At 27.4% G+C, this 48,230-nt stretch carries 58 protein-coding genes and 2 pseudogenes; 27 read left to right on the forward strand and 33 right to left on the reverse strand.

Annotation, left to right across the window (positions count from 1 at the left end; translation table 11 throughout):
* Positions 1 to 73 precede the first annotated feature (73 nt).
* Entirely contained in the window at positions 74 to 568 is a 495-nt protein-coding gene (locus tag GBG18_RS08180; RefSeq protein ID WP_152190082.1) for a type II toxin-antitoxin system antitoxin SocA domain-containing protein, read from the forward strand.
* On the opposite strand, the gene GBG18_RS08185 is transcribed toward GBG18_RS08180, so the two are convergent.
* A complete protein-coding gene (locus tag GBG18_RS08185) occupies positions 569 to 1,507 on the reverse strand; it encodes a matrixin family metalloprotease (protein ID WP_152190084.1) in 939 nt (312 codons plus the stop codon).
* 75 nt (positions 1,508 to 1,582) lie between these two features.
* Between GBG18_RS08185 and GBG18_RS08190 the strand changes: the two genes are divergently transcribed.
* Positions 1,583 to 2,002 carry an FKBP-type peptidyl-prolyl cis-trans isomerase gene (locus GBG18_RS08190; protein ID WP_152190086.1) on the forward strand — a complete coding sequence of 140 codons (420 nt, stop codon included), beginning with the start codon at positions 1,583 to 1,585 and terminating at the stop codon, positions 2,000 to 2,002.
* Here GBG18_RS08190 and GBG18_RS08195 read toward each other — a convergent pair.
* Positions 1,991 to 2,215: pseudogene (locus GBG18_RS08195) on the reverse strand (thioredoxin family protein); the annotation flags it as partial. The gene GBG18_RS08190 and the pseudogene GBG18_RS08195 overlap by 12 nt on opposite strands.
* Positions 2,216 to 2,227: 12 nt before the next feature.
* A complete protein-coding gene (locus GBG18_RS15320; protein WP_193311100.1) occupies positions 2,228 to 2,368 on the reverse strand; it encodes a hypothetical protein in 141 nt (46 codons plus the stop codon).
* A 58-nt stretch (positions 2,369 to 2,426) separates the two neighbouring features.
* Here GBG18_RS15320 and GBG18_RS08200 point away from each other — a divergent pair, with 58 nt between their 5' ends.
* Genes GBG18_RS08200 through GBG18_RS08210 form a run of 3 tightly spaced genes read left to right on the forward strand, consistent with a single transcriptional unit; the run spans position 2,427 to position 4,408 of the window.
* Complete coding sequence (locus GBG18_RS08200; protein WP_152190090.1) at positions 2,427 to 3,236, forward strand: fumarylacetoacetate hydrolase family protein; 810 nt, start codon at positions 2,427 to 2,429, stop codon at positions 3,234 to 3,236.
* A 59-nt stretch (positions 3,237 to 3,295) separates the two neighbouring features.
* Positions 3,296 to 4,156: a prephenate dehydratase gene (locus GBG18_RS08205; protein WP_152190092.1), complete on the forward strand. Its 861-nt coding sequence runs from the start codon at positions 3,296 to 3,298 to the stop codon at positions 4,154 to 4,156.
* 18 nt (positions 4,157 to 4,174) lie between these two features.
* Positions 4,175 to 4,408: a transcriptional antiterminator Rof gene (locus tag GBG18_RS08210; protein ID WP_152190094.1), complete on the forward strand. Its 234-nt coding sequence runs from the start codon at positions 4,175 to 4,177 to the stop codon at positions 4,406 to 4,408.
* Between the two features lie 14 nt (positions 4,409 to 4,422).
* Here the strand turns inward: GBG18_RS08210 and GBG18_RS08215 are convergent, their stop codons facing one another.
* Both GBG18_RS08215 and GBG18_RS08225 read right to left on the reverse strand, forming a co-directional pair.
* The gene (locus tag GBG18_RS08215; RefSeq protein ID WP_226896417.1) at positions 4,423 to 5,148 is read right to left on the reverse strand and encodes an NYN domain-containing protein; all 726 of its coding nucleotides are present in this window, start codon (positions 5,146 to 5,148) and stop codon (positions 4,423 to 4,425) included.
* A 299-nt stretch (positions 5,149 to 5,447) separates the two neighbouring features.
* On the reverse strand, positions 5,448 to 5,834 hold the full coding sequence (locus GBG18_RS08225) for a CGNR zinc finger domain-containing protein (RefSeq protein ID WP_193311101.1): 387 nt from the start codon (positions 5,832 to 5,834) through the stop codon (positions 5,448 to 5,450).
* 340 nt (positions 5,835 to 6,174) lie between these two features.
* On the opposite strand from GBG18_RS08225, the gene GBG18_RS08230 reads away from it, so the two are divergent.
* A complete protein-coding gene (locus tag GBG18_RS08230) occupies positions 6,175 to 6,612 on the forward strand; it encodes a VOC family protein (RefSeq protein ID WP_152190097.1) in 438 nt (145 codons plus the stop codon).
* Positions 6,613 to 6,674: 62 nt separating this feature from the next.
* On the opposite strand, the gene GBG18_RS08235 is transcribed toward GBG18_RS08230, so the two are convergent.
* From GBG18_RS08235 to GBG18_RS08245, 3 genes are all read right to left on the reverse strand, one after another.
* Positions 6,675 to 6,986, reverse strand: coding sequence for an EthD family reductase (locus tag GBG18_RS08235; RefSeq protein WP_152190099.1), 312 nt, complete (start codon positions 6,984 to 6,986; stop codon positions 6,675 to 6,677).
* 140 nt (positions 6,987 to 7,126) lie between these two features.
* Positions 7,127 to 7,771, reverse strand: a complete 645-nt coding sequence (locus tag GBG18_RS08240; protein ID WP_152190101.1) for an adenylate kinase — start codon at positions 7,769 to 7,771, stop codon at positions 7,127 to 7,129.
* An 85-nt stretch (positions 7,772 to 7,856) separates the two neighbouring features.
* Positions 7,857 to 8,615: an alpha/beta fold hydrolase gene (locus GBG18_RS08245; protein WP_152190103.1), complete on the reverse strand. Its 759-nt coding sequence runs from the start codon at positions 8,613 to 8,615 to the stop codon at positions 7,857 to 7,859.
* A gap of 133 nt (positions 8,616 to 8,748) precedes the next feature.
* On the opposite strand from GBG18_RS08245, the gene GBG18_RS08250 reads away from it, so the two are divergent.
* Both GBG18_RS08250 and GBG18_RS08255 read left to right on the forward strand, forming a co-directional pair.
* Positions 8,749 to 9,003: a hypothetical protein gene (locus tag GBG18_RS08250; RefSeq protein WP_152190105.1), complete on the forward strand. Its 255-nt coding sequence runs from the start codon at positions 8,749 to 8,751 to the stop codon at positions 9,001 to 9,003.
* 27 nt (positions 9,004 to 9,030) lie between these two features.
* A complete protein-coding gene (locus GBG18_RS08255; RefSeq protein WP_152190107.1) occupies positions 9,031 to 9,357 on the forward strand; it encodes an MTH1187 family thiamine-binding protein in 327 nt (108 codons plus the stop codon).
* A 16-nt stretch (positions 9,358 to 9,373) separates the two neighbouring features.
* Here GBG18_RS08255 and GBG18_RS08260 read toward each other — a convergent pair whose 3' ends face one another.
* From GBG18_RS08260 to rpmJ, 9 genes are all read right to left on the reverse strand, one after another.
* The gene (locus GBG18_RS08260) at positions 9,374 to 9,727 is read right to left on the reverse strand and encodes a DCC1-like thiol-disulfide oxidoreductase family protein (RefSeq protein ID WP_152190109.1); all 354 of its coding nucleotides are present in this window, start codon (positions 9,725 to 9,727) and stop codon (positions 9,374 to 9,376) included.
* Positions 9,728 to 9,766: 39 nt separating this feature from the next.
* Positions 9,767 to 11,212, reverse strand: a complete 1,446-nt coding sequence (guaB, locus tag GBG18_RS08265; protein WP_152190111.1) for an IMP dehydrogenase — start codon at positions 11,210 to 11,212, stop codon at positions 9,767 to 9,769.
* 12 nt (positions 11,213 to 11,224) lie between these two features.
* Positions 11,225 to 12,586: an Asp-tRNA(Asn)/Glu-tRNA(Gln) amidotransferase subunit GatA gene (gene gatA / locus GBG18_RS08270; RefSeq protein WP_193311102.1), complete on the reverse strand. Its 1,362-nt coding sequence runs from the start codon at positions 12,584 to 12,586 to the stop codon at positions 11,225 to 11,227.
* A 198-nt stretch (positions 12,587 to 12,784) separates the two neighbouring features.
* Positions 12,785 to 13,135, reverse strand: coding sequence for a 50S ribosomal protein L17 (gene rplQ, locus GBG18_RS08275; protein ID WP_152190113.1), 351 nt, complete (start codon positions 13,133 to 13,135; stop codon positions 12,785 to 12,787).
* Between the two features lie 15 nt (positions 13,136 to 13,150).
* Positions 13,151 to 14,149, reverse strand: a complete 999-nt coding sequence (locus GBG18_RS08280; protein ID WP_152190115.1) for a DNA-directed RNA polymerase subunit alpha — start codon at positions 14,147 to 14,149, stop codon at positions 13,151 to 13,153.
* Between the two features lie 16 nt (positions 14,150 to 14,165).
* Positions 14,166 to 14,792 (reverse strand): 30S ribosomal protein S4, encoded by a 627-nt coding sequence (rpsD, locus tag GBG18_RS08285; protein WP_152190117.1) that lies wholly within the window; start codon positions 14,790 to 14,792, stop codon positions 14,166 to 14,168.
* A 10-nt stretch (positions 14,793 to 14,802) separates the two neighbouring features.
* A complete protein-coding gene (rpsK, locus tag GBG18_RS08290; RefSeq protein WP_152190119.1) occupies positions 14,803 to 15,195 on the reverse strand; it encodes a 30S ribosomal protein S11 in 393 nt (130 codons plus the stop codon).
* A gap of 9 nt (positions 15,196 to 15,204) precedes the next feature.
* Positions 15,205 to 15,573, reverse strand: a complete 369-nt coding sequence (gene rpsM / locus GBG18_RS08295; protein WP_152190121.1) for a 30S ribosomal protein S13 — start codon at positions 15,571 to 15,573, stop codon at positions 15,205 to 15,207.
* Between the two features lie 5 nt (positions 15,574 to 15,578).
* A complete protein-coding gene (rpmJ, locus tag GBG18_RS08300) occupies positions 15,579 to 15,692 on the reverse strand; it encodes a 50S ribosomal protein L36 (protein ID WP_072682678.1) in 114 nt (37 codons plus the stop codon).
* Positions 15,693 to 15,938: 246 nt separating this feature from the next.
* Between rpmJ and GBG18_RS08305 the strand changes: the two genes are divergently transcribed.
* Positions 15,939 to 16,295 (forward strand): HIT family protein, encoded by a 357-nt coding sequence (locus GBG18_RS08305; RefSeq protein ID WP_193311103.1) that lies wholly within the window; start codon positions 15,939 to 15,941, stop codon positions 16,293 to 16,295.
* Positions 16,296 to 16,310: 15 nt separating this feature from the next.
* On the opposite strand, the gene GBG18_RS08310 is transcribed toward GBG18_RS08305, so the two are convergent.
* The 3 genes from GBG18_RS08310 to GBG18_RS08320 form a co-directional block, all read right to left on the reverse strand.
* Positions 16,311 to 17,240 carry a DHHA1 domain-containing protein gene (locus tag GBG18_RS08310; protein WP_152190125.1) on the reverse strand — a complete coding sequence of 310 codons (930 nt, stop codon included), beginning with the start codon at positions 17,238 to 17,240 and terminating at the stop codon, positions 16,311 to 16,313.
* A gap of 122 nt (positions 17,241 to 17,362) precedes the next feature.
* Positions 17,363 to 18,430, reverse strand: a complete 1,068-nt coding sequence (gene leuB, locus GBG18_RS08315) for a 3-isopropylmalate dehydrogenase (RefSeq protein WP_152190127.1) — start codon at positions 18,428 to 18,430, stop codon at positions 17,363 to 17,365.
* Positions 18,430 to 18,933, reverse strand: coding sequence for a 3-isopropylmalate dehydratase small subunit (locus GBG18_RS08320; protein ID WP_152190129.1), 504 nt, complete (start codon positions 18,931 to 18,933; stop codon positions 18,430 to 18,432). Before GBG18_RS08320 ends, leuB begins: the two co-directional genes overlap by 1 nt.
* 173 nt (positions 18,934 to 19,106) lie before the next feature.
* Here GBG18_RS08320 and rpoD point away from each other — a divergent pair, with 173 nt between their 5' ends.
* Positions 19,107 to 20,954 carry an RNA polymerase sigma factor RpoD gene (rpoD, locus tag GBG18_RS08325; RefSeq protein ID WP_152190130.1) on the forward strand — a complete coding sequence of 616 codons (1,848 nt, stop codon included), beginning with the start codon at positions 19,107 to 19,109 and terminating at the stop codon, positions 20,952 to 20,954.
* A 3-nt stretch (positions 20,955 to 20,957) separates the two neighbouring features.
* Positions 20,958 to 21,638, forward strand: coding sequence for a hypothetical protein (locus GBG18_RS08330; protein WP_152190132.1), 681 nt, complete (start codon positions 20,958 to 20,960; stop codon positions 21,636 to 21,638).
* A gap of 19 nt (positions 21,639 to 21,657) precedes the next feature.
* Here the strand turns inward: GBG18_RS08330 and GBG18_RS08335 are convergent, their stop codons facing one another.
* The 4 genes from GBG18_RS08335 to hemL are packed head-to-tail and all read right to left on the reverse strand — an operon-like array spanning position 21,658 to position 24,133.
* Entirely contained in the window at positions 21,658 to 22,212 is a 555-nt protein-coding gene (locus GBG18_RS08335) for a hypothetical protein (RefSeq protein WP_152190134.1), read from the reverse strand.
* On the reverse strand, positions 22,196 to 22,516 hold the full coding sequence (locus GBG18_RS08340) for an AtpZ/AtpI family protein (protein WP_152190135.1): 321 nt from the start codon (positions 22,514 to 22,516) through the stop codon (positions 22,196 to 22,198). The genes GBG18_RS08335 and GBG18_RS08340 overlap by 17 nt, the downstream gene beginning before the upstream one ends.
* A gap of 11 nt (positions 22,517 to 22,527) precedes the next feature.
* Entirely contained in the window at positions 22,528 to 22,842 is a 315-nt protein-coding gene (ppnP, locus tag GBG18_RS08345) for a pyrimidine/purine nucleoside phosphorylase (protein ID WP_152190137.1), read from the reverse strand.
* 10 nt (positions 22,843 to 22,852) lie between these two features.
* On the reverse strand, positions 22,853 to 24,133 hold the full coding sequence (gene hemL / locus GBG18_RS08350) for a glutamate-1-semialdehyde 2,1-aminomutase (protein ID WP_152190139.1): 1,281 nt from the start codon (positions 24,131 to 24,133) through the stop codon (positions 22,853 to 22,855).
* 49 nt (positions 24,134 to 24,182) lie between these two features.
* On the opposite strand from hemL, the gene GBG18_RS08355 reads away from it, so the two are divergent.
* The 3 genes from GBG18_RS08355 to GBG18_RS08365 are packed head-to-tail and all read left to right on the forward strand — an operon-like array spanning position 24,183 to position 26,131.
* Complete coding sequence (locus GBG18_RS08355; RefSeq protein ID WP_152190140.1) at positions 24,183 to 24,947, forward strand: energy transducer TonB; 765 nt, start codon at positions 24,183 to 24,185, stop codon at positions 24,945 to 24,947.
* A gap of 17 nt (positions 24,948 to 24,964) precedes the next feature.
* Positions 24,965 to 25,684 carry a hypothetical protein gene (locus tag GBG18_RS08360; RefSeq protein WP_152190142.1) on the forward strand — a complete coding sequence of 240 codons (720 nt, stop codon included), beginning with the start codon at positions 24,965 to 24,967 and terminating at the stop codon, positions 25,682 to 25,684.
* A gap of 3 nt (positions 25,685 to 25,687) precedes the next feature.
* Positions 25,688 to 26,131 carry a hypothetical protein gene (locus GBG18_RS08365; protein WP_152190144.1) on the forward strand — a complete coding sequence of 148 codons (444 nt, stop codon included), beginning with the start codon at positions 25,688 to 25,690 and terminating at the stop codon, positions 26,129 to 26,131.
* A 29-nt stretch (positions 26,132 to 26,160) separates the two neighbouring features.
* Here GBG18_RS08365 and speB read toward each other — a convergent pair whose 3' ends face one another.
* Positions 26,161 to 27,012, reverse strand: coding sequence for an agmatinase (gene speB, locus GBG18_RS08370; protein ID WP_152190145.1), 852 nt, complete (start codon positions 27,010 to 27,012; stop codon positions 26,161 to 26,163).
* A gap of 2 nt (positions 27,013 to 27,014) precedes the next feature.
* Positions 27,015 to 28,121: an FtsW/RodA/SpoVE family cell cycle protein gene (locus tag GBG18_RS08375; RefSeq protein ID WP_152190147.1), complete on the reverse strand. Its 1,107-nt coding sequence runs from the start codon at positions 28,119 to 28,121 to the stop codon at positions 27,015 to 27,017.
* Between the two features lie 19 nt (positions 28,122 to 28,140).
* On the opposite strand from GBG18_RS08375, the gene GBG18_RS08380 reads away from it, so the two are divergent.
* The 10 genes from GBG18_RS08380 to GBG18_RS08425 all read left to right on the forward strand — a co-directional run bounded on the left by GBG18_RS08380 (position 28,141) and on the right by GBG18_RS08425 (position 37,500).
* A complete protein-coding gene (locus GBG18_RS08380; protein WP_152190149.1) occupies positions 28,141 to 29,127 on the forward strand; it encodes an RluA family pseudouridine synthase in 987 nt (328 codons plus the stop codon).
* Complete coding sequence (locus tag GBG18_RS08385; protein ID WP_226896416.1) at positions 29,075 to 30,358, forward strand: hypothetical protein; 1,284 nt, start codon at positions 29,075 to 29,077, stop codon at positions 30,356 to 30,358. Before GBG18_RS08380 ends, GBG18_RS08385 begins: the two co-directional genes overlap by 53 nt.
* Before the next feature lie 9 nt (positions 30,359 to 30,367).
* A complete protein-coding gene (trmB, locus tag GBG18_RS08390; protein WP_152190151.1) occupies positions 30,368 to 31,558 on the forward strand; it encodes a tRNA (guanosine(46)-N7)-methyltransferase TrmB in 1,191 nt (396 codons plus the stop codon).
* Positions 31,558 to 32,220: a cell division ATP-binding protein FtsE gene (locus GBG18_RS08395; protein WP_152190153.1), complete on the forward strand. Its 663-nt coding sequence runs from the start codon at positions 31,558 to 31,560 to the stop codon at positions 32,218 to 32,220. The genes trmB and GBG18_RS08395 overlap by 1 nt, the downstream gene beginning before the upstream one ends.
* Positions 32,207 to 33,025 (forward strand): cell division protein FtsX, encoded by an 819-nt coding sequence (locus tag GBG18_RS08400; protein ID WP_152190154.1) that lies wholly within the window; start codon positions 32,207 to 32,209, stop codon positions 33,023 to 33,025. Before GBG18_RS08395 ends, GBG18_RS08400 begins: the two co-directional genes overlap by 14 nt.
* Positions 33,015 to 34,343 carry a murein hydrolase activator EnvC family protein gene (locus GBG18_RS08405; protein ID WP_226896415.1) on the forward strand — a complete coding sequence of 443 codons (1,329 nt, stop codon included), beginning with the start codon at positions 33,015 to 33,017 and terminating at the stop codon, positions 34,341 to 34,343. Before GBG18_RS08400 ends, GBG18_RS08405 begins: the two co-directional genes overlap by 11 nt.
* On the forward strand, positions 34,343 to 35,080 hold the full coding sequence (locus tag GBG18_RS08410) for a hypothetical protein (protein WP_152190156.1): 738 nt from the start codon (positions 34,343 to 34,345) through the stop codon (positions 35,078 to 35,080). Before GBG18_RS08405 ends, GBG18_RS08410 begins: the two co-directional genes overlap by 1 nt.
* A complete protein-coding gene (locus GBG18_RS08415) occupies positions 35,077 to 35,523 on the forward strand; it encodes a YaiI/YqxD family protein (RefSeq protein WP_152190158.1) in 447 nt (148 codons plus the stop codon). The genes GBG18_RS08410 and GBG18_RS08415 overlap by 4 nt, the downstream gene beginning before the upstream one ends.
* Positions 35,524 to 35,656: 133 nt before the next feature.
* Entirely contained in the window at positions 35,657 to 36,430 is a 774-nt protein-coding gene (locus tag GBG18_RS08420) for a DUF234 domain-containing protein (protein ID WP_226896414.1), read from the forward strand.
* Positions 36,431 to 36,432: 2 nt separating this feature from the next.
* The gene (locus GBG18_RS08425; protein WP_152190161.1) at positions 36,433 to 37,500 is read left to right on the forward strand and encodes an FkbM family methyltransferase; all 1,068 of its coding nucleotides are present in this window, start codon (positions 36,433 to 36,435) and stop codon (positions 37,498 to 37,500) included.
* 34 nt (positions 37,501 to 37,534) lie between these two features.
* On the opposite strand, the gene GBG18_RS08430 is transcribed toward GBG18_RS08425, so the two are convergent.
* From GBG18_RS08430 to GBG18_RS08445, 4 genes are all read right to left on the reverse strand, one after another.
* Entirely contained in the window at positions 37,535 to 37,885 is a 351-nt protein-coding gene (locus tag GBG18_RS08430; protein ID WP_152190163.1) for a RidA family protein, read from the reverse strand.
* An 11-nt stretch (positions 37,886 to 37,896) separates the two neighbouring features.
* A complete protein-coding gene (locus GBG18_RS08435) occupies positions 37,897 to 39,729 on the reverse strand; it encodes an ABC-F family ATP-binding cassette domain-containing protein (RefSeq protein WP_152190164.1) in 1,833 nt (610 codons plus the stop codon).
* A gap of 55 nt (positions 39,730 to 39,784) precedes the next feature.
* Complete coding sequence (locus GBG18_RS08440) at positions 39,785 to 41,812, reverse strand: thioredoxin domain-containing protein (RefSeq protein WP_152190166.1); 2,028 nt, start codon at positions 41,810 to 41,812, stop codon at positions 39,785 to 39,787.
* Between the two features lie 62 nt (positions 41,813 to 41,874).
* Entirely contained in the window at positions 41,875 to 43,062 is a 1,188-nt protein-coding gene (locus GBG18_RS08445) for a tetrahydrodipicolinate N-succinyltransferase N-terminal domain-containing protein (protein ID WP_152190168.1), read from the reverse strand.
* A gap of 153 nt (positions 43,063 to 43,215) precedes the next feature.
* Between GBG18_RS08445 and GBG18_RS08450 the strand changes: the two genes are divergently transcribed.
* Positions 43,216 to 45,405: a PhoX family protein gene (locus GBG18_RS08450; RefSeq protein WP_226896413.1), complete on the forward strand. Its 2,190-nt coding sequence runs from the start codon at positions 43,216 to 43,218 to the stop codon at positions 45,403 to 45,405.
* A gap of 160 nt (positions 45,406 to 45,565) precedes the next feature.
* On the opposite strand, the gene GBG18_RS08455 is transcribed toward GBG18_RS08450, so the two are convergent.
* Complete coding sequence (locus GBG18_RS08455) at positions 45,566 to 45,895, reverse strand: type II toxin-antitoxin system RelE/ParE family toxin (protein ID WP_152190169.1); 330 nt, start codon at positions 45,893 to 45,895, stop codon at positions 45,566 to 45,568.
* 6 nt (positions 45,896 to 45,901) lie between these two features.
* Positions 45,902 to 46,174: a type II toxin-antitoxin system Phd/YefM family antitoxin gene (locus tag GBG18_RS08460; RefSeq protein ID WP_152190171.1), complete on the reverse strand. Its 273-nt coding sequence runs from the start codon at positions 46,172 to 46,174 to the stop codon at positions 45,902 to 45,904.
* Between the two features lie 232 nt (positions 46,175 to 46,406).
* Here GBG18_RS08460 and GBG18_RS08465 point away from each other — a divergent pair.
* Positions 46,407 to 46,562 (forward strand): annotated as a pseudogene (locus GBG18_RS08465) (type II toxin-antitoxin system YafQ family toxin); the annotation flags it as partial.
* 74 nt (positions 46,563 to 46,636) lie between these two features.
* A complete protein-coding gene (locus tag GBG18_RS08470; protein WP_152190173.1) occupies positions 46,637 to 46,954 on the forward strand; it encodes a hypothetical protein in 318 nt (105 codons plus the stop codon).
* Positions 46,955 to 47,016: 62 nt separating this feature from the next.
* On the opposite strand, the gene GBG18_RS08475 is transcribed toward GBG18_RS08470, so the two are convergent.
* Positions 47,017 to 48,186 carry a hypothetical protein gene (locus GBG18_RS08475; RefSeq protein WP_152190175.1) on the reverse strand — a complete coding sequence of 390 codons (1,170 nt, stop codon included), beginning with the start codon at positions 48,184 to 48,186 and terminating at the stop codon, positions 47,017 to 47,019.
* Between the last annotated feature and the right edge of the window lie 44 nt (positions 48,187 to 48,230).

Raw genomic sequence — 48,230 nt, forward strand, 5'->3', positions numbered from 1 at the left:
AACTTAAATGACAATAAAACAAATCTTTATACATTATATTATATACTTCGCTTACTAATTTAAAGGAATTTATTTGAACGTAGATATTACAAAAATAGCTAATGTGATTTTATACATGTTACATAAAAAAGTTGACCACCTAAATGATAAGAAAGTATCAATTATGCTTTTTCTAATGGAGTATAATCATCTTAAGTTTTGTGAGAAAAAGATATTTAATGAAGAGTATATTAAAAGCTCAAGAAACCCAGAACCAGTACTTTTAAGTGAACTTTTTGATGTGATTGCTAATAATGAAGATTTAGAAGAAGAGGATGAAAGACTTTATTTTATTCAAGAACTTTTAGATTATTTAGATATTGAAGTTATTGAAAGAAAAAAATTCGCTGAGTTAAAGTTTATTAAAATGGAAGAAGATTTTGATGAATCACTTTTTACAGAAGATGAAATGAAAACAATTCATAAAGTTGTAAGTGAGCATAAAAGTACAAGCCCTAGAAATATTGCAAATGCATGTTTTCAAATTGATGATTTAAGAAAAATACCAAATGGACAAGTTATTATTTAATTAAAAGTTTTTCTTAAAATTTAAAATATCACTTTGTGTTAAAGATAGTTGATTTATCTGATTTTTTTGTAATATCGGATTCATTAACGCATCTTTATCATCTATATGTGGGATTCCAACTAAATGCGCAATCTCATGTGCAATTATAGCTTTTAATTCGTTTCTACTCTCAAAACCATAGATTTCTATCTTATTCATTATATTTTTAACACTTTTTTCTTTTACTCTTTTTCCATCTTTATAAAAAATTTTTGAAGTAACTTCTTTTATACCAAATGCATTGCCTTTTACTTTTTTAAAACTTCTATTCATTCTTTCAACTTCATTATTTAATCTATTAAAGTCTCTAATTAAAGAATTTTGCAAATTTACTTTTTGGTTGTATAAATTTACTTTTGATTGTATTTTTCTTTGATTTCTTTTAAAAGTATTTGTATAGGATTTGACCTTTGTTTGTTGTTCTTTTATATAAGCTTTGATTTTTGTATACTCTTGTTTTGAGAAGTTTTTTTGTTTATTAACCTCTTTTACATAATCATTTAAAGTTTTAATTTTTTTATTTAATATAAGATGTTCTTCTTCTATAAACTCTTTTTGCTTATTAATATATTCTAATCTTTTAAGTAAAGAGTTTTGAATCTTTTCTATTTTTGCTTTTTTTAACTTTAGTCTTTGGATTTTTCTATCTATTCTTTTTTCAAGTTTAGAACTTGGAACATAAAGGATATCAATAACTTTTCCATCATTTGAATAATCAAAAATATTCATATTAAGCTGTGATTCAAAAGTATGTTCTATTTCATCTAAGATATTACGAACTTCTTGATAATTTATTTTATCTTTATAATAGTTATCTATTTTGCCAATTTTTATTTTTTCAAAAGAGGCATTACAAAAAGTTGATAAAAGTAGGATTGGTAATATTATTTTTGTAAACATACTTTATTCTAATAAAATATATATTTATCATAGCTTATTTAGATATAGTATTAAGCAAAAAATAGAAGGAACAATATGTCAATAAAAGAGAAGCAAAATATTACATTAAATTATGAATTAAAACTAAATGATGAAATAATTGATACAAACATGGATAAAGAGTCTATATCTTTTGTATATGGTTCAGGACAAATAATAAGTGGTTTAGAATTAGGAATAAAAGATATGAATGAAGGTGAAACTAAAATCATAAAAGTAAGTCCTAAAGACGCTTATGGAGAATATGATGAAAAACTCTCTGAAACTCTTGATATTTCTGAGTTTGAAGGAATTGATTTACAAATTGGAATGGTTTTAGAAGCTGAAAATGATAGAAAAGAACCTATTAGAGCAACTGTAACAGATGTAACAAAAGAACATGTTACAGTAGATTACAATCACCCATTAGCAGGTTGTGAATTAGAATTTAAAGTTATTATAAAATCAATTATCTAACAAGTAAGTTTTAACACTTTGCTTTATTAAAGCAGGTGTTTTAACACCAAGTTCTCTTTCTTGAATTTCATCATCTTTAAAATATATTAAAGTGGGAATTACCCTGACACTAAACTCTTTTGCTAAACTTTTTTGTTTATCGATATCAACTTTATAAATCACTACATCATCTTGCTTGTTTTTATTATAGATTGTTAAGCTTTCACCTAAAGCCTTACAAGCTCCTCAAGTTTGCGAATAAAAGTCTAAGATTACCTTTTTACCAATTGTTTTCTCTTCAAAATTTTCTTGAGTTAAATCTTCAAAGGCAAAAAGTATACTATTCAAAAAAAATAAAGAGACTAAAACTAGTAGTTTAATTTTCATATGAGTCCTTTTATATTATGATTAATAATTATAACAATTTTTCACTAAAGGATTAAATATGAAACCTTTACCTCTTTTTTTACTATTCTTTTTATCACTAAATTTTTTTGCAAAAGAAATACATATTGCTAGATTTGAGTATAAAAATGAAATATATTATGGTCAAATAAACAATGACTATATCCAAGCATTAGATTCAAATATCTATAAAAGTTTAAAACCAGTTGGCGAGAAAATCCCAATTAACAAAGTTAAGTTTTTACTACCTACTAAAGCTCAAAATGTATTTGCAGTTGGAATGAACTTTGCAAGTCATCTCTCATCTGCTTCAAATATGCCACCGCCTTTGTTTTTTAAATCACCCTCTTCTTTAATTTTAAGTGAAGAAACTATTGTCTTACCAAAAGATTCAACAAATGTACATTTTGAGGGAGAATTAGTTTTAGTAATTGGTAAAAAAGCAAAAAATGTTTCTATTAAAGATGCAAAAGATTATATTTTTGGTGTGACAGTTGGAAATGATTTAACTGAAAGAAATTGGCAAGGAAGTGATTTACAATGGATGAGAGCAAAAGCATCAGATGGCTTTGGACCAATTGGCTCAACAATAGCTCTTGGAGTTGATTATAATAATCTATTATTAACAACAAAACTCAATGGTAAGATTGTACAACAAGAAAATACAAAATATATGATTCATAAACCCTCAAAAGTTGTAAGTTATTTAAGTCAGTACTTTACACTAATGCCTGGAGATTTAATATATATGGGAACACCAGGAAGAACACAAAGTTTATCAAATAAAGATATAGTATCTGTAGAGATTGAGAAAGTTGGAAAAGTTACTAATAGAATATCTACAAAATAAGAACCTATTTTTAAGTATCATATAGTAAAATACACAAAATTTAAATAGGTATTAAAAATATGAATAAACAGACTATTGCATATCAAGGTGTAGGTGGGGCTTACTCTCATCTTTCTTGTAAAAATGTATTTCCACAAGCCCAAACAATCGCTTGTCAATCGTTTAAAGAAGCTATGTATTTAGTTGAAACTGGCGTTGCTAATTTTGCTATGATTCCAGTTGAAAACTCAACAGCAGGAAGAGTTGAAGAGATTTATAGATTAATTCCTAAAATGGAATTAACTATTATTGATGAGCATTTTGAACCTATTAAACACTGTTTACTAGGTCTTAAAGATTCAACTCTTAGAGATATAAAATATGTGTCATCTCATCCTCAAGCACTTGCTCAATGTCTTGGGAATATCACAAAAATGAATATACAAGCAATCGCAAAGTTTGATACAGCAGGTGCTGCACAAGAACTAACTCATATGAAAGATAAAGCACATGCAGCAATTGCTTCAAGTTTATCAGCAGAACTTTATAATTTAAATATTTTAGATGATAACTTTGGGGATCATCATGGAAATACTACAAGGTTCTTAATACTTGGTAAAAATAATGAAATACCTGAATATATTGAAAATGAAAAATATATTACATCTTTAGTTTTTGAAGTAAGAGATATTCCATCTGCTTTATATAAAGCATTAGGTGGTTTTGCTACAAATGGAGTAAATCTTATTAAACTTGAAAGTTACTCTATTCCAGGTACTATGAATGCTAGTCAATTTCATATAGATATTGATGGACATATAAGTGAAAAAAGAATGCAATTTGCAATTGAAGAGTTAAAGTTTTTTGCAAAAGATATGAAGCAATTAGGTATATATAAAAGAGATTCTTATAGAGATATAATGGAAACTTTTAAAAATTAAATATTAGGAAAGAAGTAAATGTACAATCCAATCTCATGTGAATTTTTTGATCAATTAAATGTTGCAATGCAAAGAAAAATCCCTTCAACTATTGTCTATTTAAAAGATGAAGAACAAAAAGAAACTTTAAAAGGAATTGTAAAAACTATGGAAGTAATAGATGGTATAGAGTTCATGGTTTTAGATTCCAATGTGAAAATAAGATTAGATACAGTTCTTACTTTCAATGGAAAAAGACATAAAGAAGAATAAAAGACTATTTAAAACTAGTCTCTTATTCTTATATAAATATGAACATTATCTGAATCATCATTAAATTTTCTTTCATCAATTAAAATATAGTTTAAATCTCTAATTAATTTTCCTAACTTATCATAACCATAATTTCTAGGGTCGAAAGAAGGATGCTTTTTATTTATATATGCTCCTAAATTTGAAAGTCTTGCCCATCCATCATCTTTAGATACTGCATTTATTGCTGAAATAATAATAGGCCTTAATTCAGTATTATTAGCCTCTTCAACTTCTACAGTATCAGTATCAGTATCTTTTTTCTCTCGTAAAATCTCGGTAAATACAAACTTATCACAAGCAGCGATAAAAGCTTCAGGAGTCTTTTTTTCACCAAAACCATATACTATCAAACCTGATTCACGAATTCTTGTAGCAAGTCTTGTAAAGTCACTATCAGAGGAAATTAGACAAAAGCCATCTAAAGAGTTTTCATGTAAAATATCCATTGCATCAATAATTAATGAAGCATCTGTTGCGTTTTTACCTTGTGTATAAGAGAATTGTTGAATAGGTTGAATAGCATGCGAATTTAAATGCTCTTTCCACTGCTTTAGATTTGGAGTTGTCCAATCACCATAAGCTCTTTTTATACTTGCAACTCCAAACTTTGCTACTTCTGCAAGTAGTTCTGCAACTACAGAAGCTTGAGCATTATCTGCATCAATTAGTACAGCTAGTTTCATTGTTTTATCTCGCATTATTATCCTTATATTCTATACATATTACGACATCTTATCTAGATAAATGTTAGTTTATACTTCAAATTTACCATTTAGGATGAAATTCAACTCTTGTACCATCATCAGTTGTATACTCTTCCAAAGAGTTTTCTTTTGCCTGAATTACAATATATATAATTGTCTCATCAGAAGAATTACGTATACCTCTTATACCTTCAGGCCCAACTATTATTACACTACCCTCTTTTATATCAATAACTTTTCCATCTACTTGAAAAAACCAAACCCTTTTAATATAATATATGTCTCTTCATTTTTTATTCCTTAACTTTTTTTCGTTTACTAAAGCTATTGACTTTTGACCTATTTCCACAAATATCCATACTACACCATCGTCTAGAGTGATTTTTCGAAGTATCTATAAAATATAAACTGCACTTATGATTATCACATTTTTTTAGATATTTAAACTTTTCTGAGCTCAAAAGTTTTATAAACTCAATTGCTAAGATCGATAATAATCTATTATGATTTGATGTATTACTAATATATTCTAATACATAAATATCATCTTTTATTAGTATTTGAGGGTGTACTGAACTTTTTAATAAAATATTATTACTAACTTTAATCAAATTATCTAAAGAAGAGTTATGCTCAAGATAGTTTTTAAAACTATCTCTTATTAATTTTCTATAATTCAATATCTCTTCAAAATACTTTTTCTTTTTATCAATACTTAATTCATCAAATTTCTTTACTAATCCTACTTTTAAAAACCACTCTTGGACATCAGAATAATTTATTAATAACTCAATAACTTCACTATGTGGAGTATATATAGTATTTATAAAATCTGTTATGTGATTAGAACCAATAAATAGAAAAGATTTTATGACTATTCCTTTTTATTTTTATAATAGCATGAAATAAATTAATATATAATTTTAACTAACCTTCTAAAATTACTTGACAGGTTAGTAAAAAAGTGATAAGATTTATATTAACTATCTAAACTTATTTAAATGGTTAACAAGGATATAAATGAAAATAGGACATATAGGAATTAATGTAAATAATATGGAGGAATCAAAAGAGTTTTATTTGAAACTTTTTGGATTTGACATTCTTTTTGAGGAGATATTAGAAGATAAAAAATACATTTTTTTAGGAAAAGATAAAGAAATCATCGTAACTTTATGGGAACAATCAGATAAAAAATTTTCAACTTCTACAGCAGGACTTCATCATTTAGCATTTATAGTAAATTGTGTAGATGAATTAAAAGCCTTTGAAAAAAAATTAGAAGAATATAAAATTACAAAAATTTATAATGGAATAGTAACACATTGTGAGGGCTCTTCCTCTGGTGGTGTATTTTTTCTAGATCCAAATGGTATAAGATTAGAAGTTTGCATTGCAGAAGGGATTAATGAAAAAAATCAAAGTAATCATAAACATTCATCTTGTGGATTTTTTTAAAGCTTGCTATTATAAAAAATTAAAGTGATTTTTAGAAGAATAGCAAGACTTTTATAAAGAGATTAAATTATAATTTCACTAATTTGAATTTGGGGCTGTGAATTTGTAAAGTTTGGAATATCTGAAAGTATTTCTTCTGCATGAACTGCAAAGATACTTTGAAAAGCCTCAATAGAATCAAATGTCATTTGAGTTATCACTACATATAAAGCAGGAGTTCCTGGTACACCACCAGCTAATCCAAAATCTACTTGTGCATTTTTTAATGCATCACCTAATAATTTTGAAACTAAAGGAACATGTTTATTACAGTAATATTCTTTATCAAATACTACATCTTCTGAGTTTGGATACATTACACTTACTTTAATCATTATATTTTCCTATTTTTGAATTTAAGCAATAAGTAACTTAAGTAAAAAGTTTATCATATGAATATAGCAAGAGTATATATTATTGAAGATTTTAGAAGTTGAAAAATAAAATCCAACTTCTAAGTTATATATATTTTAGATTATTTAGAAAGTGCAGTAAACATATCAGCAGTTACTTCTGATACATCCTTTGTTCCATCAAGTTCTACCATAACACCCATTTTTGTATAGAAATCAATAAGTGGTGCTGTTTGGTCATGATATGCACCTAATCTACTTTTAACAGTTTCAGCATTATCATCTTTTCTAATAATTAATTCTGATTCACAGTAATCACATATATCTTCTTTTTTTGATGGATTAAAATCTACATGGAAAGATGCTCCACAAGAAGAACAAACTCTTCTACCTGTAATTCTTCCAACAATTAATTCATCTGGAACATTTAAAGAAATTACTTTATCTAAAGAAATATTCATATTAGACATTAATTCACTTAATGCTTCAGCTTGACCTAGAGTTCTTGGGAAACCATCAAGAATAAAACCTTTTTTACAATCATCTTGGGCTAATCTATCTTTAATAATACCAATGATAGTTGAATCAGGAACTAGTTTTCCTGCATCCATAAAGTTCTTAGCTTCCATACCCATATCAGTTTTATCTGCAATTGCTGCTCTTAAAATATCACCTGTAGAGATTTGAGGGATATCATACTTTTCTATTAAAAATTTAGCTTGTGTACCTTTTCCTGCGCCAGGAGCTCCAAATACCATTAAATTCATGTTCAACTTCCTTGATTTTCTTTTACGTGATTGTATAAAAAAACTAGTTAATAGTACCTAAGAGATAAAAACTACATACTAAATTTTACTCTTTAGCAAACTCTTCTATTTTAGAGGCAAAATACACAGGACATTCTAACATTGGATAATGTCCTGCTTCTTGACATTCAATAATTTCTAAATCTTTATAATAAGGGAAGAATAGTTTTGTAACTGATTTTAATGCAAAAATAGGAAAATCATATTTCCCAACAATTATTTTAATAGGTATTTTTATATTTTCAACTTCTTGTGAAAAATCAGTTTCTAAATACATTTTCATATACCCAATTCGTGCATTAAGTATTGAGGATTCATATGCCATTTTAATTCTAGATTTAGCCCACGTTTTATTGTGTCTTTTACTTGCACTATAAACTATCTCTTCAATTTTATTTTTATTTTCTTTCATTTCATCTATAAGTTTATCTTTTGCAATTTGTGATAATTTTATTCCAGTAGGAGGGATTGGAGTAATAAGTATAAGTTTTGAAATTCTTGAATCAATAAGTGCAGTTTTTTGTGCAATAAGTGTTGACATTGAGTGTGCAATTAAAACAACATCTTCTAAATCTAGTTGTGTTATAAGATTTTTAATATCATTAGATGCTTCAACACAAGAATAAACACCTTCAATATCTTTTGATAATCCATAACCACGTAAATCTACAAATACAAAAGTAAAATCATCTGTATTTAAGTAAGGGAAAATAGGCTCATAATTTTTATAGTTTCCCATTAGTTCATGCAAAACTATTATATTTTTTTTACCCGTTCCAATTATTTTATGGCCTAACTTTATCATTACTATCCTATATATTTATTTGTTTAGCAAAAAGTTTAACATCTAAACTCTTATATATAAATTTAGAAATCGATATAAAAGATGCTTTAAAAATCTTTTAGATACACTTCTTTTAGACCTAATGGAGTAAGTAATGCAAAGAGATAAACAAATAGAACAAATATTTGATAGCATAAGAAAAGTAGCTTTTTATGTAGGACATGGAAAGTATAATGATTATATGACTACAGATGAAGTTTTTAAAATCAAAGCAACACTAGAAAAAATACTAGAAAGTGAAAAAGAGTATGAAGAAGCAAATACAGATAAAGAAAAAGAGCTTATTTATGAAAAAATAGCTGTATTTAAAACTTTTACTGTAAAAGATTTTATTAATTTTGACATATAATTTGATAAAAAAACAAAGGAGAAAACAATGTTATCAGTACTTTTAGAATTTGCAATGTTTCCTACATCAGATGATGGAAGAGAAGGTTCTTCTGTTTCAAAAGAAGTAAGTAAAGTAATCGATGCTATTGATAAAAGTGGAATACCATATCAATTAACAGCAATGGGAACCATTATAGAAGCAAGCAGTATGAAAGAAGCTTTAAGTATCGTAGAGTTAGCTTATGAGCAATTAGAAGATTGTGATAGAGTATATAGTTCACTAAAATTTGATATACGTAAAAACTGTGAAAATAGACTCAAAACAAAAGTTGAAAAAGTAGAAAAAACTTTAAATAGAAAAGTTAATAGTTAAAGATTTTATAAGCAAATCAAATATTATATTTCTTTCCCATAATAATAAGAATAAACTTTCTAATAGATTTAATAATAGGATAAATAATACTTCTAAAAAGATAATTATCAGGGAAATAAATTTTCTTCTTTACTAGATTATTTAAAAAAGAAATAGCATCAACACCTTGAAAAAGCTCATTATTTTCAACTCTTATAATAAATCCATTATTAATATCTAAGCCTTGTAATCTGAACTTTTCTAATTCAATGATACTTTGGCTATCCCTAACATTAATAAGTATTAATTTATGTTTTTCTTTTAGCTTAATATAGTTTGCATAAAATTTACAAAAAGGACACTCTTTATCATAAAATAGTTCTATTTTCATAAGTGAGATTAAAAAAAGAGGTTTTATAAACCTCTTTTTTTATACGTGGTAGTTTGGAGCTTCGTTTGTAATAGTTACATCATGAACATGAGACTCTTTAAGTCCCGCAGATGTAATTTCAACAAACTCAGCAGTTTCTTGGAATATAGTAATAGTTCCAGAACCTAGATATCCCATAGATGATCTTAATCCACCTGTCATTTGGTGAATAATATCAGCGATTGAACCTCTATATGCAACTCTACCTTCAATTCCTTCAGGTACTAGTTTATCAGCAGCTGTTCCTTCTTGGAAATATCTATCAGTACTTCCTTTAGTCATAGCTCCAATAGAACCCATTCCTCTATAAGTTTTGAATTTTCTTCCTTGGAATAAAATTAATTCACCAGGACTTTCATCAGTTCCAGCTAATGCAGAACCCATCATAACTGAAGATGCACCAACAGCTAATGCTTTTGCAACATCACCAGAGTATTTAATTCCACCATCAGCAATGATTGGAACTCCATATTTAGCACCTTCTTGTGCACATTCATCAATTGCAGAAATTTGTGGAACACCAACACCTGCAACAATTCTAGTAGTACAAATAGAACCAGGTCCAATTCCTACTTTAACAGCATCAGCACCAGCATCAATAAGAGCTTTAGTACCCTCAGAAGTTGCAACATTACCAGCAATAATTTCAACATCTAATTTAGATTTGATATCTTTAACTGAATCTAAAATACCTTTTGAATGTCCATGAGCAGAATCCATAACTAAAACATCAACACCAGCTTCAACTAAAGCTCTTGCTCTGTCTAATTGTCCAACACCAATAGCAGCACCAACAATTAATCTTCCGAATTGATCTTTAGATGCGTTTGGATATTCTCTTTTTTTATTAATATCTTTAATTGTAATAAGACCAATTAATTTATTTTTATCATCAACAATTGGTAATTTCTCAATTTTATTAGAATGCATAACATCAGCAGCTTCTTCTAAAGTTGTTCCCTCTTTAGCAGTAATAAGAGGCATCATTGTCATCTTAACACTTACTTTTTTAGAAAAATCTTTAGTAAATCTCATATCTCTATTTGTTACAATTCCTAATAAATTTTTATTATCATCAACAACAGGAACTCCTGAAATTTTGTATTCAGCCATAATATCTTCAGCATCTTGAAGTGTTTGATCCATTTTAATAGTAATTGGATCTATAATCATTCCGGATTCACTCTTTTTAACTTTTTTAACTTGAAGTGCTTGAGTTTCAATATCCATATTTTTATGAATAATTCCAATACCACCAAGTCTAGCCATTGCAATTGCAGCTTCATATTCTGTAACTGTATCCATTGCAGCTGAAACAAAAGGGATTTTTAATGTAATTTTTTTTGTTAATTTAGTTTCTAATGATACCTCTTTTGGTAAAATTTCTGACTTTGCTGGTACTAATAATACGTCTTCAAATGTTAATGCTCTTTTTCTAATTCTCATAATATCCCTTTCTTATTTTTTATAATTAATTGCTTTTTCTAGTGATAAAGCACCGTCAAACATAGTTTGTTCATCATAAGCTTTTGCGATGAATTGAAGACCAACTGGCATTCCATTTTCATCCTTATCAACTGGTAATGAAATTGCAGGTAATCCTGCTAAATTTACTGAAATTGTATATATATCACTTAAGTACATTTCTAATGATGTTTTAAAACTTCCAAATTCAGGTGCTGTTGTAGGAGCAACTGGAGAAAGAATTAAGTCTGCTTCATTAAATATAGCTTCATATTCATCTTTAATTAAGTGTCGAACCTTTTGTGCTTTTATATAGTATGCATCATAATATCCTGAACTTAATACAAAAGAACCTAACATAATTCTTTTTTGTACTTCATCTCCAAATCCTTGAGATTTAGTTTGAACATACATATCTTTTAAACCACTTTCACCTTTTCTATTTCCATATCTAACACCATCAAATCTTGAAAGATTTGCAGATGCTTCAGCAGTTGCTACGATATAGTAAGAAGAAAGAATCTTTCCTGTATCTAACATATTTTTATGAATAATTTTATGTCCTGCTTCTTCTAAAGCTTTTATAGATTTTGTGAATGCATTTTTAATAGCTGGACTAGCTTGATCAATAAAATTATCAATAACTGCAATAGTTAATTTTTTATTAGCATCTAGTTTTGGAGTAACTGCTTCATAATCAACATTTGCAGAAGTAGAATCTTTTTCGTCATGTCCTGAAATAATATCGTATAAAATTGCAGCATCTTCAACATTTTGAGTAATCGGTCCACATTGATCTAGTGAAGAAGAATATGCAGTAATTCCATATCTTGAAACTCTTCCATAAGTTGGTTTCATTCCAACAACACCACAGTAAGCAGCTGGTTGTCTAATACTTCCACCAGTATCAGTTCCTAAAGCAGCAATAGCAATACCACCAGCAACAGCAGCAGCAGAACCCCCAGAGCTTCCTCCTGGAACTTTATTATTATCTATTGGATTTAAAGTTTTTCCATAACAAGAAGATTCAGTTGAACTTCCCATTGCAAACTCGTCCATATTAGCTCGTCCAAATGGACTTAAACCTGCTTTTTCTAAATTATTGATTACAGTTGCATTGTATGGTGAAATATAACCTTTTAAAATATTACTAGAACAAGTAATTTCCCAATTTTTAACATTTATATTATCTTTTATAGCAATTGGAATTCCATGTCCTGTAGTAGAAATATCTGTTGAAGTTAGTTGTTCAACATACGCACCAGTTTTGTTTTCTTTAATTTTTGTAGTTAAATCATCTCTTAATTTTTTAATATCGTCACTAGCTAAAGTTAGTGCTTCTTTTAGAGTTATCAAACATGTCTCCTGTGAATTGTAATTATAGTATTACACCCGATTTTATCTAAAAAATGATTAAAATATGGTGAAGCAAATATTAATTAAAAAGGAAAAGGAAAATTTAAGTTTTGAGGAAATAATATTATTGAAGATATTTTTGTGTAAAAAAAAAGGTAGGAGAAAACTCCTACCTTTTTAATCAATAAAAACTAATAATTATACGAATGAAATGAATGCCATTTGAGTAGCATCACCTCTTCTAATTCTTGTTTTAATAATTGAAGTATATCCACCATTTCTGTCTTCATACTTTGGTGCAATTTCATTGATTAATTTTTTAGTAGCTTCTTTACTTTGTAAAGCAGCAAATACTTGTCTATGAGTATTTAAATCTGCATTTCTTGCAGTTGTTACTAATCTTTCAATGTATCTTCTTAATTCTTTTGCTTTTGGAACAGTTGTTTCAATCTTTTCTCTTTCGATAATAGCAATCGCCATGTTTTTTAACATTGCTTTTCTATGAGAAGAAGTTCTACTTAACTTTCTATATCCGTGCTTATGTCTCATATTCTAAACCCTTAATTATGCTTTAAGTTGCTCTAACTTTCTTCTTAATGCAGAAGCAACATTTTCTGGAAGTGTATCTTCAACTGGGAAACCAAGTGACTCAAGCTTTTCAGCAATTTCATCATAAGATTTTTTCCCAAGATTTTTGATATTTTTTACTTCAACTTCACTCATAAGTACTAATTCACCTAAGAATTTTAATCCAGCTCTATCTAAAGAGTTGAATGATCTAGCACTTAAATTTAAGTCATCAATTTTGACAACTAAATCTTTTAGTTCTACTGGTTCTTCACCTGCATCACTAACTGTTACTTCAGATAAATCAAATACTTTGTTAAATACTGACATTTGAGAATACATAACAGAAACTGCTTCTTTAAAAACAGTTATTGGAGAAATTTGTCCATTTGTTTGTACATTAAATACAGCTTTTTCAAAGTTAGGATTATCTTCAACTAACATTTTTTCAATATCGTAAACAACTTTTTTTACAGGAGTAAAGAAAGCATCTACAGGAATATAATCTGGTCCAACAATTTCTCTAATATCTTCAGAAGGCATATAACCAATACCTTTTTGAATAATTACAGAGAATGTTAAATTACAATCCGAATTAATTGTAGCTAAGTGAACATCAGGAGAAACAACTTCAACATCAGAGTTGATTAAGTCCTCACCTTTAATTTCTTTTGGTCCATCAAAAGAATATTCTACTACTACTTGTTCTTCATCACTATTAATTTTAAATTTAATATTTTTAAGATTAATAATAAAAATAGCTATATCTTCAAGCATCCCTCTTAACGAGTCAAACTCGTGAGAAGCTCCTTCAATTTTAACTGCAATTGGTGCGTAACCAACTGAAGAACTTAAAAGAAGTCTTCTTAAAGGGTGTGCCAAAGTTATTGCAAAACCACTTTCAAATGGATATGCAGAAATCTTAGCTTCATTATCATTGATAGTTTCGATTTCAACTTCTGTTGGTAAAAACGGTGTATCTGCAAACTTTTTCATTGGCTACCTTTACTTATTACTTAGAATATAACTCTACGATTAATCTTTCTTCAACTGGAATAACTACTTCTTCTCTTGTAGGAATTCTAGTAAAAATACCAAATGCTTTAGTTGTATCAACATCTACCCAATCAACAATACCTGTTTGATTAGTTAATTCTAATGCTCTAACGATTTGAGGATTAGATTTAGATTTTTCTTTAATCTCAATTTTTTGACCTGGTTTAACAACGTAAGAAGGAATATCTACTTTCTTTCCGTCAACTAAAACGTGCCCATGAGTTGTAAATTGTCTAGCATTTGCTCTAGTTGTAGCAAATCCCATTCTATAAACAACATTATCTAATCTTTGCTCAATTGTTGTAATTAAGTTAGATCCTGTATTACCTTCAGAAGAAGCTGCTTTTTTGAAGTATTTTCTGAATTGTTTTTCAGAAACACCATACATAAATTTAGCTTTTTGCTTTTCTCTTAATTGTAATCCATACTCAGAAATTTTAGTTCTTCTTTGTCCGTGTTGTCCTGGAGCAAATGGTCTTTTTTCTAAAGCAGATTTTCCGTTAAGTCTTCTTTCACCTTTTAATCCAAGGTCTGCATCAAGTCTTCTCTCGATTTTTTCTACTGGTCCTCTATATCTTGCCATCTATTGCCCCTTACACTCTTCTTCTTTTAGGAGGTCTACAACCATTATGTGGTAATGGTGTAACATCCTTTAACCATGTAACTCTGATACCTTCAATTGCACCAACAGCTTTAACTGCAGTGTCTCTACCTGAACCAGGTCCTTGAATTTTGATACCAATGTTTTTAATTCCATGTTCCATAGCTTTAGCCATTGCATCTTCAACAGCAGCTTGTGCAGCAAATGGAGTAGACTTTTTAGAACCTTTAAATCCTAAGTTTCCAGCACTTGACCAAGCAATAGCATTACCTACGCTGTCTGTAACTGTAACCATAGTGTTGTTGAAAGTAGCCGCAATATGAACGATACCGTCAGCAATATTCTTTTTTACAACTTTTTTTCTAGTAACTTTTCTTTTTGCCATTAGTTATCCTTACTTCGCTGCTGCGCCAACAGTTTTCTTTTTACCTTTTCTTGTTCGAGCATTAGTTTTAGTCTTTTGCCCTCTACATGGTAAACCTTTTCTATGTCTTAAACCTCTGTATGAACCAATGTCCATCAATGATTTAATATCCATAGCAACTTTTTTTCTAAGATCACCTTCAACTACGTAGTCTTTTTGGATCTCTTGTCTAATTGCTGCAGCTTCATCTTCAGTTAATTCATGAGCTCTTTTATTTCTATCAATTCCAACAGCGTCTAAAATTAATCTTGAGTTATGTAACCCAATTCCAAAAATATACGTTAAAGCATATTCCATTCTTTTTTTATTTGGTAAATCAACACCTGCGATTCTTGCCATGTGTCTTATCCTTGTCTTTGTTTGTGTTTTTTAGTTTCGCAAATCACTCTTACGACACCTCTTCTTTTGACAATTTTACATTTGTCACACATCTTCTTTACTGAAGCTCTAACTTTCATAAGTCGTCCCTCTTTTTTGTGTATTTGCCAATATTACAACAGGACTGAACGATTAAGTACATTCCTAATACATTCATCCAACTCTTTATAAAACACAAAACATTTTATAAAAACTTCTTTTATGGTTGTAAAATGGATTTGGATTATATTTAATTTTTACTTAAAGGTAGGTTAATGTATTGTATTTAAGTAGTTTAATAAAGCTTATAGTAGAATTTCATAAATTATCAAAGGTAAATTATGTCAATAATATATAAAAATGAATTAATTAAAATAGAAATAGAAAATAGTGAAATTCCATGGTTGAAAATATTTACAAATAAAGAAATTAAAGAATTTTCTCAATGTGATAACGAAACAAAAATGGAAATCTTTAGATGTTTAGATATTTGTGAAAAAGAGATGTTAGCTTATTTTAAACCTACAAAAATAAATATTGCATCATTTGGAAACTATGTACCACATGTGCATTTTCATATTATGGCTAGATTTGAGGAAGACTCATACTTTCCTGAACCTATGTGGGGAAAAGTTCAAAGAGAAGCAAAACTTGATTTACCCTCTTTTGATGAGTTTTTTGAAATTATAAAAAATAAGCTATAAACTTATTTGATAAAGTTAACCATCTTGGTTAATTTTATCAATTAATTCATCTAATACTTCCATTGCATTTTCAATATCAATTTGACATCCACCTGCAGCTTTATGTCCACCACCATTATAAGAAAGCATTAATTCACCAATATTTGTTTTTGACGATTTATTAATAATAGATTTTCCTGTACTAAATACAATGTTTTGTTTATCTTTACCCCAAACAACATGTATAGAAATATTAGCTTCTGGATACATAGCATAAACCATAAATCTATTACCTGGATAAATAATCTCTTCATCTCTATAATCAATTATTAAAAGATTACCTTTAACAGTAGTACATCTTTTTAATTGTTCTTTAAAATCTTCTTCGTATTTAAAGTATAAATCAATTCTTTCTTTTACATCTGGTAATTCAACTATTTCATCAATATTATGTTTTACACAGTAATCAATTAAATCCATCATTAATTGATAGTTTGAAATTCTAAAATCTCTAAATCTTCCTAACCCCGTTCTAGAATCCATTAAAAAACTTAAAAGTGGCCATCCTCTTGGACTTAAAATTTCTTCTTCAATAAAGTCTGCTGAATCAGCTTTATTAGCTCCATTCATCATTCCTGTAAAATATCCTGGAAATTTATCATCCCCTCCGTAGTATTCAAAAACTACTTGTGCAGCACTTGCTGCATCTGGGTTTATTATATGATTATCTTTTTTTTCATTTCTTAATGTTTCAGAATAATGATGATCAAAACATAAGTATACACCCTCTACATAAGGTAGATTAGTAGTAATATCACTTGAAGTAAGTTCAATTTTCCCATCTTGCATGTCTTTTGGATGTACAAATTTTATTTCATCTATTACACCAATATATTTTAATAGAGTTCCACAAACAAGACCGTCCATATCACTACGTGTTACTAATCTGTATTTTTTTTCATTCATAATCTGATTTTCCTATTTAGGCTTTTTACAATTTTAACATAAAAATTATTAATTACAATAAAAAAAGTTATTTAAATGAAGAATAAGGGTAGAGACATAAAGAAGGCAAGGTGCCTTCTTTATTATTTGTTTATATAGTTAGCGATTACATCGCCCATTTCTGTAGTAGATAAAACTTCTTTAGCATCAAAAGCACTTAAGTCTTTTGTTCTATATCCGTCTTTTAATACATTTCTAATTGCTTTTTCTATCATATTCGCAGCTTTTTCTTCACCTAGTGAATATCTTAGCATCATTGCAGCAGATTCAATTGTTGCAATTGGATTTGCAATTCCTTGTCCTGCAATATCAGGTGCACTACCATGAATTGGTTCATAAACTGCTGTTTTATCTCCTGTTGATGCACTTGGTAATAATCCAATTGACCCTACTACCATTGAGGCAGTATCTGATAAAATATCTCCAAAAATATTTCCTGTTACTATTACATCAAATTGTTTTGGGTTTCTTACAAGTTGCATAGCTGCATTATCAACATACATATGTGATAATTCAACTTCTGGGTAATCTTTTGATAATTCATTCATTGTATCTCTCCAAAGTTGAGATACTTCTAAAACATTAGCTTTATCAACAGAGCATAATCTCTTATCTCTTTTCATTGCAAATTCAAATGCTTGTTTACCAATTCTAATAATTTCATCTTTTGTATAAACCATAGTATTATATGCTTTTTGTCCATCATTTGCTCTTGGTTGACCAAAGTAAATTCCACCAATAAGCTCACGCACTACCATAATATCACAACCCTCAATTACTTCAGGTTTAAGTGTTGATGCATTTACTAATTCATCATATACAATTGCTGGTCTTAAGTTTGCATAAACTCCAAGCTCTTCTCTTAATTTTAAAAGTCCAGTTTCTGGTCTTAATTCTCTTGGAAGATTATCCCATTTTTCTCCACCAATTGATCCAAATAAACAAGCATCAGAAGCTAAAACTCCAGGAACTGTTTCAGGAGGTAAAGGAACACCTGTTTCATCAATAGCAATTCCACCCATTAAATACTCTTTATAATCTAATGTAAAATCACAAGCACCAGAAACTGCATCTAATACTTTTATTGCTTCATCAATGATTTCTGGACCTATTCCATCACCTTTGATTACTGATATATTATAATTTTTCATTACTTACTTTCCTTTGACATTTCTTCTTTTGCATAATTAATTAATCCACCACTTGCAATTAACTCTTGCATAAAAGGAGGAATTGGAGTAAATTCATAATCTTTATTTGTAGTTTCATTTGTAATAACACCGTTATCTAAATTGATACTAATTGTTTCACCCTCTTTAATTTCTAAAGATTCTGGAAGTTCAAAGATTGGTAAACCCATGTTAAATGCATTTCTATAAAAAATTCTTGCAAAAGATGGAGCAACAATAGCAGCAACACCTGCAGCTTTTAATGCAATTGGTGCATGTTCTCTTGAACTTCCGCATCCAAAGTTTTCTCCAGCAACAATAATATCACCTCTTTGTAACTTATTTGGAAATTCAGGGTCAGCATCTTCCATAACATACTTAGCTAAGTGCTCTGGATCTGAACTATTTAAATACCTTGCAGCAATAATAACATCAGTATCAATGTTAGCTCCAAAATTCCAAACTTTACCTTCAATCTTATTCATATTTTGTATCCTTGTTTTCAATAAATTTCTTGATATTTTCTAAGAATTATTTTTTTAAAGTTGCATTTTATCTAATAATTTAGTAATTTTTGATTAAATATAAAAAACTAATCATATTTTTAGGTAATTTCGGTATAATATCCATCTATTTAAAAGAGAGGAATCTTCATTATATGAGCGCAAAAGATTTAAATAAAGCAATAGAACAAACTGTAAAAGAGTACAAAGACTCTATACTAACTTATGAAAAAATTATTAAGATCTTTCCTAAAGCACCATCAGGTGCCAATGTAAAAAAACTTTTAGCTTTTATCCAATTATACAATGTTACGATAATTAGTTCGCAAGAACAAGCAAAAAGAATGAATGCAGAAGAGGCAAAGAAAAGAAAAGAACAAAGAGAAAAACTAATAATGAACGAAGATGAAGTTTACGATCTTCTGAAAAATAAAGAGTTATTAGAATGGTCTAGATCTGACTCTCCTGTGAGAATGTACTTAAGAGAAATGGGACAAATCCCATTACTTACAAAAGAAGAAGAGATTGAAATTTCTAAAAAAATTGAAATGGGTGAAGATGTAATTCTTGATGCGATTTGTTATGTACCATACTTAATAGATTTTATTTTAGAGTACAAAGAACCTTTAGTAAATAGAGAAAGAAAAGTAAAAGAACTTTTTAGAAACTTTGATGATGAAGAATCAGATGATTCAAATGATGATACTGCTGAAGTTGAAGTTGATAAAGAAAAAGAAGATGGTAAAAAACAAAAGAAGCTTGATAAAAGAGCACAAACTATTGTTGAAGCATTTAAAATATTAGAAAAAGCAAAAAAAGATTGGTTAAAATTTTTAAATAAAGAAGTTGCTAAATCAGATGGAGAATCTGATCAAATGCAACATAACCTTGCGATTGCTTTTAAGAAAAGAATTTTAAAAGAAGCATTGTTAGACTTAGGGCCTACTTCAAAACTTATTACAGAAATTGTAAAAGCTATGGAAACTGCACTTAAATCTGATACTGGTTTTGATCATGAACTTAAAAGACTTGAGTATAAATTACCTTTATTTAATGATACTTTATTACAAAATCACCAAAAGATTTTAGATAATATTGTTAATTTAACAAAAGTTCAAATTACAACTATGGTTCCAGAAGCTACTATGGTTTCTACATATATGGAAATTAAAAAGCTTTTCCAAACAGCAGAAGCATCAAAAGATGGTTTTGATTTAGATCCAGAAGAACTTAAAAACGTTTTAGAGCAAATTAAACGTGGTAAAGATATTACTGATAAATCTAAAACTAGAATGGCAAAATCAAACCTTAGACTTGTTGTATCTATTGCAAAAAGATATACAAATAGAGGTTTACCTTTCTTAGATTTAATTCAAGAAGGTAATATTGGTCTTATGAAAGCTGTTGATAAATTTGAGTATAAAAAGGGATATAAATTCTCTACTTATGCAACATGGTGGATTAGACAAGCAATTTCAAGAGCAATTGCAGATCAAGCTAGAACTATTAGAATTCCAATTCATATGATTGAAACTATCAACAGAATTAATAAAATTATTAGAAAAGGAATTCAAGAAAATGGTAAAGAGCCAGATGTTGATGAGATTTCTAAAGAAGTAGGATTACCTGTAGATAAAGTTAAACAAGTAATTAAAATTACAAAAGAACCTGTATCACTTGAAGCTCCTATTGGTTCTGATGATGATGGTAAATTTGGGGATTTTGTTCCTGATGAAAAAGCTCCAACACCAGTTGATAATATTATGAAAGAAGACTTACAAGGTCAGATTGATCAAATATTAGCTCAGCTTAATGAAAGAGAGCAAGCAGTTGTTAGAATGAGATTTGGACTTATGCATGATGCGTCTGATAGAACACTAGAAGAGATTGGTAAAGAACTTTCTGTTACAAGAGAAAGAGTTAGACAAATTGAATCAAGTGCTATTAAGAAATTAAAACATCCAAAAGTAGGTAAAAACCTTAAGAATTACGTAGAAAGTTAGAAGATGAATTTTTTTGAAGATTGGGTTGAGTTAGATCTCAACCCTGTTATTTCTTTTTCTTCGACTTCGAAGATATTATATTCTAATAGTGAAGCTCAGTTTTTACTAAATAGAATAAAACAAAAAGAACTTTATGAACTAGCATTAAAATATGCTCCAAAATCTTTTGGAGCAGAAACTTCATATATAGATTTAACTATACAAAACTATACATTTTATGCTATTACTGTTAAATATGATAATGAAGATGAAATTCATATGAAACTTTACAAAAGTACAATGGCTAAAAAAGAGTCAACTCTTAATATTAAAAATATAAATAGTACTAATATTTTTACACTTGTTGATTTAGCAATATCTACAAATAAGATAAAAACAGATACTACATATAAAAAGAATTATGATCCATCAATACCAGAGTTTAAATTAGATGCAAGTTCATTTATAAAAGCTCTTACACAAGTATTTGAAGCCTTTCAAGGTTCTGATGAGATAAATTGTTCTATCTTACTTAAAATTGGTGAATATATAAAAATTGAAAAGAAAAAATACTCTTTAATTACAGTAGAAATAACTTCTAACAAAAATGCAATAAAAGAGATTCTTCAATATAAAGAAGATAGCTCATTTATTTTATCTTGTGATAAAAATAAAATCACAATTGATTTACCTTTAATTATCTAAAAAATATTACTCAAAGCTTTTATTTTTTATCTAAAAGCTTTGAAAGTAATACGCCAATAGGTACAATTGCTAAACCCATAATAAAAGCTAGCGGAAGAAATAGTTTGTTGTTATTTAAAGCGAAGAAACCTAATATTAAAGTTGCATAACCTAAAACTCTATATATAGATAAAAAACCTGTTGCAGAGAAAATAGTATTCTTTACAGAATTCTTTTTTACTTTTGCTTTTTCCTCATTAATAATCTCTTTTATTTTTTCAGGTGTTAATTCATCTTCTGGGATTTGTTCATATTCAGTATATAAATCATAAGGGTCATCAATTTCATCAACCTTATCTCTTTGTTCTGCATTTACTTGCTTTGATAAATCAAGGTTTGATAATCTTCCTTGTATATTTTTTTTATATGAAAGAAAAGATGCAATAGTTATAAATAAAGATGAGATAAAAGCAACTTGAGTATTTAATAGCCAAATAGAACTATTAAATACTAATGCATATATTATTAAACAAAGGTCTAAAGTTATAAAAACTAAAGCAAAGTTTTTTAAAGATTGATTAATCTTCATCGTCATTAAATTCTTTATCACCATGTTTTGCTCTGTGAGCATATCTTGGGTCATTTTCCATACCCTCAAAAGATTTTTGTGCTCGTTTATAAGCTTTATAAATATTAAGACCAGCTGCTGCTATTCCCCAAAATAAACCTAACCATAATAACCAATCAATTTCAAATAGTGATTTTAATCCATATCCTATACCAAAACCAATAGCAATTGCTGCTGCCATTGATATACCTAAAGATAAGTTATCTAAGGCTTCGATTTTATCTCTATGCTTAGGAGTAATCTTTTCTATTTTTTCTTTTTCTTCTGCCATTAATTATCCTATTACTTAATATAAGAACAACAATAGTCAGTTATTGTTTTTACTTTAATATCAAAATCAGAATTACCTTTTACATTAAAAGATGTATTTTCTGTATAAGTATTCCAAGTATCTTCTCCTGCAAGTTTAACTTCAACCTCACCTGCTAATATTTCCATTAATTCTGGTTCATTTGTTCCAAAGTTATACTCTCCTGGCATCATAATTCCTAAAGATTTTTTAGAACCATCTGTATCTATAAATGTTCTACTTGTAACATTTCCATTGAAATATATATTTGCTTTTTTTACTAAATCTACGTTTGCTAATACTTCCATTTCTAATCTCCTAAAATTCTTTCATAACTTCTGATGCAGCAGCGATACAAGCATCAATATCTTCATTTGTAATTACAGTTGAAATAAATCCAGCTTCATATTGAGAACAAGCAAAATAGAAACCTTTTTTTAACATTTCATGATGAAACTTTGCAAATCTTTCAAAGTCACACTTTCCTACTTCTTTTATATTTGTAGGTTCATTTTCACAAAAAAAGAATCCAAACATAGAACCTCTTGTATTAATTTGTAAAGGAATATTATTAGAGTTTGCAACTTCTTTTAAACCATTTACAAGTCTTAATGCTTTTTCATTTAACTCATTATAAATTGAAGGATTTGCTTTTAATTTTCTAAGAGAAGTTAATCCAGCACTCATTGCAACTGGATTTCCACTTAAAGTTCCCGCTTGATAAACTGTTCCATCAGGTGATAAGTGATCCATAATCTTCTTTGAAGATGCAAAAGCACCAACTGGCATTCCTGCACCTATTACTTTTCCAAAAGTGATAATATCTGCTTTTGTTTCTAATAATCCACTTGCACCTGTTAAAGAAGCTCTAAATCCAGTCATTACTTCATCAAAAATCAGTAATGCTCCATTAGCATCACATAATTCTCTACAAGCTTTTAAAAACTCAGGACTTGCAGGAACTAATCCCATATTTCCAGCAATTGGTTCAATTATAATACAAGAAATATCATCACTATCTTCAAAACATTTTTTTAAATTTTCAATATTGTTGTATTCGCAAAGTAATGTATGTTTTGTTAAATCAGCAGGAACTCCAGGTGAACTTGGTGTTCCAAAAGTAGCTAATCCAGAACCTGCTTGTACTAATAAAGAATCAGAATGTCCATGATAACATCCCTCAAACTTTAAGATATCATTTTTACCAGTAACACCACGTGCAAGTCTAATTGCAGACATTACAGCTTCAGTTCCAGAACTAACAAATCTAACTTTATCAATATAATCATACATCTCAACAATTTCTTCTGCTAATAATGTTTCTAATTCAGTTGGTGCACCAAAAGATAAACCATTTTTAACAGTTTTAATAACAGCTTCTTCAATATCTTTATCACAATGACCAAAGATTAAAGGCCCCCAAGATTGCACAAAGTCTAAGTATTTATTACCATCTACATCATACATATATGCACCCTCACCTCTTTCTATAAAAGGTGGAGTTCCTCCAACACTTTTAAACGCACGAACGGGAGAATCAACACCACCTGGTATTACTTCACAAGCTTGAGTATATGCTTTTACTGAATTATCAAACATTTAATTTCCTATTAATTTTCTATTAGCGATATTCTACTATAATCACGTTATGAAACTTATTATACTAGCAGCTTTTATTTCAATATCTTTACATTTATTATTATTTAATGATTATGAGCTTACAAAAAAAAATGAAGTGCCAAAAGAAACTTTAAAAAAAGAGAAAAAAGCCACTATTGCTTTTGTAAAAATTAAAAAAGAAAAGATAGAAAAGAAAGTAGCTAAAAAAGTTGAAGTTAAAAAGTCTAAAGCAATTAAAAAGAAAATAATTAAAAAAACCAAAAAGAGCATAAAAAAAAGAGCTATTACAAAAAAAGTATCAAAGAGATTAAAAAAAGCTCCTAAAAATATAACATATGAAAAGAAAAGAGTTACTAAAATACCAAGTCAAAAAAAAGTAAAAGCTCTTGAAAATAGAACATTAGAAGATTTTTTATCTCAAGAAGACCCTGTAGATAAAAAAGTATTAAGTCAAATTCAAAGATTATATGGAAGAGAGTTTGAAACATTTACAAAAGTACAAAAAGCTTTTATCAAAAAAAACTTTAATAGTTTCCAAGTAATTACACAAAGAGTATTAACAAGATTAGGATACCCTGAGCTTGCTATACAAAAAAGATTATCCGGAATTAATGTAGTAGAGTTTTTATTTCATCCAAATGGAGATATTTCAAATTTAAGAATAACAAGATCATCAGGTTATGCAGTATTTGATAAATATTCAATTAAATTAATAGAAATTGCTTATAAAAATTATCCAAGACCGAAGACTACAACTTTGCTAAAATTTAATGTTCAGTATCGTTTGTATTAAAATAAAGAAGGAAATAGATGTCAGAAAATAAAAACCCATCATATTTAAAAAGACTTATAAAAGGAAATATAACTTTAAGTATAACTTTTTGGCTATGGTTCGTATTTGTTACATTAGGTATAAATATATTTATAGATAATAGTTTTAATCAAGTTAATTATCACCAAAATAGTGAGGATCAGATATTTAGTATTATTGTTTATTTATTAACTTTTATTTATTCGATTTTAATATTTATTGCTATTTATAGAAGTGCAGATAATTATAAAGGAAATAAATTATGGTCATTTTTAGCAAAAGTAATTATTACAATAAATCTTTTTTTCTCACTATTTTCAGCTTATGATTTATTAAAAGTATCATTATTTGAAGATTACGCAATTAAAAGTGAGATAAATAGTTTTAAAGATTCTTTACCTTTAAAAGTGAACTCATTTAGTGAATTAATTGATATTGGAATAAATGAAAAAAACATATATTACACATATAAGTTAGATAGAATGGATAAAAAAAGTAGTGATAATTATAATTTAAAAAAATTCAAATCACAAGTTCAAGACTCATTATGTGAAGAAGATAATACTTTAAAACTACTAAAAAAAGATTATATTTTAAACTATACATATATTGATAAAAATGAAGAAAAACTAATAAATATAATAACCAATAAACTAAGTTGTGGTGATGGTATATACGATTTAGACATAATAAAAGAACTAATTAGACAAGGTAATTAATAAATGAATTTAGAACAAATACAAGAAAAAATCATAAGTGATTTTGATTTTGAAAAAGTTATGAATATATTAGAAAAATTGAATGAAGAGTATGAAAAAGAAGATTTAATTAATAATGTAAAAGGTCTTGTAAAAATGGCATATCTTTCAAGAGAAATGGAAGATGTTAGTTTTGGCTCTGGGCATTTTATAATAAATAGATCTTATTATGAGGGAGAAGAAGTTCAATATGATTTAAGCTTTTTACTTGAAGTAAATGCAAATTTAAATTATGAGTTAGAAAAACCTTTTGAAACAAAAAACATAAATGAAAAAGAAGCTTTATTAAAGAAAAAACTTGAAGAGTTACTTTTAATAAATATAAATGCAAATAAAGAAGAAAACGATAACTATATTTATGAAGCAAATATTCAAAGAATTGAAAGAATGATTGAAATTTTAGATTAAATAAAATGTTAAATAAAAGTATTAAACTTTTATTTAACCGTAGCTAATATCAACTCTCTTAAAGTTTTACAAGCAACTGCTGTTGAAGCTCCACTTGTATCATATTTTGGTGATAATTCAACTACATCCATCCCAACTACATTTTCCAACTTTGATAAAGTTTCAATAATTTTTAACATGTCATGAAAGTTTATTCCACCTGGTTCTGGAGTACCAGTTCCTGGAAAAACAGAAGGGTCAAATACATCTAAATCAATAGTTATATAAACTGGTTTATTTTTTAAAACATTTACACGTTCTTCTAAAGTATTGTAGGTAAATTTTTCTAAATGAGAATGAGTTTTTGCCCATTGGAACTCTTCTTTTAAACCACTTCTTATACAAAATTGATTTAATCTATCATCACCTAACTGATCATAAATTCTTCGTAAAACAGTTGCATGACTTAAGGCTTCTCCTAAATACTCATTTCTTAAATCGGTATGTGCATCAAAATGAATAATATGTAAGTCATCATATTTTTTACTTAAAGCTTTTATGGGAGCTAATGAAACTAAATGCTCTCCACCTATCATAATAGGAATTTTATTTGCATCAATAATTTCTTGAACATGCTCTTGAATTATTCGTAAAGCTGTTTTTTTATCTCCATAAGGAAGCTCTAAATCACCAAAATCAAAAAGATTTAAATCTTCTAAATCCTTATCAAAATAAGGAGAATAACTCTCTATATACCAAGAATCTTCTCTCATAGCACTTGGTGCAAATCTAGCACCTGGTTTAAAAGAAGTAGTACCATCAAATCCTGCTCCAAATATTATAGCACTTGATTCATCAAAGCTCTTCTCACATCCAATAAAACAATTATTTTGTGCTTCCATAATTATAGTTTCCTCTCATAATTATATAAATCCATATACCTAAAGGCTAACAAATTTTCTAATATTGCAAAAATCACAATAAAATTAATAAAAGAACTTCCACCATAAGAAAATAGTGGTAAAGGAAGTCCAACAACGGGTGCAAAACCAATAACCATTAAGATATTTACACTCATATTAAAAAACAGTAATAGCCCCAACCCTGAGGCAAATACCCGTATGACGTAGTCATCTTTGAAATAATAGTTTAAAGTAAGTAAATGTGCTATTAATAATCCATATAAGAATATAAGACCAATTGCACCTAAAAAACCATATCTCTCTACAAAATATGCAAAAATAAAATCACTTGTAGCAATTGGTAAAAATTTTAGTTGAGTTTGTGTAGCATCTTCACTTAATTTTCCAGTTAATCCACCTGAACCAATTGCAATAATAGATTGTTGAACATGATAACTAGGCTTTTCAGATATAAAATCTTTTATTCTTTTCTTTTGATAATCTTTTATCAAATATGTATAAATAAAAGGAGAAGATATTCCCATTACTAAAACAATTGATGTCCAAATTTTCCAATTTACTCCAACAATAAATAAAATTCCATAACCTACAAGTAATAATACAAGCGCTGTTCCTAAATCAGGCTCTTTTGCAATTAAAATAAATGGCAATAATATATAAAAAGAAAAGTAAGCAAAATCATTAAAGCCATACCCTTTTTTAGGTGGTGGTCTATTATGAATTAAATACCCAAGCATTAAAATATATATAGGTTTTATAAGCTCTGAGGGTTGCATTGTTGTATTTAAAATAGGTAGAGGAAGCCACCTTTTAGCTCCTAGTTTAGTAACACCCCAAAACTCTACAGCAAGTAAAAGTAAAATACCTAACCAGTAAAGAAAAGGAATAAGTCGTAACTTTTTTCTAATAGGTAAAATAAAAACTATAATAAATGCAAAAAAAGAAAGTGTAAAGTATATTAATTGTTTATTTGCTAATATTTCATTAGTTTCACTAATTAGATGATATGATAAATATATCAACGGTAAAACAAAAAGTATTAACAAATAGTCAAAATGGGAAATTATTCTCTTATCAAATAAACGCATAGTGAAAGAGTATCTAAAAATGTATAAAAATTTTATTGTTCAAGAAGCAAATAGATTAGATAAGTTCCTAGCATCACAAATTGATGCTTCAAGGAACCAAATAGAGCAACTTATAAAAAAAGAGTTTGTAAAAGTAAATGGTAAAACTGTAAGTAAAACAGGTTTGAAATTAAAAGAAAATCAAGAAATTGAAGTTCATTTTCCAAAAGCAGAATTTGAAGATGTGAAAGATGAGGCTTTTGTAAAAGAATCATTATCAGGGAAAGATGTAAAAATCATTTATGAAGATGAACATATTCTTGTTATAAATAAACCTGCAAATCTTACAATTCATGATGCTCCAAGTGTAAAAGATGCTACTTTAGTTGATTGGTTAAAATTAAATAATATATCCTTATCAACAATTTCGGGGGAAGAAAGACATGGAATTGTTCACAGATTAGATAAAGGAACAACAGGTGTAATGGTCGTTGCAAAAACAAATGAAGCCCATACTTCACTTTCAGAACAATTACAAGATAAAACTATGGGAAGGTATTACCTTGCTATTACTGATTTAGCCTTAAAAGATGATGTAATAATTGATAAACCAATAGGTAGGAATCCAAACAATAGGTTAAAAATGTCTATAGAAGAGAATGGAAGAAATGCCAAATCTGCTTTTAAGAAAATTGATATTAGTAAAGACGAAAAATATGAACTAGTTGCAGCTAAATTATTTACAGGAAGAACACACCAGATAAGAGTACACTTAAGTTCGATAAATAGGCATATACTAGGAGATAATTTATATGGTTTTAAGGGCGATTTGAATAAAATAAATAGATTTTATTTACATGCATACAATCTGTATTTAATTCATCCAAAAACAGGTGAATTAATGACCTTTAAAGCAGATTTGCCAAATGACATGAATGAATTTTTAATCAAACATTTTCAAATGGAGAATATACATGACAAAATTGATGCAAACAACATCATTGACAGCTTTACTTCTTTTACTTAGTGGTTGTTCAAATTTAAACAATAATTTAAATGCGCCTATTAAACCAAAAATTGATGAAACACTTGAAGTTATTGATAATAACTCATTAAAATCTATTTCAGATATGACAGCGATTGCATTTGAATGGAAAAAAGTAGATGATGCTAGAGTTATTGGGTATAACTTCTACAGAGCAAATATGCACAAAGACGGTAGAAGACTTAAACTAATTGAATCTGTAAATAATAAATATACAACACATTTTGTTGATACTGAACTTGAACCAAATACAAAATATGTGTATCAAATCTCTTCAAAAGCTGCTAATGGTATTGAATCAAATACTACAAATGCTTATATAACACAAACTCTTCCAAGAATTGTTCCTGTTAGTTTTGTTCAAGCCTTATCAGATTTACCAAATAGAATTAAAATTATTTGGAGACCACATCCAGACTTAAGAGTTGAATATTACAAAGTTGAAAAGTTCAATTCTACGCTTAACGAATGGAATACAGAAAAAAAAGTTAAAGGTAGATTGCAATCAGAATATATCGATACAAGCTTAGATAATAACGAATCGTTTAGATATAGAGTAACTGCATATACATTTGAAGATGTTTCTACAAATCCTAGTGAAGTAGTAACTGCTAAAACAAAAGCCTTACCAATTGGCGTTCAGAACTTAAAAGCTACAAGTGATGAACCTAAGAAAATTATATTAGGTTGGGAACCATCTGTTACTTCTGATATTATTAAATATGAAATCCATAGAAGTTCAATAAAATCTTTTGGATTTAACAAAATCAAAGAAGTAAATAATAATACTTTTGCCTTTGTAGACCAAATAGAAGAAGATGGGAAAGAGTACTATTACAAAGTTATCTCTGTGGATAAAGACAACTTAAAAAGTTCATCAAAAGTTGATGCAGTAAAAGGTTCTAGTTTAAATAAACCAGCAAAACCAACAATTACTTTAGCTCAAATACAAGGCTCTAAAGCAATTTTAAATTGGACAGTATCTGATAATAGAGCTATTTCGTATAATGTTTACAAAAAAACAATGCTTAATTTCTTTGAGTCTAAAACTGAAAAGTTTACAGATGTTAAAGATTTAAGATTTGAGGATAATAATATTATTACAGGAGTTGAATATAAATATTCAATTCAAGCAAATGACACTTATGGCTTAATGTCTGAAAAAACAGATGAAGCATCATTGATTTTACCAAAAATCCCTGTTAAAAAGTAGTTTTAGAATATGCCTCATATAGTATTTAATAAAGCCCCATTAGTAAATACACCATCAAAAAAAGATGGTGTAGACTTTAAGTTTATTGCAAAATCATATAACTTTACACAACACGAACGAAATACAGAATATAAAATTGCAGTTGAAAATGAAAATAAAGAGTTTCTATTAACTTTAAAAAACAAAGATGATGATCAAATGATTAAAATCGATAAAGTTACAAGAATTGCTCCAATTACATTAGTAAAAGATGCTTTAAATGTTTACACTAACTCAATTGAAGCTAAAGTAGTATTCTCAAATACTAATACGATTAATCAAAAAGCTGAACCAAATAAAGAGTATTTAAAAGATATTAATTATTTTGTAGATGAATTTCAAACAGACAAAGAGATTCAAATAGAAGTTGGTTTTGGTAGCGGTAGACATTTATTACATCAAGCTAAAAAAAACCCTAATGTTCAATTTATTGGACTTGAAATTCATACACCATCAATTGAACAAGCATTAAAACAAATGAAACTACAAGATATTACAAATGTTCTTATAGTAAATTATGATGCAAGATTATTTATGGAGTTTATTGATTCAAATAAAGTTGGAAAGATTTTCGTTCATTTCCCAGTTCCATGGGATAAAAAACCTCATAGAAGAATTTACTCAAATGAATTTATCAATGAAGCTTTAAGAGTTTTAAAAGTTGAGGGAACACTTGAGCTTAGAACTGATAGTAGAAAATATTTTGATTACTGTACTGAACTTCTTACAAATCTTCCAACAGGAAAGATTACAATTGATATTAATAAAGATTTAGAAATAACAAGTAAATATGAAGATAGATGGAGAAAGCAAGGTAAAAATATTTATGATGTAGTTTTATTATCTCATAGTATTGATAAACCTTTAGAAATTCAAAAAGACTTTTCATTTGATTTTGAAATCAATTATGAAGAAAAAATTAAAAATATTCCTACTAAGTCTATTGTAGAAAAAGACTTTTTTGTACATATTGAGGATTTATTTACAATTCTTAATGAAGAAAACTCTGGTTTAATTCAATTAACAATGGGTAATTTTGATAGACCTGTTAGCAAATATTTAATTATTAAAAATGGGAAAGTGTCATATTATCAAGGTACACCGATTCCAACAAGTTCAAATATAAAAGCTCATAATAAGCTAAAAGAGATTCTTAACTAATGCTTGAAGCTAAAAACATCTACCTATCATACGATGATAATAAATATATTATAAAAAAAGGAAACTTTTCTATTAAACCTAAAGAGTTCATCTTTATTGGTGGAAACTCAGGAAGTGGAAAGTCTACTTTACTAAAGTCTTTTTATGGAGAAATTCCATTAAAACATGGAAGTTTAAAAATTGATGGTGTTGAAGTTTTTGGAATTAAAGGGAAAAAACTAAGAGTTCTAAGAAAAGATATTGGAGTTATTTTTCAAGATTATAAACTTGTAAATGAATATACTATTGAAGAGAATATTATGATTCCTCTTAAAATAAATGGTTATTCAAATGAAATATCAAAAGACCAAGCAGATAAATTACTATCACATGTAAAACTATCACATCGAGCAGGATATTATCCAAATGAACTTAGTGGTGGAGAGCAACAAAGAGTTGCAGTTGCAAGAGCCTTAGCACATAATCCAAAGATTATAATTGCAGATGAACCAACTGGAAATCTTGATGATTATTCAGCTGAAGTTGTATGGAATTTATTAAAAGGTGCAAATGAACAACTTGGAATTACAATTGTAGTTGTTACACATAGAGTTCCTAAAAACCTAGGAATAAAATTCAGACAGTTATCGTTAGAGGATGGTATGATTTATGAAGTTTCTTAAAAACATATTTGCCTTCTTAATACCTCTTTGTGCAATGCTACTTACATTTACATTATACTTATTAATTGATAATGTAGTAGAAAACTATAAAAAGAAAATTTCAAGAGATTACTCTATTGTTATAGTTACAAATACGCCATTAATTAAAGAGAATATTGATGAACTTGCAGGTATAAAAGTTGAGAGAATTCAAACCTTACCTAAAGAAAAAATCATAAATGACATTAAATCAAACCTATCTACTAGTTCTGTTGAATTATTAAAGAAAAAACTTCCTCATTTTTATCAGATATATTTAGAAGTTTTTCCAACAACTAGTGAGTTAGAAACAATTAAAGAAACTCTACTTCAAAATAAAAATGTTAGAAAAGTAGAAGTGTTCTATAAGAACCACAATCAAACTTATTTACTTTTAGTTTTATTAAGTAGTATTTCATTTATACTATTTTTTATCATTACTATTTTTGCAATTATTATAATCGCAAAACAAATAAAACTATGGTTTCATGAGCACAGTACTAGAATTGCGATATTAAGACTTCATGGAGCTTCTGTTTTATATAGTGCATCTACAGTATTAAATTATGCAATTATTAGTTCATTTTTAGCTTTTCTAATTGTTGGTGCACTTTTATACTATATTTCAAATAACATGGGAATATTATTTCCAATTGAATTACATGAAATTATAAATGTAGAGATTAATTTAAACTATGAGTTAGTTAAACTATTTACATTATCTTTTACTATTTCAATTTTTACAATACTTGGTGTACTATTAAAGTACAAAATCAATGATGAGTAAAATACTATTTATATTATTACTTATTGTTAGTAATATTAGTTTTGCATCAACAAAAGCTATTGATAATAAAATTAAAAACAATAAAAATAACTTAAATAAAAATGTATCAAAAAAGAAACAAACATCTTTAAAAGTAAAATCCCTAGCAAATAAGATTAATATACAAAATAAAAATATAATAAAACTAGAAAAAAATATTAATAAAGTAAATACAGATATTGATGAGCATGAAAAACTTCTTGAAGAATCAAAATCAAAACTTGAACAATTAAGAGAAAAATCTTCAAACTTAATAAAAGAAAAAAAAGGTAACGAAGTACAAATAGTTGATACAATTATTGAAGATTTTTCTACTTCTATTGCACTTAAACTTGCTTCAAAAAATACTTTAGGAGAATTAATTGATAGTGAAATATATACTATTCTTTCAGAAAATTCTAAAGATCAAATACTTAAATTAGATAACAATTATGATTTATTAACAAATAATACGAAAAAAAATAAAAAGAAAATAAAAACTATTTCAACATATATTGAAAAGAGAAAGAAAACAAAAAAAACACTAAATACACTTAAAAACAAACACTCTAAATCTTTAAGTGATTTAGAAAACCAACATAAGTCTTATCAAAAAGAGTTAAAAAAAGTTGTAGAACAACAAGAATCTTTAAAAAAGCTTTTATCTAATTTAAATATTTTAAAAGAAGCAGAATTAAGAAAAGAAAGAATTAGAAGGGCTAAACTTCAAAGATTACTTGCACAAAAAAAGAAGAAAGCAGAAGCAAAAAGAAGAAAAAATTCAAAATCTTCAAAAAAAGTAGCAGAAGAAGTTCAAACAGCAGAAGTAAGAAATCAAAAATATGCTAAAAACTTAAACTTAGATGTTAAAAAAATAGGTTCATCAAATTCAGGAGTTAAAGTAGTAAGATATAGGGGAGCTAAAACTATTGCACCTTTAAAATCTTTTAATGTAGTTAAAAAATTTGGTACATATTATGACCCTATTTATAAAATAAAATTGTTTAATGAATCAATTGTTTTAAAAACAAAAAGACCTAAAGCAAAAGTTGTTTCTGTATTAAATGGAAAAGTTGTATATGCTAAGAAAAATTCAGGAATGCTTGAAAATGTTGTTATTATTCAACATGAAAATGGACTACATACAATCTATTCTCACTTAGATGAAATAGCTCCAACACTAAAGGTTGGGAAATGGATTAAAAAAGGTTATGTTGTTGGTCGTGTTGATAAGAACTTAACTTTCCAAGCAACTAAAAACTCTTCACATATTAATCCAAAAGATTTATTTAGAATTTAATGAATAGATTTAAATATCTTCATATTTATCTTCCTGTCTTTTTTGTTTTATGGATTGGACTTTTTATTGATAGTAAATTAGTAGCTAATCACTTTGTAAATAATCAATATATCACAAATATATTAGTTCTTATTGTTTTTGTTTGGATTTATTTAAAAGTGTCTGTAAAAATAAAAAAACTAATGCTTTATGGATTAATTTTAGCATTTTTAGGAGAAGCATTATTTGCCCTTGTATTAGGAATGTATACATATAGATTAGAAAACCTACCTTTATATGTTCCACTAGGACATAGTATGATTTATGCAGCTGTTTTTTATATAGCAAAAGAACCTATCTTAAAAATAAACAAAGAGTTAAGTATAAATATTCTTTTTGTTTTAATGCTAATTTATTCAACAGCATGGCTTGTTTTTGCAAATGATGTTTTTGGATTTCTTTGTATGTTAGTTATAGTTTATTTATTTAGAAGAAAACCACATACTAAACTATTTTTTCTAATAATGTTTTTTATGATTGTTTATTTAGAACTTATTGGAACATATTATGAAAACTGGTATTGGCCTGAAATTTGGTTTGATAAAATATCTTTTATTCCAAGTGCAAACCCACCAAGTGGAATTAGTGTTTTTTACTTTGGTTTTGATGTTGGTTGTTTACTAATTTATAAACTATTAAATAAGCAAAAATGGAAAAGATTACGTAATTTACAAAAAATAAAAAGAGAAAAAATATGATATTATATATAGATGGAGATGCCTTTCCAAATTTATTAAAACCTATTGTTTTAAGAGCAATTGAAAGATTAGAACTTAAAACTATAGTAATAGCAAATAAAAAAATAAATATAGGAAACTCAAATCATATTACATATATGATAGTTGATGCTGGTGCTGATGAAGCTGATAATAAAATAGTTGAACTTTTAAATATAGACGACTTAGTAATAACAGCAGATATTCCACTAGCAGATAGAGTGATATCTAAAAAAGCGCATGCAATTGATCATAGAGGTGCTATGTACACAGAAGATAATATAAAACAATATCTTGCATATAGAAACTTAATGCAAGAAATAAGAGATAGTGGAGAAATGACAAAAGGCCCAGCTGCTTTTTCTTCAAAAGATTCACAACAATTTGCAAACTCATTAAACAAATTTTTGCAGAATATAAAATAATTTAACATAAGACAAAGGATTTACCATCATTTTAATAGACCAAGCAACAAAAAAACAATTTAACTCATTTTGTAAGAAAAATAATCCAAAAGATTTAGAAACTGCAATTGAATACTTTACTATATTTGGTGGGATGAATATTGATATTGATATTACAATTCCTTTAAAAGATTTAATACAAACAGAAATTTTAGATAAATATAGATATTTAAAAAACCAAATCAATGCAATTACTGGTGGATATAGTGTAGACCAAGCAGTATTAAGTGGTATTGCATTAGGAGATAGAAGAACAAACTCATCTTTTAAAAGAGCCTTTGTAAGCTTTGAAGAGGGAATGAAGTGTGTTGATGGACTTGTTGAGAGAGGTATTATAGAAATAGAATCATCACAACATTTCTTACTAAATCAAAGAGGAGATAGTAAGATATCTAAAAAACTTCTATTTACAACTCCTTTTTTAAGATTCTGGTTTGCCTTTGTTTCACCTATTTATAAGGGTATTAAAGAGGGTAATTATGATGAGTTTTATAAAAATTATGAAAATAGAAAAGCTGAGTTTACAGGTTTTGTATTTGAAGAATTAGCAATGGAATTTTTAAGAGATGCCTATGCAGATGATGAAATTAAAAATATTGGTAAATATTGGGATGATAAAAATAGTATTGATTTAGTTGCTAAAACAAAATCTGGAAAAACAATAGCTGCATCTTGTAAATATGTTAACTCTAAAATCAAAAAAAGTGAATTAAACAACTTAAAAAACACTTGTAAAGAAGTTGGCTTTGAACCTGATATTTGTATATTATTTACAAAAAAAGGCTTTACAAACGAACTTAAGTCATTAAAAGACGAAACACTAAGATTATATACTGCAAAAAGTTTTAAACTACTACTTGATAAATAAATATGAATTTAGTTGGACTTGATTATGTAAATGATAAAGATAAAGAGTTAACTAAACTCTTTATTGAATCAAAAGGTATAAAAAAATATATCTTAGGAATAAATAAACTTGGAAAAAGTGTATTAAAACATCTAGAAGTTGATGGAATAATAGATGACTTTACAAGAGTACAAAAATCAAGAAAAAAAACAGTACTTCAAATAGAAGATGTTCCTAAAGACTCTATTATTTTAACAGTTGCTACAGGAAGTCCACTTGAAGTAAATAATAAACTAGATGAGTTAGGATATACACACTTTAACTATTTAGCCTTTATAAGATACTCAAAATTAGATTTAATTCACCCTCCTTTTATTATGGACTTTAAAGATGATTTTTTAGAAAACAAAAGTAGATACCAAGAGACTTACAATCTTTTAAGCGATGATAAATCAAAAGAAGTTTTTGAAAAAGTAATAAATTTTAAAATGAGTTTTGATTTGAGTTTTATGAAAGGTTTTACAAATAACTTTGATGAACAATATTTTGATAAAGATTTAATTCCAAATATTAAAAATATAACTTTTGTAGATGGTGGTGCATATGTTGGTGATACACTTCCAAATATAATACAAAACTTTCCTGATTATAAAAAGATATATTGTATTGAACCAAATGATTTACATATAAAGATTGCCAAAAGAGACTTTTCAACTCAAAGAGATATAGAATTTATAAACTGTGGTTTAGGAAAAGAAAAAATAGAAATCAATCAAGCCCAAGAAACACAAGATATATGTGCACATGACTATCAAGCAATAAATATAAACACAATTGATAATCTAATAAAAGAAAAAGTAGATTTTATAAAACTTGATATTGAAGGTGCAGAACAAGATGCAATTATCGGTGCAAAAGAAACTATATTAAAGAATCATCCAATTTTAGCTATTTGTATCTATCATAAAGCTCAAGATTGGTATAAAGTGCCCCAGTTAGTACTTAGTGTTAGAAATGACTATAAAGTCTTTATACGCCATTATATGGAAGGCATTTATGAAACTGTTATGTATTTTATTCCAAAGAAGTAGAGATTAAAACCCTTACTTCTAAAGATAAGAAAAACTAGTTTTTAGCAGCAGTAACTATAATCTCAACTAAAGTTTCTACACTTGCCATATTTGTTTCAACACAAGCACGTGCTGGTGGATTTTCTTTTGAAACCCATTCATCCCAAACACTATTAAAACCTGCAAAGTCTCTATAAATATCCTTTACAAATATTTCTACTCTTAAAATATCATGCTTAGTAACTTCAACTTCAGCAAGTCTTTCTTCAGCAATTGCTAAAACTCTAGCAGCTTGACCTTTGATATCAAGTGTTTTATCATCAGATACAATTCCAGCTAAATATACCGTATTATTGTGAACTACTGTTCTACTCATTCTTTCGTTTACTTGTTTTCTAATAACCATTTTATTTCCTTTTATTGTAGCTTTTCTATTTTAGCATTATACTCGTCTAAAATTTCATCCATTTTTAATTGTTCAACTTCTAAAGCTGCAAATTTTTCATCGATTTTACTTTGATTAACTTTTACAGCTTTTGAAAGTTCCATAACTTTTGCATTATCTCCTGCATTTGAAGCTTGTACTAGTTCATGTTGTTCTGTTTCTATTATATCTTCAATTTCCATGATCTCATTTTCATATTTTTCAACTTTTTTCTTTAATGAAGAAGTTAATTTATTTCGCTCTGTAAGTAAAGCTGTTCTTTTCTTTTTATTCTCTTTTTTATTAACTTTAGGTTTAGATTTAACTTTTACTTCACCCTCTTCTTCTTCCCAACCAATCTTTTCTAAGAAGTCATCATATCTTCCATCAAAATAGTCAGCTCCACCTTTTGAGAAGATAATTAGTCTATCACATACACGTCTTAAAAGTTCTTCACTATGTGTTACAACAATACATGAACCAGGGAAGTTTTCAATAGCAGTTGTTAAAGAATCAATTGATTCCATATCAAGGTGATTTGTAGGCTCATCTAGAAATAAGATATTTACATCTTTTGCTAATATTTTTCCAAGCATTACTCTAGATTTTTCACCACCTGAAAGTAATGATACTTTCTTTTTACTATCATCTCCTGAAAACATCATAGAACCAGAAATTGCACGTACACTAGATTCTGCTAGTTTTATATTTCCTGTTTGGATTTCATCCATAACTGAATTTTCTGGATTTAAATGGTCAATATTTGTTTGTCCAAAGTGTCCAAAAGTACTAGTTCCATGATAATCAACTTTTCCACTTAATTGTTTAAGTTCACCTGCAATTACATTTAGTAGAGTTGATTTTCCTTTACCATTTTTTCCAATAATTCCTAAAGTCTCACCTTTTTTAAGTGTAAAAGAAATATCTTTAAAAAGAATATTATCACTTGAGTATCCAAAACCAACATCTTTAACATCTAATAATACTTTTGCAGGAGTTTCTTTAAAGTTAAAATCAAAGTCTAAAGTATTATCATGAACAATTGAGCTTAAATCATCCATTTTATCAAGCTCTTTTTGTTTTGATTGTGCTTGTGCTGCCGTTGAAGCTCTTGCTTTATTTTTAGCAATAAACTCTAATAGTTCTTTTCTTTTTTTATCTTGAGTTGCTTTTTGTTTTTCATGATGTTCATCATTTGATGCTATTTGTGCATAAAATTTATGAGTATTTCCAGGTATTACTTCAAGATTTCGTCTTACTAATCCCATAGTATGTGTAGTAACATGATCCATAAAATCTCTATCATGGGTAATAATTATAACCTCACCCTCGAAACTTTTTAAAAATGCTTTTAACCAACGTAAAGATAGAATATCAAGGTAGTTTGTAGGCTCATCTAGTAATAATAAGTTTGGTTCAGTTACTAATAATTTAGCAAGATTTATTCTAATTTGATAACCCCCTGAAAAAGATAAAGGATCTTTATCTAAATCTTCATCTGTAAAACCTAAACCAAATAAAATCTTTTCAACTTTATAAACATTATACATATCTTCTTCACTCAAAGATAAAGCAGCTTCATCTCTTACAGTTTTTTCAGTGAAAACTAAGTGCTGTTTTAATGCACCAATTTTATAGTTTTTAGGAATACTAATTACTCCCTCATCACTAAATTCTTCTCCTAGAATTAGTTTAAATATTGTAGATTTTCCACTACCATTTCGTCCAACAAGTCCTATTTTATTACCTTTGTTTAATCTAAAGTTTAAATTAGAAAATAGTTCTTTTTGACCATAGGATTTGGATACATTTATAAGTTCTATCATATTACTCTTTTTTATTTATTTATAAATCGGATTATACGCAATAAGGAGTTATAGCCTAATTAAAAAAGCCTATTTTTTTTATATCTTCAATTATCTTTTCAAAATCATTTCCATAAGCAAAGCAAACACCAATTTTACATGCTAAATATTTTTTATCTCTATTTATCTTTTTTAATATAAATGGCAAATCTGGCATAGTTTTATTTTTAAACATATCTTTTCTAGCTTTTAAAACTATATACCCATTTTCATAAGCTATATAACTACGTAATAACCATGATACTGAGCTTGGATTTGAATAGAGTATTGTACTACTTGATTTAATAGATTCTTTAGCAATATTTTGTAAATTTAAATCATCATCTAAAGCTGCAATTTTTAGTATATTATCAATCATATTTGACAAGGAACTTTTATAAGCGCTATCATAAACATCAGCATTTGCTATAAAACTATCATCACTCATTTTCCATCTTTTATCTTTATAAAATTTGACTATTGCTTCTTTATTTAACTTTTTTGCCATATCTAAATATTTTGAATCTAAGGAATAATCATAAGCTTTTAAAAGTGCAGTAATTATAAAAGAATAGTCTTCTAATAAGGCCTTAACTTTTGGTTTTTTATCTATTAGTTTTTGGTGATATAAAGTATTATTTATATATAAATTTTCAAGTAATATATTTAAGTGTTTTAATCCCTTTTTACTATACTCTTTATTGATTTTTCCTGCTTCAAATAATGAAGAGATATATAAACTATTCCAAGATGTCAAAATCTTATAATCAATAAAAGGGTATTTTTTCTTTTCTCTAAATTCTTTTAAATCTTTTTTTATTTGTTGAAGATTAATAGGAATATTTTCCAAGGATTTTTTTGTTAAATAAGGATTGTTATAGTTGTATTCAAAATTTCCCTCTAAAACAATATTAAAGTACTCTAAAATATTTTCAATTTGATTTTCATCATATCCTTTTTGCTCTAGAAATTCATATACTTCATCATAAACAAATACAAAATAAACACCCTCTTCTTTTTTGCCATCAAATAAACTATCAGCATCACTTGCACTATAAAAAAGATTTTGCTTGTTAAACCTTATATCTACAAAAGATATAATTTCATCTAGAATATTTTTATAAAAGATATCATTAGTTATTCTATAGGCTTTTGAATAAACACCTAATAGTTCTGCATTTGTATAAAGCATTTTTTCAAAGTGTGGAATCATCCACATTTTATCTACACTATATCTATAAAAACCTCCCTCTATTTGATCATAAATACCACCATTTGCCATACTTTTTAAGGTTTTTGTAGCTATTTCTAATGCTTTTTTATTTTTTGTTATTGCATAAATATCAAGTAAAGTTTCTATTTTAGAAGCATTAGGAAATTTAGGTCTATTTGAGAAGCCGTGATATTTTTCATCAAAACTATCTTCAACTTGCTTTATATATTTATCAACTATTTGTTTTTCTAAACTTGTGGGTTTAAAACTTTGATTTTCATACTCTTTTAAAACCTCTTCTATTTCTTGTGCAGTTTTTACAACTTTTTCATTTTCATTAATGAAAATATCATTAATGTTTTTTAAAACTTCTCTTATTCCAACACTACCATTTCTAGCATCATAAGGTATATATGTATTTGCAAAAAATGCTTTTTTATTAGGTGTTAATATTACAGTAAGTGGCCAACCACCACTTCTATTATTTATTAGACTATGAACATTTTGATAATATTTATCTATATGAGGCATTTCTTCTCTATCAATTTTTATTGATATATAGTTTTTATTTAAAATATTTGCAACTTCAATATTCTCAAAAGATTCTTCTTCCATAACATGACACCAATGACAAGTGCTATATCCAATAGATAAAAAAATTGCTTTATTTTCTTGTTTTGCTTTTTTAAAAGCTTCTTCATTCCATGCATACCAGTTAACTGGATTATGTGAGTGTTGTTTTAAATAAGGAGAATCTTCATTGATTAATGAGTTTGTATAAGTCTCTTTTGCATTTAAATATAAAAAGAATATAGGAAAAAATAGTAAAAGTATTAAGTTTTTAAATTTCATAACATTATCCTAATATATGATAATTATATATTAGGATAAGTATGTTTAGTATTTGTTAATTACTAGTGTAAATCAGCGTTTAATTTGATTTCTCTAGTTGATCTCATTGCAATAATTTGACCATTTACAGAGTTTTGTCTAAAGTGAACTCCATTTACACCTAAGAAATCCATACCTCTCATAAGAGATTTAATTTCTTTTTCTGGATTAGCTTTAGCAATTGCTTCAACAGCTTTTTCAGATAATGTGATTTTTGTTCCTGGTAAAATAGTTACACCAGCATCTAAAATACAACCATCACCAATAGCAGTACCAGTACAAGAGTTTGCACCTAATAATGTATTTTCACCAATAGAAACAGGAACACCATCAGTTCCAGAAAGAACACCTAAAATAGAAGCTCCACCACCAACATCAGAACCAGCACCAACTACAGCAGATGAAGAAATTCTTCCCTCAACCATTACTGAACCTTCAGTTCCAGCATTAAAGTTAATATATGCAGCACCAGGCATTACAGTAGTACCAGCTGCTAATTGTGCACCCATTCTTACTTTTGAAGTTTCTAAAATTCTTGTGTTATCTGCTAAGATTACATGAGATAATAATCTTGGGAATTTATCTACCATATCAATTGCAGGATATTTTCCTGATAATTTTAATGAAATTTCATTAGCTCTTAACCAGTCTAATTCAAGTGGTTGATTTCCAACCCATGCACAGTTATGAAGTTTTCCAAATACACCATTTAAGTTTAATGATCTTAAAGCTGCTTTTCCAGTTGATAATGCATATAATTTTAAATATGCAGTTTCAGTTGAAGCAACATCTGCATCTTCAAAAATAAATACAACTTTATAATCATCAGCAGTTAATCCTGAATCAATTGGTAAAGATGCAAGTGTTGAAATAACTTGAACATTTTTATGATCTTCACCTTTTGCTTCTGCAATATAAGGAGTAAATGCTTTAACACACTCTTCTAAGAATACATCAGAAATATTACAAACTAATTCAGAACCTGTTGTATCTACATTTTCACCAGCAATTTTAAGTGCATTTAATAAAACAGCTGCACTACCGTTGTTTTCGTTCCAGTTAATAATTGGGAAAGTTGCTTGTAAGATTTTTGAAGAGTCTAATTGACCTCTATCTACTTTTGCAATACCAAATCCAATTGGGTTTCTATACCAGTCTTGTGATTGTACATCTTCTATTAATTGTTTAAATTCTTCTTTAGTGTTAGCCATTAAAAACTCCATAATTTTTTGGGGCATTATACTATAAAGTAAAATAAAGGAAGTTTAAAAGATACAAATATATTTCAATAACAACTCTTAATATTTGTAATCATTTTGTAATTTCCAATATATAAAATGTCATCAATAAAAAAAGGATAAAATATGAAAACACCACTTAGTAAAAATCATCCAATGTCACCAAATGGTCAAGATTCAATTTCTAAAAACAATTCAAATAGTTTATCAATAGAAGAAATTATTGAATCTAGGGTTTCTAGAAGAACGTTAATAAAAGGTAGTTTAGCACTTGTTGCAGGAAGTTTCTTAGGTTTAAATTCAACAGCACATGCTAGTAGTAAAAATAGTATTTCAAATGCAGTAGCAAATGCCCTATTAGATTTCAATCCAGTGCCAAAAAACTTAAATGATGTAGTTACAATACCTGAAGGCTATAGCGTAGATGTATTATATAGATTAGGTGATCCTATAAATAACTTTACTTCTGAGTATAAAAATGATGGAACAGATACAGACTTTAATAATAGAGCTGGAGATCATCATGATGGAATGTTCTATTTTGGAATGAATGATGAAGGAACAGCAAAAGATTTAAATAATTCTAATAGAGGATTATTATGTATGAATCATGAAAATATTACAGAGATATTTTTACATACTGAAAAGGAATGGGATAATTATGATAGAACAAGTAGAACAGCTGCACAAATAGATAAAGAAGTATCAGCTCATGGTGTATCAGTTATTGAAATCAAAAAAGGTAAAAATGGCTTTAATTTAAATAAAAATTCAGTTTTTAATAAAAGAATTACTGCACAAACTCCAATAGATATTAACGGTCCTTTACAAAATCATGATTTAGTAAAAACTAAATACTCAAAAGATGGTTCACAAACAAGAGGAACTTTAAATAACTGTGCTAGTGGATTAACTCCATGGGGAACTTATCTTACATGTGAAGAAAATTGGGCAGGATATTTTAAAAGATCAAATAGTACTTTATTATCTGATAAAAAAGCAGCTAGTACACAAAATAGATATATGGGATCAAAAGAGTCAGATGGCTCTTATGGTTGGGCAAATTCTAAAACTAATAATGATCTTTATGATAGATGGAATATTATTCCTAATGCAAACCAAGCAGTTGAAGATTACAGAAATGCAGCAAATACATTTGGTTGGGTAGTTGAAATTGATCCTTTTAATCCAACAATGACTCCTAGAAAAAGAACAGCACTTGGAAGAATGGGACATGAAGGTGCAATGCCAGGAAATGTAAAAGAAGGAGAACCTTTAGTTTATTATATGGGTGATGATTCAAAAGGTGAATATGTTTATAAATATGTATCAAGATTAAAATGGAATGAAAAAGATAGAAATGGTGGATTAGATATTGGAAATAAATACTTAGATGATGGAAAACTTTTTGTTGCAAAATTTAATGAAGATGGTTCAGGAGAATGGCTAGAATTATCAATGTCAAATGAAGATATTAAATCTTATAAAAAATATTCATTTGATGATTTAGGAGATTTATTAGTAAATACTAGACATGCAGCTGATGCAGTAGGAGCAACTCCAATGGACAGACCAGAATGGGCAGGAATTCATCCAAACACAGGAGATATTTACGTAACATTAACTAATAATTCAAAAAGAGGAAATAGTATGCAATTAGATGCATCAAATCCAAGATATTATTCTGATACAAAAAATAGTTCTTCAAGAGATGGAAATGTTAATGGTCAAATTATGAGAATTCAAGAACTTGAAAATAATGCAAGTGTAAGCTCTTTTAACTGGGATATTTATTTATTTGGTGCACAAGCTGATGCTAATGGAAATATAAATATTTCAAAACTAACAGATGATAATGACTTTTCAAGTCCTGATGGATTATATTTTAGTCAGGCTTCAAAAGGTTTAATGTGGCTACAAACTGATGATAGTGCTTATACAGATGTCTCAAACTGTATGATGCTTGCTGCACTTCCTGGAAAACACAATGATGGAGGAAGTACACAAATCACAAATAAAAGTGTTCCTACAAATAATAATCAAGATGAAACAATAACTACAAAAGTAGGGGCAGAAGCTTCAACTAAAAATCTAAAAAGATTTTTAGTTGGTCCAAAAGAGTGTGAGATTACTGGAATTGCTGAAACTCCTGATGGAAAAACAATCTTTGTAAATATCCAACACCCAGGTGAAAAAACTAAAGATTTAAAGAATGCATCATTATATGGAAGTAATTGGCCAGATAAAGGAACAGCTAGACCTAGGTCTGCTACTGTTGTTATTACAAAAAATGATAATGGAATTGTTGGTTCATAAAATTAAAAACTAAATAAGAATATCTATCTAAATATACTAGATAGATGTTCTGTTTTATTAGTCATAGATTTTTGCTAATAATTCTTCATGAATAATATTTTCTATTTTTAATTCATACCTATTATTTCTTTTATTCCTATTCCCTTTCTCTAGCTTGTTATCATTTCGTTTTAAGTAATCTTTGAAATAGTACATCTTCTAAATTTCTACTTGAATCTACTACTAATAAAATATATACTTTTTTATCATCAAATTTATATATTATTCGCCATCTTTTATATATAATTTCTCTATATTTTAAAATACCTATTTGCTGTAACTCGGGTACAATTCTTTTTCTTTTTGGAAAAGTATATAAACTATTACACTCTTCTTTAATTCCAAAAAATATTTTCTTTGCAATACTTAAACTATCAATTTTAATGTATTCAATAATTGATTCTAAATCAAATTGGGCACTATTTGTCCATATCACTTCAAATTGGTTCATATGATTTTATCCAAATAGTTTATCTTCTAAAGTGTCAAACATTTTTTCTTGTTTTGTGGTATTATTGTTCTCGATATCATTTTCACTTTGAACAATTAATTTTAATAAATTTAAAGAATTCTGTAAGTTTTCATAAGTTTTAATATCTTGAACAACTGCTTTAGCCTCACCATTTTGCGTTATGATTATAGTTCTTTGATTTTCATTTACACTATTTATAATATCAGCTGTTTTTGTTTTTAAATAACTAATTGGTTTTATATCTTGACTCAAATGCATTTTATCCACCTTTAAATTTATGATAATATATTGTATTAAATTTAGTCTTAATTTAGTATTATTTTTAATTATATCCTATGGTGATATACGAATAAATCTATTCTTATTTTAGTTGGTATAATAAATCCTTTTGGATTTTTAATAATATTATATTTTATTTAATTAAAAAGAAGTGTTCTTATTTGAAAAGTGGAAATTCATGACCTGACCCCTATTTTTTTTAAATAATGAAGAGTTACCCCAAGAAGCTAGAGACCATTTTCTAAGTGGAGAGTGGAAAGATACAAAAGAGTTTCATATAAGTGGTGATTTACTTGTAATTTATATGATAACTGATAATACTCTGCAACTTCTTAGAATTGGAACTCATTCTCAACTTTTTAAATAAAATTTTTTACTCAGAACCTTTTTATTCAAAAACACATATTATGGCTTTTTAATTATAATATTTAGGAATAAACAATGTTATTTGCTACTGTACATCCTTATAAATTTTGGTTACTATATCCATATTGGTGGTATTTTCCCTATGAAAAAGAGTATACATTTGAACAAGCAGAAAAGGAATATTTACAATATAGAAGAAAATTAGGGGGATATTTTCCCTTTGAAGAATCAACTAACTTTTTAGAAAGTTTTAAAGCAAAAAAACAAGAAGGTGATAAATTATATTTATATAGAAGTCCTACTCGTAATTGGTTTCGTTTAGCGGGAGTAGAAAAATTTATTTTAGTTAGAGATGGTAAAACTATTGCTTCTTCAAGAATATATGGCAATTAAAATTAACTTTAAATATAATCTATTTTTATTAAATGAGAAACTTTTCAATAATTTATATATTTTTATATCGATTCAAAAATATCATTTTCTTCTTTAATAAAAACTTTTTCACCGATTATTTTTACTTTTAAATAACTATCAAAAATTTTATTATTATTTCCATAAATTACATCTTTTCTATAAATAATAGTAAAGTCATTTTCTGTTTCTTGTTGAATCCCTAAAATTTTACTTTTCATGTTAAAATTTGGGTATTTTTTAAAAAGTCTTTTTTTATCTTTTAGTACATTTTCTTTACTATAATTTTTTGAATTATAATAAGAAATGCTGTTTAAATAAAAAATATTTAATAAATCTGAATTTTTTGTATTGTGTGCTTTGTCAAAATTATTTATAAAGTTATTTAGAGTTTCATTTTTTAATTCGATTCCATTTGAATCATATGATTTCCTATACCAAAAAGCACCACCTTCATCATGGTAACCTTTCAATACAAGATTAATTATTTTCTCTGAATTTATAGTTTGAACACTTGCTAGACTACCGTAACCTATTAAATTCATTTCAAAATTAACCAAATCTAGAATATATATACCACTTGCTGTATCACTCCCAAAATGAATTAATAATTTTTGATTATTTAAAAAAAGATACTCCTCTGTAAAATCAAAAGGTTCAAAAGCAAAATCTTTAAATGAAACTTTTCCATAAGGAGATTCAATTTCTACAAAACTAGGTCTATTATATCCATCATATTCACTTTTAATTAAATAATCTGCTCTATATTCAATAACTTTTGATTTTTTATCAGGAGAATATTTAATTGTATTTTGATTCCATGAATTTATCATTTGATTAAGCATGTTTATCGTGTAAGTATCATTACTATTTGTTTTTCTATAAATTTGTAAAGAATTTTTAATTAAATCAACAGCTGTGTTTTGAGTAGGTATTATTTCTGCATCTATTAGTTTTTTCAATTCATTTGAATAAATAATCATAAATTCATCATAATCATTTTTTTCAAAAATATCTTTAGCTACTTTAATATTTTGTTCTTTGCCTTGTCCAAAATAATATTCTGCACCTAAGATATAATTTTTATAATCTGTTTGTTCATATTGCTGATAAGTTTTTTCCAACTCTATTAAATTAGCTTTTGTCTTAAATGGATTATTTGTATCTGCAAAACTTAATGTTATAAAAAGTACTAATATTGATAATATTTTCATTGGATCTCTTTAATTGTAATTTATTTAATTCTATCACATATATA

It is taken from the genome of Poseidonibacter ostreae, from assembly GCF_009208075.1.
GTDB lineage: Bacteria > Campylobacterota > Campylobacteria > Campylobacterales > Arcobacteraceae > Poseidonibacter > Poseidonibacter ostreae.

Excerpts from the sequence above, each read along its gene's own strand:
- GBG18_RS08205 (WP_152190092.1), top strand. The coding sequence starts at position 3,296 with ATGAATAAACAGACTATTGCATATCAAGGTGTAGGTGGGGCTTACTCT.
- GBG18_RS08215 (WP_226896417.1), bottom strand. The coding sequence starts at position 5,148 with ATGCGAGATAAAACAATGAAACTAGCTGTACTAATTGATGCAGATAAT.
- rpmJ (WP_072682678.1), bottom strand. The coding sequence starts at position 15,692 with ATGAAAGTTAGAGCTTCAGTAAAGAAGATGTGTGACAAATGTAAAATT.
- leuB (WP_152190127.1), bottom strand. The coding sequence starts at position 18,430 with ATGAAAAATTATAATATATCAGTAATCAAAGGTGATGGAATAGGTCCA.
- GBG18_RS08200 (WP_152190090.1), top strand. The coding sequence starts at position 2,427 with ATGAAACCTTTACCTCTTTTTTTACTATTCTTTTTATCACTAAATTTT.
- GBG18_RS08450 (WP_226896413.1), top strand. The coding sequence starts at position 43,216 with ATGAAAACACCACTTAGTAAAAATCATCCAATGTCACCAAATGGTCAA.
- GBG18_RS08320 (WP_152190129.1), bottom strand. The coding sequence starts at position 18,933 with ATGAATAAGATTGAAGGTAAAGTTTGGAATTTTGGAGCTAACATTGAT.
- GBG18_RS08335 (WP_152190134.1), bottom strand. The coding sequence starts at position 22,212 with ATGACGATGAAGATTAATCAATCTTTAAAAAACTTTGCTTTAGTTTTT.
- GBG18_RS08235 (WP_152190099.1), bottom strand. The coding sequence starts at position 6,986 with ATGATTAAAGTAAGTGTAATGTATCCAAACTCAGAAGATGTAGTATTT.
- GBG18_RS08210 (WP_152190094.1), top strand. The coding sequence starts at position 4,175 with ATGTACAATCCAATCTCATGTGAATTTTTTGATCAATTAAATGTTGCA.
- GBG18_RS08460 (WP_152190171.1), bottom strand. The coding sequence starts at position 46,174 with ATGCATTTGAGTCAAGATATAAAACCAATTAGTTATTTAAAAACAAAA.
- GBG18_RS08415 (WP_152190158.1), top strand. The coding sequence starts at position 35,077 with ATGATATTATATATAGATGGAGATGCCTTTCCAAATTTATTAAAACCT.
- GBG18_RS08440 (WP_152190166.1), bottom strand. The coding sequence starts at position 41,812 with ATGAAATTTAAAAACTTAATACTTTTACTATTTTTTCCTATATTCTTT.
- GBG18_RS08330 (WP_152190132.1), top strand. The coding sequence starts at position 20,958 with ATGAATTTTTTTGAAGATTGGGTTGAGTTAGATCTCAACCCTGTTATT.
- rpsK (WP_152190119.1), bottom strand. The coding sequence starts at position 15,195 with ATGGCAAAAAGAAAAGTTACTAGAAAAAAAGTTGTAAAAAAGAATATT.
- GBG18_RS15320 (WP_193311100.1), bottom strand. The coding sequence starts at position 2,368 with ATGAAAATTAAACTACTAGTTTTAGTCTCTTTATTTTTTTTGAATAGT.
- GBG18_RS08445 (WP_152190168.1), bottom strand. The coding sequence starts at position 43,062 with ATGGCTAACACTAAAGAAGAATTTAAACAATTAATAGAAGATGTACAA.
- GBG18_RS08340 (WP_152190135.1), bottom strand. The coding sequence starts at position 22,516 with ATGGCAGAAGAAAAAGAAAAAATAGAAAAGATTACTCCTAAGCATAGA.
- GBG18_RS08230 (WP_152190097.1), top strand. The coding sequence starts at position 6,175 with ATGAAAATAGGACATATAGGAATTAATGTAAATAATATGGAGGAATCA.
- guaB (WP_152190111.1), bottom strand. The coding sequence starts at position 11,212 with ATGAGAATTAGAAAAAGAGCATTAACATTTGAAGACGTATTATTAGTA.
- GBG18_RS08470 (WP_152190173.1), top strand. The coding sequence starts at position 46,637 with ATGTTATTTGCTACTGTACATCCTTATAAATTTTGGTTACTATATCCA.
- GBG18_RS08375 (WP_152190147.1), bottom strand. The coding sequence starts at position 28,121 with ATGCGTTTATTTGATAAGAGAATAATTTCCCATTTTGACTATTTGTTA.
- GBG18_RS08280 (WP_152190115.1), bottom strand. The coding sequence starts at position 14,149 with ATGAAAAAGTTTGCAGATACACCGTTTTTACCAACAGAAGTTGAAATC.
- GBG18_RS08455 (WP_152190169.1), bottom strand. The coding sequence starts at position 45,895 with ATGAACCAATTTGAAGTGATATGGACAAATAGTGCCCAATTTGATTTA.
- trmB (WP_152190151.1), top strand. The coding sequence starts at position 30,368 with ATGCCTCATATAGTATTTAATAAAGCCCCATTAGTAAATACACCATCA.
- GBG18_RS08430 (WP_152190163.1), bottom strand. The coding sequence starts at position 37,885 with ATGGTTATTAGAAAACAAGTAAACGAAAGAATGAGTAGAACAGTAGTT.
- GBG18_RS08425 (WP_152190161.1), top strand. The coding sequence starts at position 36,433 with ATGAATTTAGTTGGACTTGATTATGTAAATGATAAAGATAAAGAGTTA.
- GBG18_RS08190 (WP_152190086.1), top strand. The coding sequence starts at position 1,583 with ATGTCAATAAAAGAGAAGCAAAATATTACATTAAATTATGAATTAAAA.
- GBG18_RS08260 (WP_152190109.1), bottom strand. The coding sequence starts at position 9,727 with ATGAAAATAGAACTATTTTATGATAAAGAGTGTCCTTTTTGTAAATTT.
- GBG18_RS08310 (WP_152190125.1), bottom strand. The coding sequence starts at position 17,240 with ATGAATGAAAAAAAATACAGATTAGTAACACGTAGTGATATGGACGGT.
- GBG18_RS08385 (WP_226896416.1), top strand. The coding sequence starts at position 29,075 with ATGACAAAATTGATGCAAACAACATCATTGACAGCTTTACTTCTTTTA.
- GBG18_RS08240 (WP_152190101.1), bottom strand. The coding sequence starts at position 7,771 with ATGAATTTAATGGTATTTGGAGCTCCTGGCGCAGGAAAAGGTACACAA.
- GBG18_RS08380 (WP_152190149.1), top strand. The coding sequence starts at position 28,141 with ATGTATAAAAATTTTATTGTTCAAGAAGCAAATAGATTAGATAAGTTC.
- GBG18_RS08365 (WP_152190144.1), top strand. The coding sequence starts at position 25,688 with ATGAATTTAGAACAAATACAAGAAAAAATCATAAGTGATTTTGATTTT.
- rplQ (WP_152190113.1), bottom strand. The coding sequence starts at position 13,135 with ATGAGACATAAGCACGGATATAGAAAGTTAAGTAGAACTTCTTCTCAT.
- GBG18_RS08185 (WP_152190084.1), bottom strand. The coding sequence starts at position 1,507 with ATGTTTACAAAAATAATATTACCAATCCTACTTTTATCAACTTTTTGT.
- GBG18_RS08250 (WP_152190105.1), top strand. The coding sequence starts at position 8,749 with ATGCAAAGAGATAAACAAATAGAACAAATATTTGATAGCATAAGAAAA.
- GBG18_RS08475 (WP_152190175.1), bottom strand. The coding sequence starts at position 48,186 with ATGAAAATATTATCAATATTAGTACTTTTTATAACATTAAGTTTTGCA.
- ppnP (WP_152190137.1), bottom strand. The coding sequence starts at position 22,842 with ATGGAAGTATTAGCAAACGTAGATTTAGTAAAAAAAGCAAATATATAT.
- GBG18_RS08245 (WP_152190103.1), bottom strand. The coding sequence starts at position 8,615 with ATGATAAAGTTAGGCCATAAAATAATTGGAACGGGTAAAAAAAATATA.
- GBG18_RS08435 (WP_152190164.1), bottom strand. The coding sequence starts at position 39,729 with ATGATAGAACTTATAAATGTATCCAAATCCTATGGTCAAAAAGAACTA.
- GBG18_RS08355 (WP_152190140.1), top strand. The coding sequence starts at position 24,183 with ATGAAACTTATTATACTAGCAGCTTTTATTTCAATATCTTTACATTTA.
- GBG18_RS08405 (WP_226896415.1), top strand. The coding sequence starts at position 33,015 with ATGATGAGTAAAATACTATTTATATTATTACTTATTGTTAGTAATATT.
- speB (WP_152190145.1), bottom strand. The coding sequence starts at position 27,012 with ATGGAAGCACAAAATAATTGTTTTATTGGATGTGAGAAGAGCTTTGAT.
- GBG18_RS08360 (WP_152190142.1), top strand. The coding sequence starts at position 24,965 with ATGTCAGAAAATAAAAACCCATCATATTTAAAAAGACTTATAAAAGGA.
- GBG18_RS08400 (WP_152190154.1), top strand. The coding sequence starts at position 32,207 with ATGAAGTTTCTTAAAAACATATTTGCCTTCTTAATACCTCTTTGTGCA.
- GBG18_RS08410 (WP_152190156.1), top strand. The coding sequence starts at position 34,343 with ATGAATAGATTTAAATATCTTCATATTTATCTTCCTGTCTTTTTTGTT.
- hemL (WP_152190139.1), bottom strand. The coding sequence starts at position 24,133 with ATGTTTGATAATTCAGTAAAAGCATATACTCAAGCTTGTGAAGTAATA.
- GBG18_RS08420 (WP_226896414.1), top strand. The coding sequence starts at position 35,657 with ATGAATATTGATATTGATATTACAATTCCTTTAAAAGATTTAATACAA.
- GBG18_RS08395 (WP_152190153.1), top strand. The coding sequence starts at position 31,558 with ATGCTTGAAGCTAAAAACATCTACCTATCATACGATGATAATAAATAT.
- rpsM (WP_152190121.1), bottom strand. The coding sequence starts at position 15,573 with ATGGCAAGAATCGCAGGTGTTGATTTACCAAATAAAAAAAGAATGGAA.
- rpsD (WP_152190117.1), bottom strand. The coding sequence starts at position 14,792 with ATGGCAAGATATAGAGGACCAGTAGAAAAAATCGAGAGAAGACTTGAT.
- GBG18_RS08255 (WP_152190107.1), top strand. The coding sequence starts at position 9,031 with ATGTTATCAGTACTTTTAGAATTTGCAATGTTTCCTACATCAGATGAT.
- rpoD (WP_152190130.1), top strand. The coding sequence starts at position 19,107 with ATGAGCGCAAAAGATTTAAATAAAGCAATAGAACAAACTGTAAAAGAG.